This window comes from Polaromonas sp. P4_F6, from assembly GCF_056401275.1.
This window is the reverse complement of the sequence record NZ_JBFUJQ010000005.1, coordinates 274,332-329,250: the sequence shown is the minus strand read 5'-3', so window position 1 is coordinate 329,250 and position 54,919 is coordinate 274,332. Positions and strand designations below refer to the sequence as shown.

Annotated in this window: 55 protein-coding genes and 1 pseudogene (2 of these 56 only partly in view); 30 read left to right on the top strand and 26 right to left on the bottom strand. The window is 64.4% G+C overall.

All coding sequences use genetic code 11. From position 1 onward, the window contains the following. Together AC1DUN_RS15115 and AC1DUN_RS15110 are read right to left on the bottom strand one after the other, a co-directional pair. A protein-coding gene (locus AC1DUN_RS15115) for a protein kinase domain-containing protein (protein WP_477714658.1) crosses the window boundary here: on the bottom strand, positions 1-1,768 show its 5' portion. Its footprint begins 500 nt before the window's first position; only the first 1,768 of its 2,268 coding nucleotides appear in the window; its start codon is at positions 1,766-1,768; the stop codon falls past the left edge of the window. Positions 1,769-1,803: 35 nt separating this feature from the next. Further along, positions 1,804-2,682: a c-type heme family protein gene (locus AC1DUN_RS15110; protein WP_477714657.1), complete on the bottom strand. Its 879-nt coding sequence runs from the start codon at positions 2,680-2,682 to the stop codon at positions 1,804-1,806. A 209-nt stretch (positions 2,683-2,891) separates the two neighbouring features. Between AC1DUN_RS15110 and rlmB the strand changes: the two genes are divergently transcribed. Further along, entirely contained in the window at positions 2,892-3,641 is a 750-nt protein-coding gene (rlmB, locus tag AC1DUN_RS15105) for a 23S rRNA (guanosine(2251)-2'-O)-methyltransferase RlmB (RefSeq protein WP_477661679.1), read from the top strand. 12 nt (positions 3,642-3,653) lie between these two features. Here rlmB and AC1DUN_RS15100 read toward each other — a convergent pair whose 3' ends face one another. From AC1DUN_RS15100 to AC1DUN_RS15085, 4 genes are all read right to left on the bottom strand, one after another. After that, positions 3,654-4,247 (bottom strand): chromate transporter, encoded by a 594-nt coding sequence (locus tag AC1DUN_RS15100; RefSeq protein WP_477714656.1) that lies wholly within the window; start codon positions 4,245-4,247, stop codon positions 3,654-3,656. Further along, positions 4,244-4,819, bottom strand: coding sequence for a chromate transporter (locus AC1DUN_RS15095; protein WP_477714655.1), 576 nt, complete (start codon positions 4,817-4,819; stop codon positions 4,244-4,246). The genes AC1DUN_RS15100 and AC1DUN_RS15095 overlap by 4 nt, the downstream gene beginning before the upstream one ends. Before the next feature lie 145 nt (positions 4,820-4,964). Continuing rightward, positions 4,965-5,942 (bottom strand): bifunctional helix-turn-helix transcriptional regulator/GNAT family N-acetyltransferase, encoded by a 978-nt coding sequence (locus AC1DUN_RS15090; RefSeq protein ID WP_477714654.1) that lies wholly within the window; start codon positions 5,940-5,942, stop codon positions 4,965-4,967. 81 nt (positions 5,943-6,023) lie between these two features. After that, on the bottom strand, positions 6,024-6,383 hold the full coding sequence (locus AC1DUN_RS15085) for a cupin domain-containing protein (RefSeq protein WP_477714653.1): 360 nt from the start codon (positions 6,381-6,383) through the stop codon (positions 6,024-6,026). A gap of 76 nt (positions 6,384-6,459) precedes the next feature. On the opposite strand from AC1DUN_RS15085, the gene AC1DUN_RS15080 reads away from it, so the two are divergent. From AC1DUN_RS15080 to AC1DUN_RS15065, 4 genes are all read left to right on the top strand, one after another. Further along, the gene (locus AC1DUN_RS15080; protein WP_477714652.1) at positions 6,460-7,305 is read left to right on the top strand and encodes a helix-turn-helix domain-containing protein; all 846 of its coding nucleotides are present in this window, start codon (positions 6,460-6,462) and stop codon (positions 7,303-7,305) included. A 376-nt stretch (positions 7,306-7,681) separates the two neighbouring features. Then, complete coding sequence (locus tag AC1DUN_RS15075) at positions 7,682-7,957, top strand: hypothetical protein (protein WP_477661688.1); 276 nt, start codon at positions 7,682-7,684, stop codon at positions 7,955-7,957. Between the two features lie 117 nt (positions 7,958-8,074). Beyond that, complete coding sequence (locus AC1DUN_RS15070; RefSeq protein ID WP_477714651.1) at positions 8,075-8,482, top strand: GNAT family N-acetyltransferase; 408 nt, start codon at positions 8,075-8,077, stop codon at positions 8,480-8,482. Between the two features lie 265 nt (positions 8,483-8,747). Beyond that, the gene (locus tag AC1DUN_RS15065) at positions 8,748-10,625 is read left to right on the top strand and encodes a PAS domain-containing hybrid sensor histidine kinase/response regulator (protein WP_477714650.1); all 1,878 of its coding nucleotides are present in this window, start codon (positions 8,748-8,750) and stop codon (positions 10,623-10,625) included. A 13-nt stretch (positions 10,626-10,638) separates the two neighbouring features. Here AC1DUN_RS15065 and AC1DUN_RS15060 read toward each other — a convergent pair whose 3' ends face one another. Next, positions 10,639-10,878: a hypothetical protein gene (locus AC1DUN_RS15060; protein ID WP_477661691.1), complete on the bottom strand. Its 240-nt coding sequence runs from the start codon at positions 10,876-10,878 to the stop codon at positions 10,639-10,641. A gap of 356 nt (positions 10,879-11,234) precedes the next feature. Here AC1DUN_RS15060 and AC1DUN_RS15055 point away from each other — a divergent pair, with 356 nt between their 5' ends. From AC1DUN_RS15055 to AC1DUN_RS15030, 6 genes are all read left to right on the top strand, one after another. Continuing rightward, positions 11,235-11,819, top strand: coding sequence for a hypothetical protein (locus AC1DUN_RS15055; RefSeq protein ID WP_477714649.1), 585 nt, complete (start codon positions 11,235-11,237; stop codon positions 11,817-11,819). A 192-nt stretch (positions 11,820-12,011) separates the two neighbouring features. Beyond that, complete coding sequence (locus AC1DUN_RS15050) at positions 12,012-12,320, top strand: hypothetical protein (RefSeq protein WP_477714648.1); 309 nt, start codon at positions 12,012-12,014, stop codon at positions 12,318-12,320. A gap of 124 nt (positions 12,321-12,444) precedes the next feature. Continuing rightward, entirely contained in the window at positions 12,445-12,807 is a 363-nt protein-coding gene (locus AC1DUN_RS15045) for a hypothetical protein (protein ID WP_477714647.1), read from the top strand. Between the two features lie 734 nt (positions 12,808-13,541). Then, positions 13,542-14,282 (top strand): hypothetical protein, encoded by a 741-nt coding sequence (locus tag AC1DUN_RS15040; protein ID WP_477714646.1) that lies wholly within the window; start codon positions 13,542-13,544, stop codon positions 14,280-14,282. Positions 14,283-14,368: 86 nt separating this feature from the next. Then, a complete protein-coding gene (locus AC1DUN_RS15035; RefSeq protein WP_477714645.1) occupies positions 14,369-15,328 on the top strand; it encodes a hypothetical protein in 960 nt (319 codons plus the stop codon). A gap of 77 nt (positions 15,329-15,405) precedes the next feature. Next, a complete protein-coding gene (locus tag AC1DUN_RS15030; protein ID WP_477714644.1) occupies positions 15,406-15,726 on the top strand; it encodes a hypothetical protein in 321 nt (106 codons plus the stop codon). A gap of 76 nt (positions 15,727-15,802) precedes the next feature. On the opposite strand, the gene fabG is transcribed toward AC1DUN_RS15030, so the two are convergent. The 3 genes from fabG to AC1DUN_RS15015 all read right to left on the bottom strand — a co-directional run bounded on the left by fabG (position 15,803) and on the right by AC1DUN_RS15015 (position 20,062). After that, positions 15,803-16,546 carry a 3-oxoacyl-ACP reductase FabG gene (fabG, locus tag AC1DUN_RS15025; RefSeq protein ID WP_477714643.1) on the bottom strand — a complete coding sequence of 248 codons (744 nt, stop codon included), beginning with the start codon at positions 16,544-16,546 and terminating at the stop codon, positions 15,803-15,805. A gap of 41 nt (positions 16,547-16,587) precedes the next feature. Continuing rightward, complete coding sequence (locus tag AC1DUN_RS15020) at positions 16,588-18,735, bottom strand: 3-hydroxyacyl-CoA dehydrogenase NAD-binding domain-containing protein (RefSeq protein ID WP_477714642.1); 2,148 nt, start codon at positions 18,733-18,735, stop codon at positions 16,588-16,590. A 118-nt stretch (positions 18,736-18,853) separates the two neighbouring features. After that, the gene (locus AC1DUN_RS15015; protein WP_477714641.1) at positions 18,854-20,062 is read right to left on the bottom strand and encodes an acetyl-CoA C-acetyltransferase; all 1,209 of its coding nucleotides are present in this window, start codon (positions 20,060-20,062) and stop codon (positions 18,854-18,856) included. A 123-nt stretch (positions 20,063-20,185) separates the two neighbouring features. Here AC1DUN_RS15015 and AC1DUN_RS15010 point away from each other — a divergent pair, with 123 nt between their 5' ends. Beyond that, positions 20,186-21,349: an acyl-CoA dehydrogenase family protein gene (locus AC1DUN_RS15010; protein ID WP_477714640.1), complete on the top strand. Its 1,164-nt coding sequence runs from the start codon at positions 20,186-20,188 to the stop codon at positions 21,347-21,349. Between the two features lie 87 nt (positions 21,350-21,436). On the opposite strand, the gene AC1DUN_RS15005 is transcribed toward AC1DUN_RS15010, so the two are convergent. Both AC1DUN_RS15005 and AC1DUN_RS15000 read right to left on the bottom strand, forming a co-directional pair. Further along, positions 21,437-22,477, bottom strand: coding sequence for an OmpA family protein (locus AC1DUN_RS15005; RefSeq protein WP_477714639.1), 1,041 nt, complete (start codon positions 22,475-22,477; stop codon positions 21,437-21,439). Positions 22,478-22,704: 227 nt separating this feature from the next. Beyond that, entirely contained in the window at positions 22,705-23,109 is a 405-nt protein-coding gene (locus tag AC1DUN_RS15000) for a GFA family protein (protein WP_477714638.1), read from the bottom strand. 107 nt (positions 23,110-23,216) lie between these two features. Here AC1DUN_RS15000 and AC1DUN_RS14995 point away from each other — a divergent pair, with 107 nt between their 5' ends. Further along, on the top strand, positions 23,217-23,705 hold the full coding sequence (locus tag AC1DUN_RS14995; protein ID WP_477714637.1) for a MarR family winged helix-turn-helix transcriptional regulator: 489 nt from the start codon (positions 23,217-23,219) through the stop codon (positions 23,703-23,705). Positions 23,706-23,727: 22 nt separating this feature from the next. Here the strand turns inward: AC1DUN_RS14995 and AC1DUN_RS14990 are convergent, their stop codons facing one another. The 7 genes from AC1DUN_RS14990 to AC1DUN_RS14960 form a co-directional block, all read right to left on the bottom strand. After that, entirely contained in the window at positions 23,728-23,898 is a 171-nt protein-coding gene (locus tag AC1DUN_RS14990) for a hypothetical protein (protein ID WP_175456022.1), read from the bottom strand. Between the two features lie 91 nt (positions 23,899-23,989). Beyond that, entirely contained in the window at positions 23,990-25,186 is a 1,197-nt protein-coding gene (locus tag AC1DUN_RS14985) for an ROK family protein (RefSeq protein ID WP_477714636.1), read from the bottom strand. Between the two features lie 16 nt (positions 25,187-25,202). Beyond that, positions 25,203-26,000, bottom strand: coding sequence for an ATP-binding cassette domain-containing protein (locus AC1DUN_RS14980; RefSeq protein ID WP_477714635.1), 798 nt, complete (start codon positions 25,998-26,000; stop codon positions 25,203-25,205). 1 nt (position 26,001) lies between these two features. Next, positions 26,002-27,189 carry a sugar ABC transporter permease gene (locus AC1DUN_RS14975; protein ID WP_477714634.1) on the bottom strand — a complete coding sequence of 396 codons (1,188 nt, stop codon included), beginning with the start codon at positions 27,187-27,189 and terminating at the stop codon, positions 26,002-26,004. A gap of 92 nt (positions 27,190-27,281) precedes the next feature. After that, on the bottom strand, positions 27,282-28,298 hold the full coding sequence (gene xylF / locus AC1DUN_RS14970; protein ID WP_477714633.1) for a D-xylose ABC transporter substrate-binding protein: 1,017 nt from the start codon (positions 28,296-28,298) through the stop codon (positions 27,282-27,284). A 266-nt stretch (positions 28,299-28,564) separates the two neighbouring features. Continuing rightward, positions 28,565-29,614: an Ldh family oxidoreductase gene (locus AC1DUN_RS14965; protein WP_477714632.1), complete on the bottom strand. Its 1,050-nt coding sequence runs from the start codon at positions 29,612-29,614 to the stop codon at positions 28,565-28,567. A gap of 210 nt (positions 29,615-29,824) precedes the next feature. Beyond that, entirely contained in the window at positions 29,825-31,783 is a 1,959-nt protein-coding gene (locus tag AC1DUN_RS14960) for a PhoX family protein (RefSeq protein ID WP_477714631.1), read from the bottom strand. 268 nt (positions 31,784-32,051) lie between these two features. Between AC1DUN_RS14960 and AC1DUN_RS14955 the strand changes: the two genes are divergently transcribed. The 3 genes and pseudogenes from AC1DUN_RS14955 to AC1DUN_RS14945 all read left to right on the top strand — a co-directional run bounded on the left by AC1DUN_RS14955 (position 32,052) and on the right by AC1DUN_RS14945 (position 33,943). Continuing rightward, positions 32,052-32,720 carry a DsbA family oxidoreductase gene (locus AC1DUN_RS14955; protein ID WP_477714630.1) on the top strand — a complete coding sequence of 223 codons (669 nt, stop codon included), beginning with the start codon at positions 32,052-32,054 and terminating at the stop codon, positions 32,718-32,720. Positions 32,721-32,722: 2 nt separating this feature from the next. After that, positions 32,723-32,821, top strand: a pseudogene (locus AC1DUN_RS14950) (glutathione S-transferase); the annotation flags it as partial. Between the two features lie 171 nt (positions 32,822-32,992). Continuing rightward, positions 32,993-33,943 (top strand): ferritin-like domain-containing protein, encoded by a 951-nt coding sequence (locus AC1DUN_RS14945; protein ID WP_477714629.1) that lies wholly within the window; start codon positions 32,993-32,995, stop codon positions 33,941-33,943. 103 nt (positions 33,944-34,046) lie between these two features. On the opposite strand, the gene AC1DUN_RS14940 is transcribed toward AC1DUN_RS14945, so the two are convergent. The 6 genes from AC1DUN_RS14940 to ku form a co-directional block, all read right to left on the bottom strand. Beyond that, positions 34,047-34,376, bottom strand: a complete 330-nt coding sequence (locus tag AC1DUN_RS14940; protein ID WP_477714628.1) for a hypothetical protein — start codon at positions 34,374-34,376, stop codon at positions 34,047-34,049. Further along, positions 34,373-34,549 carry a hypothetical protein gene (locus AC1DUN_RS14935; protein WP_477714627.1) on the bottom strand — a complete coding sequence of 59 codons (177 nt, stop codon included), beginning with the start codon at positions 34,547-34,549 and terminating at the stop codon, positions 34,373-34,375. Before AC1DUN_RS14935 ends, AC1DUN_RS14940 begins: the two co-directional genes overlap by 4 nt. A gap of 92 nt (positions 34,550-34,641) precedes the next feature. Then, on the bottom strand, positions 34,642-34,854 hold the full coding sequence (locus AC1DUN_RS14930; RefSeq protein ID WP_477714626.1) for a hypothetical protein: 213 nt from the start codon (positions 34,852-34,854) through the stop codon (positions 34,642-34,644). A gap of 95 nt (positions 34,855-34,949) precedes the next feature. Beyond that, positions 34,950-35,228, bottom strand: coding sequence for a hypothetical protein (locus AC1DUN_RS14925; protein WP_477714625.1), 279 nt, complete (start codon positions 35,226-35,228; stop codon positions 34,950-34,952). Between the two features lie 146 nt (positions 35,229-35,374). Then, on the bottom strand, positions 35,375-37,936 hold the full coding sequence (gene ligD, locus AC1DUN_RS14920) for a DNA ligase D (protein WP_477714624.1): 2,562 nt from the start codon (positions 37,934-37,936) through the stop codon (positions 35,375-35,377). Between the two features lie 24 nt (positions 37,937-37,960). Beyond that, entirely contained in the window at positions 37,961-38,869 is a 909-nt protein-coding gene (gene ku / locus AC1DUN_RS14915; protein WP_477714623.1) for a non-homologous end joining protein Ku, read from the bottom strand. A gap of 185 nt (positions 38,870-39,054) precedes the next feature. On the opposite strand from ku, the gene AC1DUN_RS14910 reads away from it, so the two are divergent. From AC1DUN_RS14910 to AC1DUN_RS14845, 14 genes are all read left to right on the top strand, one after another. After that, complete coding sequence (locus AC1DUN_RS14910; protein ID WP_477714622.1) at positions 39,055-39,516, top strand: CHRD domain-containing protein; 462 nt, start codon at positions 39,055-39,057, stop codon at positions 39,514-39,516. Positions 39,517-39,631: 115 nt separating this feature from the next. After that, positions 39,632-41,296 carry an FAD-dependent oxidoreductase gene (locus tag AC1DUN_RS14905; RefSeq protein WP_477714621.1) on the top strand — a complete coding sequence of 555 codons (1,665 nt, stop codon included), beginning with the start codon at positions 39,632-39,634 and terminating at the stop codon, positions 41,294-41,296. A 17-nt stretch (positions 41,297-41,313) separates the two neighbouring features. Further along, entirely contained in the window at positions 41,314-41,508 is a 195-nt protein-coding gene (locus AC1DUN_RS14900; protein WP_477714620.1) for a hypothetical protein, read from the top strand. Positions 41,509-41,557: 49 nt separating this feature from the next. Next, entirely contained in the window at positions 41,558-42,532 is a 975-nt protein-coding gene (locus AC1DUN_RS14895) for a Bug family tripartite tricarboxylate transporter substrate binding protein (RefSeq protein WP_477714619.1), read from the top strand. 43 nt (positions 42,533-42,575) lie between these two features. Beyond that, a complete protein-coding gene (locus tag AC1DUN_RS14890) occupies positions 42,576-43,034 on the top strand; it encodes a MarR family winged helix-turn-helix transcriptional regulator (protein WP_477714618.1) in 459 nt (152 codons plus the stop codon). A 24-nt stretch (positions 43,035-43,058) separates the two neighbouring features. Next, positions 43,059-44,366: a homogentisate 1,2-dioxygenase gene (gene hmgA / locus AC1DUN_RS14885; RefSeq protein ID WP_477714617.1), complete on the top strand. Its 1,308-nt coding sequence runs from the start codon at positions 43,059-43,061 to the stop codon at positions 44,364-44,366. Between the two features lie 29 nt (positions 44,367-44,395). Next, positions 44,396-45,667, top strand: coding sequence for a fumarylacetoacetase (gene fahA / locus AC1DUN_RS14880; protein WP_477714616.1), 1,272 nt, complete (start codon positions 44,396-44,398; stop codon positions 45,665-45,667). Positions 45,668-45,735: 68 nt separating this feature from the next. Further along, positions 45,736-46,914: a cytochrome P450 gene (locus AC1DUN_RS14875; protein ID WP_477714615.1), complete on the top strand. Its 1,179-nt coding sequence runs from the start codon at positions 45,736-45,738 to the stop codon at positions 46,912-46,914. 42 nt (positions 46,915-46,956) lie between these two features. Next, complete coding sequence (locus tag AC1DUN_RS14870) at positions 46,957-47,301, top strand: antibiotic biosynthesis monooxygenase family protein (RefSeq protein ID WP_007865191.1); 345 nt, start codon at positions 46,957-46,959, stop codon at positions 47,299-47,301. Between the two features lie 145 nt (positions 47,302-47,446). Further along, positions 47,447-49,828 (top strand): YgiQ family radical SAM protein, encoded by a 2,382-nt coding sequence (locus AC1DUN_RS14865; protein WP_477714614.1) that lies wholly within the window; start codon positions 47,447-47,449, stop codon positions 49,826-49,828. Between the two features lie 72 nt (positions 49,829-49,900). Continuing rightward, entirely contained in the window at positions 49,901-51,514 is a 1,614-nt protein-coding gene (locus AC1DUN_RS14860) for a hypothetical protein (RefSeq protein WP_477714613.1), read from the top strand. Between the two features lie 94 nt (positions 51,515-51,608). After that, a complete protein-coding gene (locus tag AC1DUN_RS14855) occupies positions 51,609-52,697 on the top strand; it encodes a rhomboid family intramembrane serine protease (RefSeq protein WP_477714612.1) in 1,089 nt (362 codons plus the stop codon). 148 nt (positions 52,698-52,845) lie between these two features. Then, positions 52,846-53,697: a hypothetical protein gene (locus AC1DUN_RS14850; RefSeq protein ID WP_477714611.1), complete on the top strand. Its 852-nt coding sequence runs from the start codon at positions 52,846-52,848 to the stop codon at positions 53,695-53,697. 190 nt (positions 53,698-53,887) lie between these two features. Next, a complete protein-coding gene (locus AC1DUN_RS14845) occupies positions 53,888-54,793 on the top strand; it encodes a DMT family transporter (protein WP_477714610.1) in 906 nt (301 codons plus the stop codon). Here AC1DUN_RS14845 and AC1DUN_RS14840 read toward each other — a convergent pair. Next, on the bottom strand, positions 54,790-54,919 hold the end of the coding sequence (locus AC1DUN_RS14840; RefSeq protein WP_477714609.1) for a CoA transferase. 797 nt of this gene lie beyond the right edge of the window; the window shows 130 of its 927 coding nt (coding positions 798-927); its start codon lies beyond the right edge, outside the window; its stop codon occupies positions 54,790-54,792. The two genes, AC1DUN_RS14845 and AC1DUN_RS14840, sit on opposite strands and share 4 nt — an antisense overlap.

Genomic DNA, 54,919 nt, shown 5'->3' with positions numbered 1-54,919 from the left:
TGACCAGCACCCGGGCCAGCGGGCCGATCAGCTTGGCCAGCTCGGTTTCAATGTCGTGCACGACTTCGGGCGTCAGCGAGGCCAGCGCGGCGAAGGAGGCCGTGTGCTCGAACTCCAGGTTGCGCGCCGCGGGCGTCGCCGGGACGGCATTCGGGTCCAGCACCGCGTAGATCTCGTGCGAGCGCAGGTGCTTGTCCATGTGCGGGCCGAGGTAGTCGAAATGGCCGGCCGCGCTGTCGGTGATACGCGAGATCACGTCGTAATAGGCGCGCGAGACCACCACCTGGTTGGGCCTGGCGAAGTCCATGATGCGCTGCGCCACATTGATGCCGTCGCCCACCACGTTGACCCGGTTGTTGATGTCGAACACCATGCGGATGGGGCCCAGGTGCAGGCCCACGCGCAGCGACAGCTTGCGGCCGTACTTCTGCGCCAGCAGGTCGCGCAGCAGCAGTGCCGACTGCAGTGCCTCCTCGGGATCGCCCAGGAAGCAGATGGCCGCGCCGTCGCCGGTGTCTATCATGATGCGCGACGACTCCTTCACGCCGCCTATGGCCTTGGTGATCAGTTCGTTGAACAGCGACTTGACCACCACCTGCTGGTCCACCGAATAGGTGGAGTAGGACACCAGGTCCAGGAACATGATGGTGCCCAGCACGTTCTTGCGCAGGTTCTCGGCGCTGTTGAGCGGGATGGACTGCGAATTGGCGGCGTAGGCGAGCAGGGCGTTGTCGGGCGGCGCGGTGACCGTTCTGGCTTCGGCGGGTGCCGGCGCGGGCACGGGCGCGGCAGGGGGTGTGGCGGGCACCAGCACGCTGGCCGCGCGCAGGGTTTGTGTCTTCACGAAGTCCGAGCTCAGCAGCGCCTGGCGCAGCGCCGCGATATCCTGCGGCCGTTGGGTTTCGTTGGGCGTCATCGCCCAGTCGATGGCGCGCAGCAGCGGCGCGCCGAAGACCACCGCGCTGGCGGTGTCGGCGGCCTTGGGCATGCTGTCCTCGCGCACGCGCGAAGCCGACTCCATGGGCTTTTGCCCGGTCGTCATCCAGTACATCACCGCGCCCAGCGAATAGACGTCCGTCCACGGCCCCTGGTGGCCCTTGCTGTGGTATTGCTCGAAGGGCGCGAAACCCGGGCTCACGATGTTGGTCATGTCCTGGTTGCCGGTCAGGCGCCTGGCCGCGCCGAAATCCAGCAGCACCGGCGTGCCGTCGGCACGGATGTAGATGTTGTCCGGCTTGATGTCGCGGTGCAGGAAGTTCACCTTGTGCACCGCCTCCAGGCCGTCCATCAGCGGGTAGACGATCTTCAGCAGGCCTTGCTGGTCCAGCGCGGGCTGTTTGGCCAGCCAGCGCTTGAGCGGGTCGCCCGACTCGTACTCCATGACGATGTAGGCGGTGCCGTTTTCCTTGAAGTAGCGCAGCACCCGCACGATGTTGGGATGGCGAAACGAGGCCAGCGCGCGGGCTTCATCCAGGAAGCGTTCCAGGCCCCACTGGAACTGGCCCCGGTTTTCGCCGGAGCGGACATGGACCGACAGGTCGGCCGAGCGCACGGCCAGGTCACCCGGAAAATACTCCTTGATGGCCACCGGCAGCTGCAGATTGATGTCCTGCGCCAGGTAGGTGATGCCGAAACCGCCGCCGCCCAGCATTTTTTCAATGCGGTATTCAAAGACGGTCTGCCCCGGCGCCAGGGCGGCCACATCCCCGCTTCCCGGGGCGTCGGGCCGCACGGGCAGGGTTCGGGTCTTGTCTTCGGGCTCGGTCATGCGTCCGGCGTCGTGGTGGGCGGGCAATCTCTCGGTCAGTCGCCGCGGTCAATCATCTGCATGGCTTTTTCCAGGCTGCGGCGCATGCGGTTGAAGGAGCTGCCCAGCACCGCCACCTCGTCCTTGCCGCCATCGGCGAATTCGGGCACCTCGAAGTCGCCGGTGCTGACCTTGTCGGCCGCCTGCGACATGCGGCGGATCGGCCGCACGATGAGCCAGCTCAGCATCAGGTTGAGGACCACGAAGACCACCACGAACACCGCGGCCAGCGAGGCCATGAAGGTCTTGAAGGTGCGCTCGGCATTGCGGATGGGAATCTCCATGGGCACCGTCACCACTTGCGCGCCTATGATTTCGTTGTGTTTCCAGCCGAAGCCGTTGGCCTCGCCGTAGATCTTGACCATGCTGGCCGGCGCGGCGGCCGGCACGCTGTGGCACTGCAGGCAGGCCGCGTTGGTGATCTGTATGGGCTTGGCGATGTAGAGCAGCCGGCCCGTGGCCGCGGCGCGCTCCGAGATCAGCTCTTTCGAGTCGGCGTTCTGGCGGAACTGCTGGACGATGTCGGCTTCCCAGTCGGTGGCACGGTCGCGCGGGTTGGTCGGGTTCAGCGTCGCTTCCTTGTAGCCGTAGTCGCGGTACTTCTTCTGGATGTGGCCCAGGGTTTCGGTGGCGGCGTAGGCCGGCACGGTCTGCGGCAGGAAGACTTCCTCGAGCTGCTTGTCCAGGTGCGGCTTGATCTGCTCGACCGTGTAGGCGCGCACCGAGAGGGCGGTGTCCATCATGAGCCGCGCATTGCGCAGGACTTCCTCGCGGGCGTTTTCCTGCAGCAGCTGGCGCGATATGAACCCGGCGGCGCCGAAGCCCGCCAGGAACACCACGATCAACACCAGATTAAATTTAAGCCTCAATCCCATAGTGCCCCCAACTGTGCGTGTTATTGCGGAAAACGTCCTGCCCCTGCAGGATCAACAAATTGTTACTATTTTAGACTTACCCAGCCCGCATTGTGACCGCCGGTCGGCCCCTGCGCACCGGTAGTAATGCCTAAGAAGCTATTAACGCTCTAAACAGGGCTCCGTGACGACCGTCAACAGCTTGCAGGGCTGCAGTGATAATCCCCTGCATGTCATCTACCCCCAAAGTCCTTTTTGGCTTCCATGCTGTCGGCGTGCGCATCAAAACCGCGCCCAAGTCCGTTCTGGAGGTGTTTTTCGACGCTTCGCGCCGCGATGCGCGCATGCGCCAGTTCATGGACCGGGCCCGCGAGGCCGGCATACGCCTGATCGAATCCGACGGCCTGCGCCTGGCCAAGATGTGCGGCAGCCACGGCCACCAGGGGGTGGTGGCCCGGGTCGATGCCCTGGCCCAGGTCAAGTCGCTCGATGAACTGCTCGAGCAGCTCGAGGAGGCCGGTGTTGCCCAGCCGCTGCTGCTGGTGCTGGATGGCGTCACCGACCCGCACAACCTGGGCGCCTGCCTGCGCGTGGCCGATGGCGCCGGCGCCCATGCCGTGATCGCTCCCAAGGACCACGCGGCCGGCATCAACGCCACCGTCGCCAAGGTGGCCAGTGGGGCGGCCGAGACCATGCCTTATTTCATGGTCACCAACCTGGCCCGCACCCTGGGCGAGCTCAAGGAACGCAACATCTGGTGCATAGGCACCAGCGACGACGCCGAAAAAACCATTTACGACGTGGACCTCAAGGGCCCGGTCGCCCTGGTGCTGGGCGCTGAAGGCGAGGGCATGCGCCAGCTCACGCGCAAGACCTGCGACGAACTGGTCAGCATCCCCATGCGCGGCGCGGTGGAAAGCCTCAATGTGTCCGTGGCCAGCGGCGTCTGCCTCTACGAAGCCTTGCGCCAGCGGCGCTGAAGCTCGCCCGCCTCAGACCAGCCCGTACCAGCCCAGCAGCGCGCCCGCGCCCAGCAGCCACAGCAAGTGGATGCGGGTGCGCCAGACGATGAGGGCCGAGGCGGCCGTCAGCAGCCATACCGGCCAGTCCTTCAGCGAGCTGCCGTTGGCGCCGGCCAGGATCCAGCTGGTGGCGATCAGCAGGGCCACCACGATGGGGCCCATGCCCTGCTTGAAGGCGCGCACCGCCCGCAGCTCGCGGTTGCGGTGGCCCCACTGCGCGGCCGTGTAGGTCAGCGTGGTGCTCGGAATCAGGATGCCCAGCAGCGCCAGGAACACGCCCAGCAGCCCGCTGAGCATGCCGCCGGCGTTCAGGCCCACGTTCCAGCCCATCAGGGCGATGAACAGCACGTTGGGCCCGGGTGCCGACTGCGCAATCGCGATGGAGGCGTTGAACTGGGCGTCGGTCAGCCAGTGCTGCTTGTCGACCAGGAAACGGTGCATGTCGGGCGCGGTGCTGATGGCGCCGCCCACCGACAGCAGCGACAGCGAGAGGTAATGCAGGAACAGGTCAAACCATTCGCGCGCGCCAAAGGCCAGGTGCAGTGTTTGCAGCGACTCGTTCATGGCGCGAGCTTTCGGTAGGCCAGCACGCAGGCCGCCAGGCCCAGGCTCAGCAGCACATAAGCCAGCGGGATGCGCAGCAGCGCGATGGACACAAAACACAGCAGGCCCAGGCCTATGCACAGCCGCAGGCCCAGCACGTTTTTCTGGAGCGCGCCGAAAAGCTTGAGGCCGGTCGCGCCTATCAGCCCGGCCGCCACGGCGGCCATGCCGCGCAGCGCGCCCGCCACGCCGGGGTGGCCGGCAAACTGGGCATACAGCACCGCCAGCAGCAGCACCAGCACCAGCGGCACCGTCAACATGCCGGCCAGCGCCGCCAGCGCGCCCTTGAGGCCGAAATAGCGCCCGCCCACCATCAAGGACAGGTTCACCACATTGGGGCCCGGCATGATTTGCGCCACTGCCCAGTCTTCGATGAACTCTTCACGCGTCATCCAGCGTTTTTTCTCGACCAGCTCGCGCTGCACGACGGCGAGGACGCCGCCGAAACCCTGCAGGGCTAGCAAGGTGAATGAAACAAAAAGGTCGGTGAGGGATTTGGGTTGCGGATGCTCTGGCGCGGGCAGGGGGCTCATGCGCCGATTATCGCCGCGCATAACGCAATCCCAGGTGAGCGCGCAAGAAGCCGACGCGCTTCATCTGCTATTCAAACAATAGCCCGCTCTTCGTGGTTCACGAGGCCCCGGGCGTAAAACCTCCGGAACTTTTAAGGCTGTAGCCTTAAAGCTTTAGCGCCCAGGTCTCGCCCACCAGCTCGTGGCCAAAGCCCTGGTAGGGCTCGCTCTTGACCAGCTTGAAGCCGCGCTTGGCATAAATCGCGCGCGCCGCCGCGAGGCAGCTGTTGGTCCAGAGCACCATTTTTTTGTAGCCCTTGGCGCGCGCGAAGGCGATGCATTCGTCCGACAGCCGCCCGCCCAGGCCCAGGCCGCGCGCGCCCGGCGTGAGGATCAGCATGCGCAACTGCGCCACCGTGGCCGACTTGCGCACCACAAACACCGCGCCTACCCGCTCGCCGTCGAGTTCGGCGATCCAGCACTTCTCCCAGTCGGGCTGGTGATTCTTGAGGTACTTGCCCGCGATGTCGGCCACCAGCGCCTCGAACTCGCTGTTCCAGCCGTATTCGCGCGCATAGATTTCGCCATGCTGCTGCACCACCCAGCCCATGTCGCCGGGCCGCGGGTCGCGCAGCACCACGGTGCGCGTCGCCGCGGCCTCGCCCGGGCCGGCCAGCAGGCGCTGCACCGTGCCCATCGCGCTCACCACCTTGTGCTGGTCCTCAGGCGCCAGCGGGGCCAGCAGGGCGGCCGCCTCGTCGCGCGACTGCTGCTGCAGCGGCGCGAACACCTTGTGCCCGGCCTCTGTCAGCTTGAGCAGGCTTTGCCGCGCGTCGGCCGGCGAGGGCACGCGCGCCAGCCAGCCTTGGCTTTCAAAGCGCCGCAGTATGCGGCTCAAATAGCCCGCGTCCAGCGACAAATCCCGCCCCAGCTCGGTCGCGGTCGGCTGGTCGCGGTGGGCCAGCTCGTAGAGCACCCGCACCTCGGTCAGCGAGAACTCGCTGCCCAGGTAAGGATCCAGCACGCCGATGCGCTGGGTGTAGAAGCGGTTAAAGCCGCGTATCGCCTTGATGTGCGCCATGGCGGCAGCCGGTGCGGTCGCGGTGACGGCAGTGGGGAGGGTGGGGGAGCTTGATATAGCCATGGTAGCTATCGTCAAGCAATTAATTGACAAAGTCAAGTAATTGGATTCCCCCCAAATGCCCTCGATCCCGAAAACCCGGCTTCAGATCACCCTGCGCGGCGCGGCCGTGGCCGCATCGCCGCTGTTGGGCGTGCCCGTCGGCTCTATCAACAGCAGCTGTGCCTCCTGTGCCGCGCGCGGCCGGTGCCGCACGCCGCGCGGCACCACGTAAAGCTGGCCGGGCTTGAGGATCACGGTGGGGCTGCCCTCGATGTCGATGTGCAGTTCCCCCTTGAGCACCAGAAAGAAGTCATCGCTGTCGGGGTGTGAATGCCAGCTGTACTCGCCCTGCACCTTGACCACCATCACGTCGTGGCCGTTGAACTCGCTCACGGTGCGCGGCTGCCAGTGGCCCTCAAAACTCGCGAGCTTGGCCTGCAGGTCTATGGCGTCTGTTTTCACGGAAAACTCCTCTTGGGTTGTGTTGGAAGAAAGGAGTCTGCTTGTCCGGGCCTGCCGCGTCTTGTACGATTGTTTCATGCACCATGCCCAGCAACCCACTGCCCAGGACTGGGCGCGCTTTCGTCCCGGCGCGCTGGCCGGCGTGACGCAGATGAAGGCCCACTTCACTGAACACACGTTTGAGCGCCACAGCCACGAAACCTATTCCATAGGCGTCACCGCCTCCGGCGTGCAGACCTTCCACTGCGGCGGCACGCTGCACGCCAGCCTGCGCGGCGACGTCATCCTCTTCAACCCCGACGAGCCGCACGACGGCCAGCGCGGCACCCAGGAGGGCTTTGGCTACAGCATGCTGTATGTGGCGCCGCAGGTGGTCGATGAATGCCGCGACAAGGAGGCCGGCCTCGACATGGCCGCCTACTTTTGCCAGCCCGTGGTGCGCGACGCGGCCATGGGCCGCGCGTTGGCGCAAGCCATAGGCGCGGCCGGCCAGGCCCAGGAGTCGCTGCGCGCCGAGGAACTTACGCGCGACGTGCTGGTGCGGCTGCTGCAGCGTTACGGCGAGCGGCGCAGCGCGGGTGAGGGCGGCAAGGCCGCCGGCGCGGCCCGCATGGCCCGCATCCGTGACTACCTGCGCAGCCACTATGACCAGGACATTACGGTGGACGCCCTGGCGCGCGAGGCCGGCCTGTCGCGCGTGCACCTGACCCGCGCCTTCGCCCGGCAGTTCGGCGTGCCGCCGCATATCTACCTCAACGCCGTGCGCCTGGAACGCGCCCAGTCCGCCATGCTGGCCGGGCGCGGCCTGGCCGAGGTGGCCGCCGCCTGCGGCTTCGCCGACCAGAGCCATTTCAGCCGGCGCTTCAAGGGCAGTGTGGGTCTGGCGCCTGGGGCCTGGTTGCGGCAGATGCGGCATGGATAGGTTTCCATATGCCAGCGCATATAAGCGACGAAAGCAGGACCATCGTTAAAGTCAGCTACTCATGACGCCAAGGAAACGCCTTTTCATCGCATTTGTCAGCTGGATGCTGCTCGGTCTGGTTGTCCTCTCTTATAAGGGGCCGTATGCTTGGAGTAAGGCGTTCTTCAAATTGTGGTCCCTGTACTCGCTCGCCGCTGGAATCTGGGTCCTCATGCCTCTGCTGAAAATACTCAATGCAGCGATGGAAAAGGAAAAAGCGCGCGGATCAACCCATTCGGATGAAGGCTAGCCCTCAAGGCCTGGAGACGAGGCTCGTCGAGTTCATCTTGAGGGCTTGGAGCGAAAGAATGTGCAAAAAAATCGCTGATCTTGACCCATGATTGACGCCTTCGCTGTCCTCTGCTGCTTTATCGGCGGCCTGTTCCTCTTTGGCGCCTGGAAGCTGCTGATTTCCAGGCATGAGCCGGACATCCAGACCCAGCCCGTGAGCTGGACGGACATCCTTCTGGAGTTGCTCACGGACGGCGGCTGGATAGAGTTCACCGCGGTGGATCGCTTTACCGCGGTCCTTGTGCTGTTTCTGATTGGTATGTTTTTTCTCTGGAGCGGGCTGTATATCGGGCTGGCATGGGGCGATGTGGTTGTGGTGTGATGCCGAAACGCACCAGGTCCGAAGCCGCCTGTTCTGGTGTCTTTGGCCGAAAGCTGTCCATGGCGGCGATGGCCGAGGCCGGATAAAACGATGGCGACAAACTCTACCCCTTTGCCCATGACAGACATCACCGTTGAATACCGCCACAACTACCCGCTGGACCCGCTTGACGTCGTGCGCGTCTTCGACCAGTCCGGCCTCAAGCGCCCGACGGGCGACCTGCCCCGAATTGCGCGCATGTTTTCCGTGCCCTGCCTGGTGCTGTCAGCCTGGGTGGGCGATGAGCTGGTGGGCCTGAGCCGCTCGCTGACCGACTATGCTTATTGCTGCTACCTCTCGGACCTCGCCGTCGACAAAAAGTACCAGGGCGCCGGCATAGGCAAGGAGCTCGTCCGGCGCACGCAAGCCATCATTGGCGACCAGGTGTCGCTGATACTGCTGTCCGCGCCCGACGCCATGTCTTACTACCCGGCGCTGGGCTTTGAGCCGGCCGGTAGCGCGTTTCTGATCCGGCGAAAGCACTAAGCCCGGGCACCGCGGCCAGCCCGCAAGCGCTTGCGGGCTTTGGAACGCGGCGTTCTCCTACAGAATGTTACTTTTGGCTTGGCTATATTAAAGTGGCGAGCCCCTCCGGGGCCGCACTCACTCCTCTGGATTTACCAGTTCAAGGCCCGGGCCACCCGGGTTTCTTTTTGCCCGAGCCCTTTGTGATGCCGTATTTGTACGCAGCCAGTTCAAGCTTCACGCCGCGCATCTGCGAGCCATTGGCCGGAGCGGGAGATCGGGCGCCGTGAGCCTTCATACCGTCCTGCCCGTGGATTCCGTCAGCATCGAACGCTTTCGCCTGCTGGTCGATTCCGTGGTGGACTACGGGATCTTCATGCTGGATCCGGACGGGCACGTGGTGTCATGGAATGCCGGTGCAACCCGCATCAAGGGCTATACCGCCGAAGAGGTGCTGGGGCGGCATTTCTCCATGTTTTATACGGACGAGGCGCGGGCTACCGGCTGGCCCCAGCAGGAACTGGCCTTCGCCAAAAAGAGGGGCCGCTTCGAGGACGAGGGCTGGAGGGTGCGCAAGGACGGCTCGCGCTTCTGGGCCAATGTGGTCATCACCGCGCTGACCGACCCGGACGGGACCCATGCGGGATTCGCCAAGGTGACCCGCGACCTCAGCGAAAGGCGTAGGCAGGAGCAGGCCCTGCGCGAAAGCGAAGAGCGGCTGCGCTTGATGGTGGAGGGCGTGCAGGACTATGCGATCTTCATGCTGGACCCCGAGGGCATCATCCAGAGCTGGAACACCGGCGCGCAGATCCTCAAGGGCTATACCGCCGCCGAAGCCATAGGCCGGCACTTCCGCATGTTTTACCGGCCCGAGGAACTGGCGCTGGGCATGCCCGAGAACGAGCTGAGGGCGGCGCTGGAAAAAGGCCGCGCCGAAGAGGAGGGCTGGCGCGTGCGCAAGGACGGCAGCCGGTTCTGGGCCAATGTGGTCATCACGGCCATCCGCGATGCCGAAGGGCAGTTGCGCGGCTTCGCCAAGATCACCCGCGACATGTCCGAGCGCCGGCGGCTCGAGGAGCTGGAGCGCTCCAGCCGGCGCATGAATGAATTCCTGGCCATGCTCGCGCATGAGCTGCGCAACCCGCTGGCACCCATACGGAACGCCGTCACCGTGCTGCAGCTTGAGCCCGCGCCCAGCCCGGTCGTCAAAAACAGCCGCGAGATGATAGACCGCCAGCTCACCCATATGACACGGCTTGTCGACGACCTGCTGGACGTCGGGCGCCTGAGCACGGGCAAGATACATCTCAAGAAAGAAAACGTGCTCTACAACCAGGTCCTGAGCCGGGCCGCGGAGGCCATGCGTCCCATGATGGACGCCAGGCACCACACTTTCTCCCTGGAGCTGCCGCAGGACGACGTCTATGTGGACGCCGACAGCATACGGCTGACCCAGGTGATCCAGAACCTTTTGACCAACGCGGCCAAGTACACGCCGTCGGGCGGGCGTATCACACTGCGCTGCTGGACGGAAGGCGCCCAGGTATGGACCGAGGTGTCAGACACCGGGCTGGGCCTCACGAAGACCGCGATCCAGGAGATTTTTGAGTTGTTTTCCCAGGGCGATATGCAATCGGCCGCCAAGGAAAGCGGGCTGGGCATAGGCTTGACGCTGGCCAAGTCGCTGGTGGAAATGCATGGCGGCGTGCTCAGCGCCGAGAGCGAGGGCCCCGACAGGGGAAGCCGCTTCAAGTTCTCAATTCCCGGGGCCAGCGCAGGCAGGCCGGTGACGGCCGATGAGCCCGCCAAAAAATTCCTGGTTGTTGACGACAACCGGGATGCGGCCGACAGCCTCGCGGAAGTGCTCCGGTTGCTGGGGCATTCGGCCAAGGTTGCTTACAACGGGCCCGACGCGCTGGAGATCGCAAAAACCTACAGGGCGGACGCCGCGCTGGTCGATATCGGCATGCCGGGCATGAATGGCTTTGAAGTCGCCAGCGAGCTGCGCGGTTTGCCTTACGGCCCGGGCATACTCATTGCGGCCATCACGGGTTACGGCCATGAGGACGACAAGAGCCGGACCCTGGCCGGCGGCTTTGACTGCCACCTGGTCAAGCCTGTCGATTTCCCGGCCCTGGAAGACCTGATCCAGCGCCTGGACTGAGCCGGCAAGGCGCCTAGCGGGGCAGGGGCGCGTCCGCCAGCAGCCTGCCCATGGCCTGCTCGAATGCGGCGTCTTCCCTGCATTGCTCGATTTCCGCGGCCGTTGGCGCGGGGCCTGTGCCTTGCTGGTGCGCGGCCATCTTCGCCGCCAGGCTGTTGTGGCGTTGCTCACGCGCGGCACTGTCGGCGTGCCGGGTTTTCTCGAGGGCGGCATCCCCGGGAAGGGGCAAACGGGTGGGCAGAACGGCGGGCATGTGTTTCCTTGGGTGTTGACTGAATACTGACAGGTCAGGCGCCCGCGCGCCATGTCATTTTGCACAGCTTCGCTGGGTAGTTTCCCGAGGGCCGACGCCGGGCTGGTGAATGCGCAATAAGTCACGGCCCGCCCCGCGTGCAGTACCTCCATCCGCGTACCCCATTTGTGCAACATCCAGGCCGGCCATGCATCACTACCATGCACCGCACAGTTCATCCGGCCGCGCATCCACAGTGGTCCGTCAAAGGATGCCTGCCTCGAAGCTTCATGGCTCCCATGAGGTCTTTATCGCGTGCCTTCAAAGGAGGAAACCAGATGTCCGGATTCAGAACGTTCAACCATACCCACCAACCCATGTGGGTCACCATCTACACCGTGGGTCGCGGTTTCAAGGAAGATTGGGGCAATGTCGATGCGGGAACATTCCGCGACTGGAACAGCGGAACCTACCTTCACGGGTCGTATTACCAGATCCGCGGGCAGTGGCCCACGACGGGTTCCAAATTCGACACGGACACCACGACGATCTTGGGCCCATCCGATCCCTACGAACGGGTTCTGCTTGGAGGCGACTCCGGTGTTTACTGGTCCAAACCCCTGGTCCGCACCGACAACTTTCTCGATGTGCCCGTATGGATCACGATCTACGACGGCCCGGGGCAGGCAAAAACGGATTACGGTGACGTCGAGAAAGGCGCGACGCGCGATTGGTCTTCGGGTGTGCAGGGTGAGTATTCCAGCCACTCGATCCTGACCGTGCTCGCGGAATGGACGCCCATTGCCGCGCCCCTGGACAGGACGCTCCAGGCGGTATCCCCGACGAAGCAGGAGTCCCTCAAGACCAGCCGGATGTTTGGCTTGAAGGCAAACGGTGTCGCCCACCTGCGCCTGGAGATGAAGGATGGACAAGTGACCTGGACGAATGTGGATGGGGAATAAACCTTTGGTGGTAGCTCCCGTGGCCGTGTGGGATTAAGCCATCGGCGGCCCGGGTCTGTTTTTGCGCCGGAAAACAGGAACTAATTTCGGTGAAAAATTCCCTTTATTCCCGAGGCTGTTGACGCGCCCTGGCCATAAAGCATCATCCTGCCATCGCTGACTCACCACCATGCAGGACTCAGATCACAAGCCATGGGCACGTTTACTTCCCAGCCGGAACTTCCTGAAAAAGTAGCGCTCGCTTTTGTCGATGCCACGGCGGCGCGGTGGTCGATCCCGCAGGTTGAGCTCTATGAAAAAGAGGCCCTGGTGATGGTGACGGTTGAAACGCTGCCATCAGACGGAAAAGACGTTGATGTGGCCGTCAAACAAGCCGTTGCCCGGGCGCTCAACAAACTGATTCCCCCCGACTCCGACCACAAGCTGGGGCTTTGGATGGTGGTCTTTTGTTGCGAGGGCCATGTGTATGACACGATTCATCCGAGTGAATTTAATGATTGAGTGCAAATGGCACGAGGATGCAATTCGCGGGGCGCACACCTAGAATCGCTGGCATGACTGATCGAAGCTCAGGGTGTGAGCGCAAATTCATGACATGCCCAAAAGTTCAACGGTGCGAGGTCCAATGCGATCACCCCTCATTGCGGTAGCCGTGGCGATTAGCGCGTGCGCCACGGCATTGGCCACCAGCTCTGTGTCATTCGAAGCGCAAGGCTATCTCCTGGACATCGTCGTGGGCGGCGACAGCCGGCCATCCGTGGCCACCCTCAGTCTTGCGATGCCCGGCAGTACCCAAAGCGTGGTGATTCCCATGCCGCACATAAAAGTCGAGGCCTTCGATACGCAACAAAAGGTCTTGTTGCTCCGGTTCACCAACCCTGGGGACTCGACGCTTCCAAAGGACTTTTTTCTGAGTGTCAGAAATGATGCCGGCGTGCTGACAATCGGCGGCAAGTCAATTTCAGGCCGTTTCTCCTGGGGAGTGTAATTGCTCATGGCCCACACAGTTGCATCTGATATTTTTTGATGTGTGTATGCTCGGTCCTTGGCTTGTTGTTTGGCCCGTGTTTTCGCAACGTCGATACTGAGGGCACCGTCCCATTACCTGATACCTCTGAGCGGTCAATACCTTGATCGAGGGCGCGTCGCCGATGACACTCCCTCTCCGCATTAAGAGACAACAGGTGCACCGACTAGTCCACAAGGTCAAAAATATCCGACGGAGCAACTGCTCGGCGGCGTTTCTCCTCTGCGTTGAACCAAGGTTGCGGCCGTAGTTCCATAAGTGATCCCTGTTCAGAGGGAACATCCTTTTCGTGTCAAGCCATCTTTCAACAGCTACCGTGACAGCCTAGCTCTTTTTTGGGCCAAGTCCGGCGCCCTTAGCTGGCATGACGCAAACAAAGCGATTGGTACCAAAGGGTGCAGCCAGGTCGGATCGCTGTTTGCGGGATTGAAGCAAGCGAAATCAGCTATTTAGCGGCACTAGTCTATTTAGGGGAGGCGACTAGAAGTCCTCCTGCCTAGAATTGCTTGTTGAGTTCGGTTGAGCTGCTATGTCGATACACCTCCGAGCGTTCTTATCGCTTGAATCAGCAACTAACGTGCTCGTTTGAGAAGCGCGAGCCTGTCACTGCAGGAGGCATGACCCGTCGCCCAGGGACTTCTGCCTTTGTTGACCCTCTTTCACTCTAGATGTCTTCAACGCTAAAGGAGAGTCGCGTGCATAGAGCCTTATCAATACTGCTTTTGGTCAGCTTGGGGATTGGTATGGCGTATGCGCAGCCAAATGGAAAGCTGAACTTGGGATTAAATGTGCCGGATGATTTTTTATCATTGGCTGATTTACGAGGTCAGCTAAATGGAGAAATTCCGATTCTGGAAAAAGGAATTAAGGACCTCGAAGAGCGGATTCCGAAGACCCAGGCTGATGAAGAAGAACTAACTCGACTTAGGGTGGAAGCTTCAAAAAAGAAACCAGAGTCGGAAGTCAAGGATGCAAAAAGAGACCGTTCTATCTTCGCCATACTTTCTGGGCAATTAAGGGAAGAAAGCAAAATACTTTCATTAGAAAGGTCGCTAAAAGAATCGGGTGGGAGTGTGCAATTGGTCAAGATGCTTAGCGACAAGCGAAACGAGTTAGCTTCGAAGCGGGAGCTTGCGAAAGCAGTGCAGAAGAAGTTGCTTACCCTCATAGGACCTGAGCAACAATATAAACGTGATCTAAGCATCGCGTTCACGGTACTCATTGGGCTTGTTATTGCGTTATTTTTTATTGTTGTTATTAAGGATCACGAGGTAAGGCGAAAAATATTCTCCGGTCAAGTTGGAATTCAGTTTCTTACTCTGTTTTCGCTTGTGATCGCAATTATTTTGTTCGGCATGACGGGTGTGTTGGAGGGCAAAGAATTGGCGGCTTTGTTGGGCGGCATATCTGGCTACATCCTGGGTAAGGTTGCTTAAGTGTTTTGCCAAGTCAAACTTAATGTGTCGTTTGACCGGAAAACTTCCTACGGTTGCTGGTAATTTTCACTCTTAATTCCTCTGAAATGACTGCAACAAAACTACACGAATATCAGAAGGAAGCGCTGGTCCCCCTGGAGAAAATCCTGCGAAAAGCTGTAGCCGATGCTGAGCCGGAGGCGGCTATTGAGGCCGCAAGTCGTATTCAGGAGTTATTCCAGGATGATCGACGACACCACCGCCTTCTCCGCGCAAAGCTATGGGCGTACGAAGCCTGTGTAGATGCTAATCGGCTGGCATATGCAGAGGCTGGCTTAATTGGTGTTCGCCGCTTCGCGGGCCGAACGACAAGGCTCCATCTGGAAGCAAGTGGATTGCTCGCTGTGACGATGTTGCGACAGAAGAAAATTTCGGAGTCGAAGAAATTAATCCGCGAGGTTATACAAAACATTAATAACATCACCTCTGATCGGACGCGGCACCAATTTCAGAAGCGATTCATTCAACGAGTGGAAGAGGAGTGCATCCTTGCGGAGTTGATTGGAAGTGGTGACGGGCTTCTCGATGTGGTCGAGATTGAAGCAAAGGCCGTTCTTCTTCTTGATCGAAACACGGACGATGAAATACTTAAGTTGATCGGTAATAGTGTCCCAACTGCTGGCATCAGACTGCTTGGCGACGTTCGGAATTTCTCTCTGCAGCAACTCCCCGCACCTGATCGGCTGTTGCTCCCCCCTCCTGAAAAGGCGGAAGAGCCAAAACATATCGGTCGTACGGCGTTTGCAGTTCTGAAGCGAATAGCTTGGAAGACGTTTTGCAAAACAAACAGCCCCGTCTATAAATTATGGTCAAGGCGTTTGCCCAAAGTCTTCAATGACGGCTACTTTGCTGCGGCGGCTGTTACTGCATTGAGTGACTTTCGCATCGGGATACCGCTACTTGCCAGTGGATTAGTCGCACTCGCCATGAAGTACACGGCAGAAGAGTTCTGCGAGCTTGCTAAGCCAAAAGGCATGATGATTTCTCCGGATGACAAAGGCATTTAATGGAGCCATGGAGTGAGCGTCATCAGCCATCTTGCCTTACTTCAAACTTTATGCCTGCAATTGAAGGAGTCACACTGATGATCGCCACAGCTTTACCGTGGACAGAAATCTTAAAGACCGCATCCCTCGCGGTCTCGCTTGCTCGGGATCTCTTGAAGCATCAATCGGCGAAGCCGAGAGAGATCGTAGATCCGAATTCAGACGTCAAATCTCAATTGCTGGTGCTAACAAAGAAGTTGGAGGCAATCGAGGCAGCGAGTACGGAGCAAGCCAAGGTGGTTAGCATGCTGGCGGAGCAGGTACAGAGTCTGGCGAGGCGAGCAGCGATTGGGTATTGGATTGGTATTGCTGGTTTGGCGCTTGCGGCAGTTGCCGTCGCCGCTCTATTGGTGAGATGAGCTTCCTGTTCCTTGCTGGGCGACAACAGATCAATCAAACCCAACGTATATGGGTGTCCGCATCGGTAGTCCCGCCCTAGACCGACATCCCCCCAGACACCTCAATCACCGCCCCATTGACATAACTGGCTTCATCGCTCGCGAGGAAAGCGTAGACATTGGCAATCTCCTCTGGCCGGCCCAGGCGCTTGAGCGGTACATGGGCTTCCATTTCCCTGAGGACTTTTTCGGGAATGGTGTCCAGGATGTGTGTGGCGACAAAACCCGGCGCGACGGCATTGACGCGCACGCCTTTGGGGCCGAGTTCGCGGCTCCAGGTTTTGGTGAAACCGATCACGCCGAACTTGCTGGCGGCATAGTTGGTCTGGCCGAAGTTGCCGTAGATGCCGACGACGGAGCTGGCATTGAGGATCACGCCGCTGCCCTGGGCCACCATGGTGTCGGCCACGGCCTGCGCGCAGTGAAAAACGCCGCGCAGGTTCACGTCGATCACTTTGTCGAATTGTTCCAGCGTCATTTTCTGCAGGCGCGCGTCCTGGGTGATGCCGGCGTTGTTGACCAGCACGTCGATACGGCCGAACTGGTCTTTGACCTTGCCGACCACCGCGTCGACCATGGCGCGCTGGGTCACGTCCATCACAAATCCAACGGCCTGGGCGCCCAGGGCCTGGCACTGTCTGACGGCGTCATCGACGCCGGCCTGCTTGACGTCGCAGACGATGACGGTGGCGCCTTCTGCCGCGAACTTGAGGGCGGTGGCCAGGCCTATGCCCTGGGCGGCGCCGGTGATGAGGCTGATCTTGTTCTGGAGTCTTGGCATGAAATGGTCGGGTGAGGTGAATAAAAAGGGGCGGGTGCCGTTCAATACACCGGCTGGTGTTTGCGGATTGCATCCTTGACTGTATCGGCCAGCGCAAAGCCGGGCCCGAACTTGGCGGCCAGTTCGCCACAGCGCGCGATGAAAACGTCAATACCCATGCCATAGATGAACTGCATCGCGCCACCCGTCCAGGCCGGGAAGCCTATGCCGAAGATGGAGCCTATGTTGGCGTCGTGCACGGTGGTGAGCACGCCTTCGCTGAGGCAGCGGGCAGTTTCCACGGCCTGGCGGTAGAGCAGGCGGTCCTTGAGTTCCTGGATGTCCCAGGCCATGCCGGGTTTCTCGAACAGGGACTTGAGTTCGGGCCACAGCTGTTTTTTTGCGCCAGGCTCACCGGGGTAGTCGTAAAAACCCCCGCCGGCGGCGCGGCCCGGGCGCTTGAGTTCCTTCACCATGCGTTCCACCAGCAGCTCCCCTGGCGTGGCGGTATAGCGCTTGCCTTCGGCCGTGAAGTCGGTGCGGGTCTGGTCCAGTACATGCACGCTTAGCGAGAGCGCGGTTTCATCGAGCACGGCCAGCGGGCCCACGGGCATGCCGGCCTGGATGCCGGCGTTCTCGATGGCGGCGGCGGGTATGCCCTCGCCCAGCATGGCCGCGCCTTCCATCACAAAGGTGCCGAAGGTGCGGCTGGTGTAAAAGCCGCGCGAGTCGTTGACGACGATGGGGATTTTGCCCAGGGCCTGCACATAGTCGAAGGCGCGGGCCACGGTCTCGTCGTCGGTCTCTTTGCCGCGGATGATCTCGACCAGCTTCATCTTGTCGACCGGGCTGAAGAAGTGGATGCCTATGAATTTTTCGGGCCGGTCGCTGGCCGTGGCCAGGCTGGAAATCGGCAGGGTAGAGGTGTTGGAGGCAAAAAAGCCGCCGGGTGCGAGCAGGGGCTCGGCCTCCTGCGTGACCTTGGCCTTGAGGTCGCGCCGCTCGAACACGGCTTCGATGATGAGTTCGCAGCCGGCCAGGTCGGCGGCCTGGTCGGTCGCGGTGATGCGCGCGAGCAGGGCGTTTTGTTCGGCGGCCGTCATGCGGCCTTTTTCGACGCGGGCCGCGGTGATCTTGCTGCTGTAGGCCTTGCCGGCCTCAGCCTTCTCCTGGCTGACGTCCTTGAGCACGGTGCTGATGCCCCGGCTGGCCTGGGCATAGGCGATGCCCGCGCCCATCATGCCGGCGCCCAGGATGCCGACCTTGTTGGGCCTGAATTTCGGCATGCGGGGCGGGCGCGACTGCCCGCTCTTGATGGCGTTCATGTTGAAGAAAAAGGTGTTGATCATGGCCTTGGCGTTGCTGCCGGTCATGAGCCTGGCGAGGTAGCGGCTCTCGATGCGCAATGCGGTTTCCAGGTCCACCTGCGTGCCTTCGACCATGCAGGCCAGGATGGCTTCAGGCGCGGGATAGAGGCCGCGCGTCTGCTTTTTGAGCGTGGCCGGTGCGACGCTGAGGGCCGCGGCGATCTTGGGGTTGGTGGGTGTGCCGCCGGGGATCTTGTAGTCTTTCGCTTCCCAGGGGTGTTGGGCTTTCGGGCTAGTGGCCAGCCAGGCCAGGGCCTTGGCGCGCAGCTCGCCCGCATCGGCCACGAGTTCATGCACCAGGCCCAGCTCCAGCGCCTGGCGCGGGTTAAAAGTCTTGCCTTCGACCAGGTAGGGCTGGGCGCCCATCAGGCCCAGGTGGCGCGTCATCTTGGTCACGCCGCTGGCGCCGGGCAGCAGGCCCAGGGTCACCTCGGGCAGGCCGAACTGGGTTTTGGGGTCGTCCACCGCCACGCGGTAATGGCCGACCAGCGCCACTTCCCAGCCGCCGCCCAGCGCCGTGCCGTTGAGGCAGCTGGCCACGGGAATGCCCAGGGTTTCGAGCGTGCGGAAGTTTTTCTTGACGCGTTCGACTTCCGCATAGGCCTGGGGTGCGTCGGCCGGCGTGAGCCGCATGACCGCCTTGAGGTCGGCGCCGGCAAAAAAAGTGGATTTGGCCGACGCCAGGATGATGCCCTTGAGCGATGCCTTGTCTTTCAGCACCTGGGCGGTGACTTCGCCGAGGTCTTCCTGCCACTGCAGGCACATGGTGTTGACGGGGGAGTTGGGCTCGTCAAAGGTGATGGTGGCAATGCCGTCGCTGACTTCGTAGTGGATGGTGTTCATAGCAGGCGCAGGGAAAGGTGGGTCTTCGCGGGAAACACCGCGGAACCGGCTTTGCCGGGCCGCTGGTGTTGCCCCCTTGAGGGGGAGGCGGCTGCGCAGCAGACGCTTCGGGGGGGAGTCATATTTTTTCCACAATGGTGGCAATGCCCATGCCGCCGCCCACGCACAGCGTGGCCAGGCCGTAGCGCAGCTTGCGCCTGTGCAGCTCGTCGACCAGGGTGCCCAGGATCATTGCGCCGGTGGCACCCAGCGGGTGGCCCATGGCGATAGCGCCGCCGTTCACATTGACCTTGTCATGCGGCACCTTCATCTCTTTCATGAAACGCATCACCACGGCGGCAAAAGCCTCGTTGACCTCGAACAAATCGATCTGGTCCACAGAGAGGCCGGCCTTGGCCAGGGCCTTGCGCGTGGCCGGCATGGGGCCGGTCAGCATGATGGTCGGGTCGGCGCCGCTGAGCGCGGCAGCGACGATACGGGCGCGCGGCTTGAGCCCGTGGGTTTTGCCGGCAGCTTCGGAGCCGACCAGCACGGCGGCCGCGCCGTCGACGATGCCGGAGGAGTTGCCGGCATGGTGCACATGCTGTATGCGTGCGACCTGCGGGTAGCGCTGCAGCGCCACGGCGTCAAAACCCATGTCGCCCAGCTGGTCGAAGGCCGGCTTGAGCGAGGCCAGTCCTTCGATCGTGGTCTGCGGCTTGATGAATTCGTCCTCGCCCAGGATGGTCTGGCCCAGGAAGTCCTTGACCGGCACGATGGAGCCGGCGAAGTAGCCGGCGGCGCGGGCCTTGGCGGCGCGTTGCTGGCTTTCGAGCGCGAAGGCGTCCACGTCGGCGCGGCTAAAGCCTTCGAGCGTGGCGATCAGGTCGGCGCCTATGCCTTGCGGCACAAACAGCGTGGCGCTGTTGGTTTCGGGGTCTTGCGCCCAGGCACCGCCGTCGGCGCCAATCGGTACGCGGCTCATGCTTTCAACGCCGCCGGCCACCACCAGTTCTTCCCAGCCGGAGCGCACTTTCTGCGCGGCCAGGTTGACGGCCTCCAGGCCCGAGGCGCAAAAGCGGTTGATTTGCACACCCGATGCGCGGAAGTCCCAGCCGGCCTTGAGCGCGGCCACCTTGGCGATGACGGCGCCTTGTTCGCCCACGGGCGAGACCACGCCCATGACCACGTCGTCGACGGCGGCGGTGTCAAAGCCGTTGCGTCGCTGCAGGTCGGCCAGCACGCCGGCCAGCAGGTTGACGGGCTTGACCTCATGCAGGCTGCCGTCTTTTTTGCCTTTGCCGCGCGGCGTGCGGATGGCGTCGTAGATAAAGGCTTCGGTGCTCATGGGGTTTTCCTCAGAGGAGGGCAGGGATGATTCGGAGGCGGGCAGGGAGGCTCATGCAGTATATTCATTTCACAAAGCAGACGCTTTGTATAAATACTCCAGGTTTTCCCCACAGGTGACACCATGATCGAACGCAGCCTTTTCAGCTCCGACCACGAAGCCTTTCGCGACGCCTTCCGCCGCTTTATGGACAAGGAAATCGCGCCCTTCCACGAGCAGTGGGAAGAGCAGGGTTATGTGGACCGCAAGGTCTGGAACAAGGCCGGCGAAAACGGTTTTTTGTGCATGACCATGCCCGAGGAATACGGCGGCGCCGGCGCAGACAAGCTGTATTCGGTGGTCCAGATGGAGGAGCTGGGCCGCGGCGGCTTTACCGGCATAGGCTACAGCCTGCACAGCGAGATCGTCGCGCCTTACATCCTTCACTACGGCACGGAAGCCCAGAAAAAGAAATACCTGCCCAAACTGGCCAACGGTGAGATGGTGGGCGCCATCGCGATGAGCGAACCCGCGGCCGGCTCGGACCTGCAGGGCGTGAAGACCACGGCGCTCAAGCAGCCCGACGGCAGCTATCTGCTCAACGGCAGCAAGACCTTTATCACCAACGGCTGGCATGCCGACCTGGTCATCGTGGTGGCCAAGACCGATCCGGCCGCCGGCGCCAAGGGCACCAGCCTGATGCTGGTGGAGCGCGGCATGCCGGGCTTTGAAACCGGCAAGCGCCTCAAGAAGCTGGGCATGAAGGCGCAGGATACTTCCGAGCTGTTCTTCACCGACGTCAAGGTGCCGGCCGAAAACCTGCTGGGCGGCCAGGCGCATGAGAACCGCGGCTTTATCTGCCTGATGGAGCAGCTGCCCTGGGAGCGTATGCAGATCGCCATCACGGCCGTGGCCTCGGCCCAGGCCGCGATCGACTGGACGCTGGCCTATGTGAAGGAACGCAAGGTCTTCGGCCAGCCGGTGGCCAGCTACCAGAACACGCGCTACACCCTGGCCGAGCTGCAGACCGAGGTGCAGGTGGCGCGCGTGTTTGTCGACAAATGCGCGGAACTGGTGGCGCAGGACAAGTTGGACACCGCGACCGCCAGCATGGCCAAGTACTGGTGCACCGACCTGCAGTGCAAGGTTATGGACGAATGTGTGCAGCTCTTCGGCGGCTACGGTTATATGTGGGAATACCCGATCACGCGCGCCTATGCCGATGCGCGCGTGCAGCGCATTTACGGTGGTACCAATGAAATCATGAAGGAAGTGATTTCAAGGGCCATGGGCCTGGGTGCGAAATAGGCGTTCGCGCGCAAGTCCCTGGTTCGAGCAGCACGGAAAAGCAAAAGCCGGCAGGCGCCGGCTTTTGCGAAGGCTGAGGCGCGGACTTTAGTTGACGCGGCGCTCGATGACGATTTCCTCGACTTCCACACGGCGGTTGGGTGCCAGGCAGGCAATCAGGTCCTTGAGCCTGCGGTCATTACAGGTCACGACCGGGTTGCTTTCCCCTTTGCCGACGGCGGTCAGGCGGCCGGTGTTGACCCCTTTGCTGCCCAGGTAGCTCTTCACCGCGTCCGCGCGGCGCTGCGACAGTTTGAGGTTGTAGGCGTCCGAGCCGATGCGGTCGGTATAGCCGGTCACGGTGATGTTGCCGTTGAAATTGCCGCCCGTCAGGGTTTGCGCGATCTGGTCGAGCTTGGGTTGCGGGCTCGCCAGTTCGGCGCTGTCAAAGGCGAACAATTCGGTGGCCGACAGCGTCACCTTTTCAAACCGTGCTGGCGCCGGCGGAGGGGGAGGCGGCGGCGCGGTGACCGTGGGCTCGGGTGCGGGCGGTGGGGTGTACTGCGCGACCACGGGGCGCGCCGGCTTGTCGAAGTAATAACTCAGGCCGACGTTCACGGTGTTGGTGTTGGCGTGGTCAAAGCCGAAGGTATTGCCGCGAAGGTAGGTGCGGGTCCGCCTCAGGTCTGCCTGCATGAACCACTGGTCGGACAGCCCCAGCTGGAAGCCCAGGCCAAGGTTGAGGTAGGGCGATGTCTTGCTGGTATTGGGCAATTTGTCCCGCTCGGYGCCAATGCCGGCCAGCAGGAAGGGCCTGAAATTGCTGCTGCGGTTGAACATGTACAGCCCGTCCACGCCCAGCGTGTCCTGCTCAAAGCGCCGGCCGTTGTTGTTGGCGCGGGCGATGCTGCCGCCTATCTGCATGTCCCAGGAGGGAGACACGGCCTTGCCGAAACGCAGGCCGAGGCCGCTGAGGTTCTTGTTGCCGTTGAACCGCGAGTCCGGGTCTACCACGGTGACCTGCGGCATGATGTACCAGGACGGGTTGGGGATGTCGTAGGCCGAACTGGTTTGCGCCATCAGGGCGCCGGGGCTGAGGCAGGCCAGCAGGGACGCTGCGGCAAGGGGCGCGAGATGATTGAGCTTCATGGTCTCTCCGGGAATGGCGGTGTTTAAGGGCGGTTGTGACGCCCGGCGCTGTTTGCCCGGGCGTGCTGCAACACTACGCTTGGGAATTTCCGCGCATGTGAGACATGAGGACGAGATGTCATGCGAACGCGCCTACGTCGCATGGCGCATGACCGGTCCGGAAGAAACCGTGAAGAAGGTGATTTCGCGCTATGCGTCGGCTGGGAAGCCGCACCCGCGCCAGCGCCCTACAGGTGCCGTGTTTCGGCGGGTTTGTTCCACCAGGCGTTGTTGCGCCCATCGGCGTAATTGACCGGTGCGGCTATGAGTTCGGCCGGCTCGGCGTTGTCCAGGGCCGCCAGGTTGATGGACACATAGTCGCCGCCTATCTGCTCGATGTAACCCCGGCCAAAAGGGCGCACGCCGCAGTGCTTGCAAAACAGGTGGTGGCCGCTTTTGGTGCCGAACTGGTAGTCGCTCAGTTCGCTCTCGCCGGCGAGGAGCCGGAAGGCGTCTGGCTTGATGATGGCGCCCCAGTTGCGGGTTTTGGTGCAGATGGAGCAATTACAGCGGCCCGTGCCCTTGCTGAGGTCGATGTCGGCTTCAAAGCGGACGGCGCCGCAGTGGCAGCTTCCGGTATAGGTTTTCAGCATGGGGGCGTTCCTTTCAGGCGGGCAGGTGGATGTTGGTGGTGACGGGATGAATATGACAGAATGTTGTCATGTCTGGAAGTATAGTAAAACGACAGCATGCTGTCAAATTGGGGGCCGCCGACGGGGAAATCGAACGCACGCCGGCCGCCAACACCCTGAGCTGGCTGGTGGTGCAGGTCATGCAGCTCAACGGCCTGTTGACGGCGGCGGGTGACGCGCTGGCGGCGCCTGCCGGGCAGACCTCGGCGCGCTGGCAGGTGCTGGCCGCGGTGGAGGACGCGACGCTGTCGGTGGCGCAGATTGCCCGCGCCATGAACTTGACGCGGCAAAGCGTGCAGCGCGTGGCGGATTTGCTGGTGGAGGAGGGGCTTACGGCCTATCAGGACAACCCGGCCCATGCGCGCGCCAAGCTGCTGCGGCTCACGCCCAAGGGCCGCAAGGCGCTGGGCACCATACAGTCGGGCCAAAAAAAATGGGCCAATGCCCTGGCCTCGGGTATGGATGAAAGCCAGCTGCGTGCCGCGAGCGCCGTGCTGGGCCAGTTGCAACAGGCTTTGAAGGCGCAGGAAACCTTGCCGGAGTCCCCTCAGGAATAGCCGGGGACGGCCATGGCTGCGCTTAAGACGGGTCCTTGCTGCGCGTGCGGCTGACAGCGCTGAAGATGCCTATGCCCAGGAAGATCAGCGCGCCTATGCCGATATAAAGATGCGGCACGCCGGCTTCCACGGCGCCCCAGATGACGCCGGCCAGGAAGATCACAAAACCGAGCATGTAAAGCGCAAAAGACATTTTTTTCTCCACAAAATGTTGTGCACCCACTGTGCGCGCCCAGGGGGTAGCACCCTATCGGGGAGAAGCGCTGATGCGTGTCAGCGCAGGCCTACCGCTCGTGAACGGGCTCGCCGGAAGTGTGCGGCGCCTGGTAAAGCGGCTGGCCCCGCCCCGGGCGGCCATTGCCCACAATGCGGCCGGAGGGATGCATGGGGCGCAGGTACTGGTGCAGCACCAGGGCGGCGGCCCCTACCGCTGAAGCGAGCAGGCCGTAGCGCGCGACACGCACCGTGGGAGCGCTGACGCCGGCGTCGGTGGCGTAGTTTTGCAGCGTTTCCTGGGCAACCTTGACCATGTCGGGAAAGCGCAGGCATGAGGAGCCGCCCACCACCAGCACGCTGGGGTCAAAGGTGGTCCACAGGTTCTGCAGCAGCACGCCCAGGTAGCCCCCCGACCGGCGGGCATCCGCCAGCTGGCCCAGGGCGCCTGAACCGATGAAGGCCTCCGCGCAGCCGCGCCGCCCGCAGGAGCAGGCGGGCCCATCGAGCTCCAGGACGCTGTGGCCGATCTCGCCGGCCATGCCCCGCATGCCGGTGAACAGCCTGTCGTTGAGCACGATGCCCGCGCCCACGCCCACGTCGCAGCTCACAAAAATCAGTGAATCCTTGCCGTCATTTTCGGAAAACTCGTACTCGCTCAGCGCGGCGGTGTCGGCTTCGTTTTGCACATGCACCGGCACCGGCGGCAGGCCGGCCTGCGTCAGCGCCTGGGTGATCTGCGGCAGGAAGTCCACGTTGCGCCAGCCCAGGTTGGGAGCAAAACGCAGCACGCCGGTGGTTTCGTCAAACGCGCCGGGCAGGCCTATGCCCACACCCGAGAGTTGCGCGCCGCGCGAGACCAGCTGCGCCTGGGCCATGACCACGAGGCCGGCGACCTGGCAGCAGACGTCTTCGGGCCGGGTGCTGCGCAAAGGCTCTTGCGTCGACCACAGCACCTTCCCCAGCAGGGACACGCTGGCCACACGCACGGTGTCGACCGCCACTTCCACGCCGATCAGGCCGCGCGACTGGCCGTCGATCTGCAGGGGCGTGGAGGGCCGTCCCACACCATTGGCGGCGGCCATGCTGATCTCACTGAGCCAGCCTTCATCAATCAGTTCGCGCACCAGCAGGCTGACGGTCGACTTGGTCAAGCCGCTGTGGTTGGCCAGTTGCGCGCGCGAGCGGCTAGGCTGGTTGCGCAGCAGGCGCATCAACACGCTGCGATTGATACGCTTGACGAGTTGCTGGTCGCCTGTGGTTTTCATGGACGATGGCATGGTATCAGGCGCTACGGTGCGGGGCCTGTTCGCGCCCTGGCGGCGGCTTGCCGGCGATGATCATGCCGAGGATCTGGTCCTCGTCCAGGTCGGCCGTGCGGTAGGTGCCGACCAGGCGGCCGTTCTTCATCACCGAGACGCGGTCGCTGAGCGAAAACACATCGTGCATGTCGTGCGTGATCAGGAAAATGCCCACACCTTCGGCCTTGAGCTGGAGCACCAGGTTGGCCACCATGGCGGACTCTTCCGGGCCCAGGGCGGCGCAGGGCTCGTCCATGATCAGGATGCGGGCATTGAAATAGATGGCGCGCGAGATGGCCACCACCTGGCGCTGCCCGCCCGACAAGCGCCGCACCGGGGTGTGGATGTTGGTGAAGTTTTTATTCAGGCGGCCAAACACCTTGCGCGCCTGTGCCTCCATGAAGTAGTCGTCCAGCGTGTTCCAGGCCGTCATTTTTTCGCGGCCCAGGAAGAGGTTGGCCACGGCGTCCAGGTTGTCGGCCAGGGCCAGCGTCTGGTAGATGGTTTCTATGCCCTCCCGCTGCGCATCAGCCGGGGTCCGCAGGTTCACTTTCTGTCCCATCACGTGGATTTCGCCCGAATCGATGGGGAAGGCACCGGCCAGCATTTTCATCAGGGTCGATTTCCCCGCGCCGTTGTGGCCCAGCACGGCGACCACTTCGCCCGCATACAGGTTCAGGTTCACGCCGTCGACGGCGTGAACGCCGCCAAAGGCCTTGCGGATGTCCTTGAACTGGACCAGGGGTTCATTGGTGGGTTGCATGGTTGGCGTGGTTTGCATGTCAGCTTTCCTGCGCCCACTTGCGGTAGAGCACGTCGAACACCACCGCCACAATCAGCACCTGCCCGATGATGACCATGCGTTTCCCGATGGAAACATCCAGCAGCAGCATGCCGCTGTCCAGCGACTGCATGATGAGCGCGCCCAGCACCGAGCCGATGATGGTGCCGCTGCCGCCGGCCAGCGCGGTGCCGCCTATCACGGCGGCGGCAATCACGAACAGCTCCATGCCGGTGCCCAGCGAGTTGGTGCCGGCGTTCAGGCGGGCCACCGAGACGATGGCCGCGATGGTGATGAGCACGCCGAGCAGCGCGAACAGCATGAGCGTGACCCGCTTGACCGGTATGCCGACCAGCACCGCGGCGTCGGGGTTGCCGCCCATGGCGTAGACGTAGCGGCCAAAACGGGTGCGCCGGGCGATGAAGGACATCAGCACCGCCACGGCGGCCCAGATGAGCACCGGTATCGGGATACCTTGGGGTGCGTCCTTGTTGGTGACTTGGTAGCTGTTCATGGCCGCGGCAAACGCGGCCAGCAGGGCCACGGGCGCGGCCACCAGCAGAACGTCCACCCACACGGGCTGCTGGGGCATCCCGTGGCGTGCCGAGGCACGGCGGCCCAGGACCCTGCGGACCACCAGCACCAGGCTGACGCAGGCGGTGAGGACCCAGGTGGCGGTCACCCCGATGCCGCCGTCATAGCCGCCGCCCAGCTGCAAAAAAAACTCGTCGCTGACCGGCTGGGTCTTGCCGTCGGCCACCAGGAAGGCCGCGCCGCGCAAGGACATCAAACCGCCCAGCGTGACCACAAAAGACGGCACGCCCAGCATGGCCGTCAGCCACCCCTGGTACACCGACACCACGAGCGCCGCGGCCAGCCCGGCGAGCGACGCCGCCGGCCAGGACCATCCCAGGGTGTATTGAAGGTAGGCGATGAGCACGCCGACAAAACCGATCACCGAGCCGACCGACAGGTCGATGTGCCGCGCCACGATGATCAGCACCATGACGGTGGACACGATGCCCACCACCGCGGTCTGCTGGGCGATGTTGTAAAGGTTTTCAGGCGACAGGAAAATGCCGCCCGACAGGGCCTGGAACACGCCCGCCAGGGCGGCGAGCACGCAGCCCATGAAGACCAGCCGCCAGTCGACGGCGGTGTCGCGCGGGATTCGAAAGGGCAGTTGCATGGTTTTTGGGGTGCGGCGCTCCCGGGCAACCTACAGGCCGGTTGCCTTGCCCGCTTGCGCGGAACGGGGAGCGGGTGCCTGGAAGGCCTGTATTACTTGCAGCCGGCGACGTTGCCGGTGACGCCCTTGCAGAGCTCGTCTTTTTTGATCCAGCCGGCCTTGAGCACCACGTCGAGGTTGTCGCGGGTGATGGGCACGGGTTTCAGGAACTGGGCCTGCAGGGCGATCTTTTTCTCGCCGCCGTTCCAGGAGCTTGCGCCCTCGACCGGTTTGCCGGCACCGAGATTGACCGCCGCGCTGGCCGCCTGCTTGCCGAGGTCGCGGGCATCCTTCCAGACCGACACGGTCTGGGTGCCCATGGCCACGCGGTTCAGGGCGGCAAAGTCACCGTCCTGGCCCGATACCGGCACACCTTTGAGCCCCTTGGCGCTCAGCGCCGCCACCACGCCGCCGGCGGTGCCGTCATTGGAGGCGACCACCGCATCGACCTTGCCGCCGGTCTTGGTCAGGATCTGCTCCATGTTTTTCTGCGCGACTTCGGGCTTCCAGCCCTCGGTGTATTCCTCGCCCACGATCTTGATGTCGCCTTTCTTGACGGCGGCATCAATGACTTCCTGCTGGCCTTCGCGCAGGAAATTGGCGTTCGGGTCGGTGGGGGAGCCCTTGATCATCACGTAGTTGCCCTTGGGCTTGGCCTTGAACACGGCACGGGCCTGCATGCGGCCGACTTCCTTGTTGTCGAAGGTGATGTAGAACACGCCGGGCGCCTCGATCAGGCGGTCGTAGGCGATGACGGGCACTTTCTGTTTGGTGGCCTTGTTCACGGCGGGCAGGATGGCGTCCTTGTCCATGGCCAGCACGATCAGGACCTTGGCGCCCTTGGCCATCAGCCCGTCAATGTCCGCCAGCTGTTTTTCGGGGGAGCCCGCGGCATCCGCGCTGATGTACTTGGCGCCCAGCTTTTCAAGCTGCGTCTTGATGGCGGCCTCATCGGTTTTCCAGCGTTCCTCCTGGAAGTTGGACCAACTGACGCCTACCGTCACCTGCGCAAATGCGCCGGCGGCGGCCAGGCTGAGTGCGATGGCAGTCAGGGAAGCTTTGAATTTCATTGAGTGTCTCCGATAGTTTTTGCCCGGTCAGGCATGTGTTTTTGAGCTCAGATAAATCCCGGTGGCCGTTCCACTGCCTGCGCAGCACTTTGGAATTAGTTTGAACGACGTACTAATTATGTGAAGCAGAAAAATTCCCCGTCTAGGGACAAACCCCTGGCATGCGCAGGCTGCGCGGGATTTTGGAAAGCTTTTGTAGTAGGACCGGGTCCTGAACCGGCAAGCACCGGCCGGCCGGACCGGGTTTCTGCCGGAAAGCCTGCGCTTTAAGGGACGGCGACCGGCTCCGCCACGCCGAGCTTGATGGCCCAGCTGGAGAGCGCGGGCAGTATGGACGGGTAGAGCGCCACGCCGTCCTGCTTTTGCTTTGCTGCGAGCGCGATGCCTTTTTCGCCGGGCGTGCGCACGGCCGTGCCCGCATGCGCGGGGCGTGAGGCGCGGCAGGCCTCGGCGACGTGGCCGGTCTGGCGTTCGAAGGCCTGCAGGCCGGCGAAAGCGCGCGGGTCCAGGATCTGCAGGAACACCGTGGCACCCCAGCCTTCCTTGGGGTCGGCGCGGCCGTGGCCGGCCAGGCCGCCGGTCAGGGCCTCGACCAGCAGCGTGAGGCCGTAGCCTTTGTGGCCGGAGTCCATGCCGCCCAGCGGCAGTATGGTGCCCTTGGGTTCCTCGAACAGCACCGAGGGGTTGTCGCTGGCCGCGCCATGGCCGTCCATGACCCAGGCGGCGGGCAGGCGTTTGCCTTCCTTGTGCAGCCGGTTGGTCATGCCGTTGGTGGTGGCCGAGGTGGAGACGTCCATCAGCACCGGCACGCCGCCCGTGGGAATGCCCGCCGAGACCGGATTCGGCGTGAACACCGCGTCCAGCCCGCCGAAGGGCGCGACGCTGGCGGTGTTGGGGTCGGAGCAGGTGAGCAGCATCAAGAGGCCCTGATCGGTGGCGCGCTTGAGGTAGGCGGCCAGGCAGGCGATGTGGTGGCTGCGGCGTATCACCACGGTGCAGCTGCCCTGGCTGGCGGCGCGTTCGGCGGCCAGCGCCATGGCTTGGAGCACCAGCCAGGGACCGGGCAGGCGGCGGCCGTCCCAGGTCAGGGCGGCGGGGTGGTCGGCCAGCACGGTGGGCGCGCCCCGCTTTTCCATGGAGCCTGATTCGAGATCGCCCAGGTAGCCGGGCAGCAGGGCCAGGCCGTGGGTGTTGTGGCCCATGAGGTCGCCTTCGACGAGGATGTCGGCCACGGCCGTGGCCTTGGCCGGCTCCAGCCCGGCGGCGGTCAGCAGGGCTTGCGCGTAGTGGATCAGGTCGTCGTAGCGGTAGTGCATGGTGTTCCCGGTGGGCGGTCGCTGGCCGGGCAAGGTCGCCGCGGGCTTTCCGGCATTCTAGGGAAGAACGGTGTAACGATGCACAGGCCGATGCGCTGATACCGGCGCGCCAATGCAGTTCGCCCTGAGGCTGCCGAAAAGCTCGGCAAACTCAGGGCGAACGGTGGGGGCGTCATCCAGGCCATGCAATGCACGGCCAGGGCTGTGCGCTTAACCGAGCTTGATGCTGCTCGGGTCGGCGGTCAGGTAACCGACGGCGGCGCCGTAGCGGTCCTTGTAGTTCGCGCGCACCAGCGGGTCCAGCGTGGCCTGCACCTTGCCGTGCAGCGCCGGAATCCAGTCGCCGGCGTGCTGGAAGTTGCTCATGATGTAGGTCCAGCCATTGAGGTCGTCCACCACATGCAGGCCGGTGGCCTCAGCGCCCGAGGGCATGGACATCAGGCGCGAGAGCTGCTTGGTGTCGACGTTGTAGGCCCAGATGAAGTTGTTGACGTGGGTGCTGCTGTCTTCACCGATGAAGAGGGTGCGCATTTTTTCCGAGAACTTCAGGTTGTCGGGGTTGGACACCATGTTGGGATTGGCCTTGTTGCCCAGCGCGTCGCCGGCAATGTCTTCGCCGACCAGCAGGGCCTTGGTGTGCACCGGCATCCATTCGCTGTTGATGGCGTTGCCGGCCGAGTCCTTCTGGCCGCCGTCCAGCTTGTGCATCATCACGCCGCCGGCGATCAGCGCCTTGTCGAGCGCGATACCGCTGGCCGCGTTCCAGCCCTTGCCGGTCTTGACCATGGAGTCCTGCATGTTCTGCAGCGCCGAGTAGGCGATCTTGTCCTTGATGTTGACGGTGGTGCCTTCCATCTTGGAAAAGCCCATGCTGCCGCCCATGAGGTAGGCATAGCGGTGGGTTTCCAGGAAGGCGGCGGCTTTTTCCATGCCGGGCTTGACCTTGATCCAGTTGGCGTTGCCGTTGTAGAAGACCTTGGTGAAGCTGGCGTCGGACGGGTCGGTTTTGTGCACCGTCATGATGTCGGACGGCTTGAGCGTGTCGGCCATTTTTTCGATTTCCGCGCTGGTGGCGTGGCCCAGCTTGATCCAGGAAATCTTCGCGCCTTCAGCGGCCGGGTCGACCGAGAAGCCGCTGCCCAGCTTGCCGACGTAGAGCGTGCCGGACGAGAGGTCTTTCTCGCGGTCGGCCACAAAGACGAAGAGGCCGCTGTTGGTGGCGTCGTCGCCCATCAGCACGGTGCGCATGTCGGGCATGACCTGGACCAGCTCGTGCGAGATGCGGCCCAGGTTGTAGTGCTTCTTCACCGTGCCGGTGCCGTCGGGGTGCACGGTGACTTCGGGCAGGTGGCCGTAGTGGTAGGGGTTGGCCTTGGTTTCGTCGCCGTAGACGTTCTTGCTGAACTTCTTGAACTGCGAGCTTTCGGCGGCGAAAGGCGCGTCGGGCTCGTACTCTTCGCTGGAGAGATGGGTGTTCCAGGGCGAGAGGCTGGCGCCGCAGGTGATCCACAGGCCGTGCGCTTTGGACATGTCGACGTTGTGGTACTTCACGAGGCTGAGCTTGCCGGTGGCTTGGTCCTGGTCCAGCGTGAGCACGGCGATGGGCGAGGGAAGGTTGCCGTAGGCGTCGGCACCGGCCAGGTCGCGCGTGGTGTATTCAAACTGCACGACGGCGAACACCGCCTTGCCCTTGACGCCAGGCACGTTGGCGTTCGGCAGGCCCAGCAGCGAGGTCCCGTCGGGCGAGTCGGAGAACATCTGGCGTTCCTTGCCGGGCACCGAGCGGTCGATGATGGGCTGGTTGTTGATGTCCACATAGCCGCCAGCCAAAATCGTGCCGCCCTTGCCGTCCGGCACCCTGTCGCCGGTCACGAAGAAGGGCTGGTAGGCCAGCCGGTAGCTTTGGGTGCTGTTGTCCTTGAGCCGGACCTGCAGGCTGGAGCCCACGGTGGTGGTGGCCATGGCGGCCGTGTCGGCCAGCGAAGGCGCGGCCATGGAGCTGAAGCTGGAAGACAGGTAATTGCCCGCTCCAGCCGGGCCGCTGCCGGTGGCGCAGCCCGACAGCAGGGTGCTGGAGGCCAGTGCCCCCAGCGGCAGCATGGGCGCGGTCGCCAGGAACTTCAGGGCGGTGCGGCGTGAGGGAAGGGAAGGGGTGGCCAGGTCGGACATTGTTGTGTGTTCCAGTTTCAGGTGGGGAATGATGCGAAGCGGCGGTGTGCCCGCGCCGAAGCGCAGGGCAGGGCCGCTGCGCTGCCGGAATCTTAGGAAGCTTGTGTGACAGTTTCTTGAAACGGGCTGCCACAGAAGATGGCGGGCAGCGGGGACGGCGGGGGATTAACCACGCACCGGGTACTTGAATATCCCGGGGTGAGCCGCAAGCTGGCTGGCGACGGGCCAAAATCGGCCTGCCCAGAACAGCAACTCCCAAGGCCTTCCCATGACCACCCAACTCAAGATCGATTTTGTGTCCGACGTTTCCTGCCCCTGGTGCGTCATAGGCCTGAAGTCCCTGGACCAGGCGCTGGAGCGCGTGCGCGGCGACATCCAGGCCGAGCTGCATTTCCAGCCCTTTGAGCTCAATCCCAAAATGGCGCCTGAGGGCCAGGAGATCACCGAGCACATCACCGAGAAATACGGCATCACACCCGCCCAGGCCCAGGCCAACCGCGAGAACATACGCGCACGCGGTGCCCAGGTCGGCTTCAAGTTCAGCATGGCCGACGAGCCCGGCGGCGGGCGCAGCCGCATCTACAACACCTTCGACGCGCACCGCCTGCTGCACTGGGCCGAGCTTGAAGGCGCGGACAAGCAGAAGGCGCTCAAGGAACTGCTGTTCAAGCGCTATTTCACCGACGGCCAGAGCCCGGCCTCACACGAGGTACTGGCCAAGGCCGCTGCCGAAGCGGGTCTGGATGAAACCCGCGCGCGCGAGGTGCTGGCTTCCGATGAATACGCGCGCGAGGTGCGCGAACGCGAACAGTTCTACCTGACGCAAGGCATCCATTCGGTGCCGGCCGTCATCATCAACGACCGCCACCTGATTTCCGGCGGCCAGCCTGTGGAAGTGTTCGAGCAGGCCTTGAGGCAGATCGCCGCGGCCGGCTAGGGGCGCGGCACAGCCGCGTGGCCGCCTACCTGGCTAGCGAGCGCCGCATTCCCTTTAACGAGGACGGGATCTTCCGCCGCTACCCGGAACTCGATGCCTGAGTCCCTGCCGTTTTGTGCGCGGCGCTCTCCTACATGCCTGTCTGTGCTTGCCTGACCGCCGGGTCTTGCAGCGCACGCGACCATGGTTGCCAGTGTCCGGCCACACAGCAAGCACAAGCACAGTGGCCCGGATCTCTTTCAAACCTGCGTTCGACACAAAGGAGACACACCATGGCCAAAGAGCATGATCCCAACCTTGATCCCATCAGCAAAGAGCCCGGCGCGCACCCGGTGGGCACCGGCATAGGCGCGGCCATGGGCGGCATCGCCGGGGGCGCGGCCGCTGGCGCGGTGGCCGGCCCTGCGGGAGCCATTGTCGGCGGCGTGGCCGGTGCGATCGCCGGCGGCATGGGCGGCAAGGAAGCCGCCGAGGCCCTGGACCCGACGGCCGAAGAGGCTTTCTGGCGCGACAGGCACACGCTGGAGCCCTATTACGAAAGCGGCCGTCCTTTCGACGACTACGCGCCCGCCTACCGGCTGGGCGTGGAAGGCCGGCGCGATTACCCGGGCTCGTTCGAGGAAACCGAAATGCGCCTGGCGGACCGCTGGGATACCTACCGGGGACGCTCGACCCTGGATTGGGCTAAAGCGCGGCACGCCAGCCGCGCGGCCTGGAACCGCGCGCACGAGCGGCTCGGTGCCTTTGAAACTGCAGCCACCGCCGGCGTGGCGGACGACGAAGAAATCATCGACACGCTCAACGACCTGCTGGAATCCTGCCGCGACGGCGAATACGGTTTCCGCGAATGCGCCGAGCATTCGCGCGCAGAAGACATCAAGGTCTTGCTGCACCGCCATTCCGGTGAATGCCGCGCCGCGGCCCTGGAGCTGCAGACCCTGATACGCCAGCTGGGCGGCAAGCCTGACGAGGGCGGCTCCGTCAGCGGCGCGCTGCACCGCGGCTGGGTTTCCGTGCGCGCGACGCTGAGCGCCTACAGCGACCAGGCCATGCTCAATGAGTGCGAGCGCGGTGAGGACGCCGCCGTGGCGCGCTACCGCAAGGCCCTGAAACAAAACCTGCCGCTGGCCATCAAGAGCGTGGTGGAGCGCCAGGCCCAGGGCGCGCAGCGCAACCATGACCAGGTCAAGGCCTTGCGCGATGCGCTGAAGGCCTCGAAGTAAGGCCACGGTTCCAGAAAAGATATTTAGCGTTTCTTGCCGACACTCGAGGTTCGGCAAACCGGGGGCGGCGCAGGCTGCCCCTTTTTTTTCGCCTGGATTGCGGCTAGTTCTTGAGGCGGCTGGCGCAGTCCACTTGCGCATCGAGCTGCATGCCGCCGCGCGAGTAGTCGACATCGGTGACCTTGCAGCCCGAGTGCTGCTCTATGGCCTGCAGCAGGGCGGCGCGCCCGGCGGGTGTTGTGGAGATGGGGCCGGCAGTGGGCGAGCTGGCTATCCAGGTGCCGGCGGTCAGCGCGCTCACCAGGTATGTCCGCCCTTCGACGGTGACGCGCTGCGCGGCGGGGTCTGCCCGCATGCCGGCGCAGGCCACCAGGCCTGCACCGCACAGCAGGGCCCAGCTTGCGATGGGTGCAGCATGCCGGAAAGCCTTCATACGGACGCGCGCGTGCCGCGCAGCACTACCGGCGGTGCCGCCGGCAAGGCCTGTGCTGATGTATTCGCGGCTTTGGGTTCAGGCACTTTGGGAGGGGCTTTGGGCGACTTGGCGTCGGGGCAAGCCGACAAAAGCAGCAAGCCGGCCAGTGTGAAGGGCAAGAGGGGCTTCATGGTGTCTCCAGGCGCATGCTGTTGCGCTGCCTGAAATGATAGGCCGCGGGCCCGCGCAAGGCCAGTGCCGCAAGGCAAGTCGCGGCGGCCACCTACAGGCGGCGGCGCGGATGCGCGCCTGCCACGCCCATGCGTTGCAGTGCTTCGCTGAGGCTGCGCGCGGGCTGCGCTGCCGTGCACTGCTGCTGGGTGGGTGACGGCCTGGCTTTGGGTGTGGCGGCATGCTGCCTGGCCCGTTCCGCCGCCAGCCGGCGGCCTTCGGTCTGAAGGTAAAGCGTCAGGTCCATTTCATCGGGCTGGTTCATGGCTGCCTCGCAAGTCCCGTCCTGGGGACGCAAAAAAGCGGAGGCGCATGGCCTCCGCTGGCTGTCTTCCTGGCTGCATGGCGCGCACGGCGCCATCAGTTGTTGCTGCGGCCCGATTGCCGGCTGCCCGAATCTTCGGGCTGCATGTTTTCATCGCGCTCCGACTGCTTTTGCGGATTGTCCCGGGCGCTGCCGTGCTGGTCCGGCTGCCCAGGCTGGCGCTGGTTGCCCTGGCCCTGGTTCAGCTGCGCATCACTGGCCTGGTTGACGTTCTGCCGGTCCTGCTGGCCGGGCTGCTTGCGCTGGCCTTGCTGCTGCTGTTTGTCCTGGGCTTGGGGGCTGTTTCTTTTCTGATCATTCTGCTTGGAAGGCATACAGGTTCTCCTTGAAAGATGGCTGTGTTGAATGCGAAATGACGGCATGAAACCGCCACGAAGCCAATGTAAAACCGCATCCGCATTCGCCATGTCGGGCCGCGGGCCCTGCGTGTGTAGGAGGCGGATGACAGCCGGCTGGACCTTCATTTGGCCCGCGCTGCCGGCTTGAAACCGAGCTGCTTCATCGCGGCCGACAGTCCGTTGCGCGAGGCCTCGTAGGCGTCCCAGGGCTGGTTGCCGACGGCCAGGCGGGCGCCCAGCGTCTGCGCCGTCCAGTGCGCGCCACCGGTCAGCGATTCCAGTTCGTCCCAGGCCACCGGCACCGACACGCCCAGGCCGGGCCGCGCGCGCAGCGACCAGGCCGACACGGTGGTCGCGCCGAAGCCATTGCGCAGGTAGTCCGGGAAAACCTTGCCGACCCGGTTTTTGGGGCCGCTCTTGGCGGCAAAGCGCTGGGGGATCACGGCGGCCAGGTGCAACACCAGCGCATGCGAGAAGTCCTTGACCGTGTCGAAGTCGTATTGCCGCTTGAGCGGCACCACCACGTGCAGGCCCTTGCCGCCGCTGGTCTTGAGGAAGCTGGAGAGCTTGAGTTCGTCGAGGATGGCGCGCACCAGCTGCGCGGCCTCCTGCACCTGCGGCCAGGCCACGCCTTCGCCCGGGTCCAGGTCCAAGGTCATGCGGTCCGGCTTGTGGATGGCGCGCGTGGTGGCGTTCCAGGTATGGAATTCGAGCACATTGAGCTGCGTGGCGGCCAGCAGGGCTGCGGCGGAGGGGACCTCCAGCAGCGGCCCGTGGCCGGGATCGAGCGCCGGATCCAGCAGCTTGATGCCGGGGATGGCGGTGGCCTCGGCATGCTTCTGGAAGAACAGCTCGCCGCCTATGCCCGAAGGCGCGCGCACCAGTGCGGTCGGCCGTGCCTTGAGGTGGGGCAGCATCAGCGCCGCGACCTGCGCGTAGTGCTCGACCACGTTTTGTTTGGTAAAGCCGGTGCTGCTGTCGACCACGCGGTCGGCGTGGGTGATGCGCAGGGACTTCAGCGCGGCCGGAGTGTTTTTTCTCGCAGGATTCACGGCGGCGCCTTTCTGGCCGCTTTTCAGGGCGGCGGGTTTTTCACGCACGATGCGGCTGGCGGGCTTGTCGCTGCGCAGGCCCTGGAACACCGGGTGGCGGATGTGGCCGCCGTGCGTCCATTCGCCAAAAGCGATTTCGGCCAGCAGCTGCGGCTTGACGAAGTGGCCCTTGACGCCGGCCGGCAGCTTCGCGAAGGGGCTGCGCTCCGTGTGGATTTTCTCCAGCCGCGCCTTGAGGTCCTTGAGCACCTTGTCGTTAAAGCCGGTGCCGACGTTGCCGGCGTACTTCAGTGCGCCGTCTTCGTCATGCACGCCCAGCATCAGCGCGCCCAGGCCGGTGCGCGAGCCCTTGGGGGCGGTGTAGCCGCCTATCACGAACTCCTGGCGCAGCTGGGTCTTGAGCTTGATCCAGTCCGGCGAGCGGCGCGAGACGTAGGCCGAATCCACGCGCTTGCCGATCACGCCTTCCAGGCCGACGCGCCGCGCCGATTCAAGCAGGTCTTGCGGCGTTTCCTCGAACGTGTCGCTAAAGCGTATGGTCTCTTGCGGATGGCGGGTGGCCAGCGCGCACAGCAGTTCGCGGCGCTGCGACAGCGGCAGCCGGCGCAGGTCCAGCCCATCGAAGTAGGGCAGGTCGAACACGTAATACACAATGCGCGCCGTGCTCGCATGGTAAAAGGCGTTTTGCAGCGCGCCGAAGTCGGGCAGGCCGCGCTCGTTCATCACCACAATCTCGCCGTCCACCCAGCCCGAGGGAATCTGCATCGCGGCCACGGCCTCGGCCAGCCTGGGCAGTTTGTGTGTCCAGTCATTGCCGTTGCGTGTCATGAGGCGAACCGAGTCCCCGTCTATGCGGGCCAGCAGGCGGTAGCCGTCGTACTTGATTTCATAGGCCCAGCCTTGCGGGTCGGTGGGCGGGGCCGCCACCAGCGTGGCCAGTTGCGGGGTCAGAATTTCGGGCAGCTTCGCCTTGACAGCGCCTTCCGGAATATCGCCGGCGGTGCGCGCGGCGGCTTTCTTCGCCGCGGCCTTGGCCGGCGCCTTGCCGGGTTTTTCCGCGGCATCGCGCGGCAGGGGGCGGCCCGAGAGCACGCTGTTGGGCAGCGCCTGGAGCACGTCGTACTCTTTTTCCGGGCGGGCGTGCTCATCCTGTTCCTTGATCAGCAGCCAGGGCTCGTGGCTTTCGTCGCCGCGGCCGTGCATGCGCACCAGGGTCCAGCCGCCCTTGAGCTTTTCACCATGAAGTTCGAACTTGAGCTTGCCGGCCTTGAGGCTTTTTGTGGGGTCGCCGTGCGGCGTCCAGAGGCCCCGGTCCCAGACGATCACGTCGCCTGCGCCGTATTGCCTGGCCGGAATGCTGCCCTCAAACCCCGCGTAGGAAATCGGGTGGTCCTCGACACGCACACCCATGCGCTTGACGGCCGGGTCCAGGCTGGGGCCCTTGGGCACGGCCCAGCTTTTGAGCGCGCCCTGCAACTCCAGGCGAAAGTCGTAATGCAGGTTGCGTGCGTCGTGTTTCTGGATCACAAAGCGCAGGGACTTGTCCGAGCGCGTGCCGCCCTGGGCGGGCTCCGGCGTGCGCGAGAAGTCGCGCTTGGCGCGGTAGCTTTTGAGGGAATCGCGGTCGTCCATGGCCTGGGCTGCGCGTGGGGCCGCCTAGGCAGCGCGCCGCCTTGCGGGGGCGTGTGCCCGGGTTTTGGCCGCGGGTTTTTTGCGTGCGGGCGCTCTGGCGGCGGCCTTGGCCTTGGGCGCATCGCCGCCGCCCTTGCGCAGGCTGCGCTGCAGCAACTCGGTCAGGTCAATGATCTTGGCGCCGGAACGGGCTTCGGGCTCCCCGGATTCTTCCGGCTGCACCACGCTCTCCAGCTTGCCTTCCTGGGCCTTGCGCTTGACCAGCGCCATGATGTCGTCCTTGAAGGAATCGGTGAACTGCTTCGGGTCCCATTTGCCGGTCATGTCGTCCACCAGCTGCTTGGCCATGGCCAGCTCCTTGTCGGACAGGCCCGCGGCCTTGGCGCCCACGGGCGGCAGGTTCAGCTCTTCCAGCGAGCGGATGTCGGCGCCCCAGCGCAGCAGGTTCAGCACCAGCGCCGGGCCCGACGGCACCAGCACGGCCAAGTGCTGCTTGGTCTGGATGATGACGCGGGCAATGCCCACGCGCTGTGTTTTCAGCAGGGTGTCGCGCAGCAGGGCATAGACTTTTTGTCCCTTGTTGATGGGCGCGACGTAGTAGGGCCGCTCCAGGTAGACAAAGGGAATCTCGGTGTTGGGCACAAAACTTTCGATCTCTATGGTCTGGGTGGTCTTGGGGTAGGCCGCGGCGATTTCTTCCTCGGACAGCACCACGTACTGGCCGTCCTCGTACTCCACGCCCTTGACGATGTTCTCCTTGCTGATCTCCTTGCCGGTGCGCTTGTTGATGCGCTTGTAGCCCACCGGGTCCATGCTGCGCTTGTCCAGCCAGTCGAAGTCGATGCCGCTTTCGGAGGTGGCCGAATGCAGCGCAACGGGAATGTGGACCAGGCCGAAGGCGATGGCGCCTTTCCAGAGAATGCGAGATGCCATGGTGTGTTTGTCTTTCTTGCGAGTGCGCTATCACGGCAGTTTCTGGTTCACACGCAGGCAGGCGTGTCGGCGTGCGCTGGGTGGTGGGCGTCGTCCGGAACCGACTGTTCGCATGGGGTTTGTCCTACGGGTGCGGGCGCGGTGCGACACGCACAATCGGCTGCAACTTTTCAAGGAGCCGACCCATGCTTTCACGCCGTACCGCCACCCGACTGTCCCTGGCCGCCCTGGCGGTGGTCGCAGCCACCATCACCGGCTGCGGTGTGATGAACAAGCAATCCAGCCTGGTCGCTTTCACCACGCAGCTTCGCGGCGCCAATGAAGTGCCCGCCAATGCCAGCCCCGGCAGCGGCTCGGTCGATGCGGTGTTCGACCCCAGCACCAACCTGCTTCGCTGGAAGGTCAACTACACCCGTCTCACCGGGCCCGCAACGGCAGGTCACTTTCACGGCCCCGCCGCCATTGGCACCAACGCCGGCGTGGCTCTGGGATGGGCCAGCCCCCTGAAGAGTCCCATGGATGGCAGCGCAACGCTGACAGCCGCCCAGGCCGCCGACCTGATGGCAGGCCGGTGGTACGCCAATATCCATACGGCGGCCTATCCCGCCGGCGAAGTGCGCGGCCAGATGACGATGGTGCGCAACTAAGACTCTGTTCGGGCTCCCGGGCCCGTTGTAAAGGCCTCCGGCAAATGGTTGCGGGCGCAACCGGATTGATTTATAGTTGCGGACGCAACAATAAACAAACCGGGACAAGCACATCGTGACCAAGCCTCTTTCTTCGGATTCCCCTGGGTGGCCGCGCCGTGTGCCGGTGCTGATTGCCGGCGGCGGCCCGGTGGGCATGACGCTGGCGGCGCTGCTGGCGCGCCACGGCGTCGCCAGCCTGGTGGTGGAGGCCGACGACAGCTATTGCGCCGGCAGCCGCGCCATCTGCATGTCGCGCCGCTCGCAGGAAATCTTCGGCTGGATAGGCGCCGACAAGCCCTTGGTGGACAAGGGCCTGTCCTGGGTGGGCGGGCGCAGCTACTTTCGCGACCAGGAAGTGCTGCACTTCCAGATGCCCAGCGAACCCACGCAGCGCTACGCGCCCATGGTCAACATCCAGCAGTTCTACGCCGAGGAGTTCGCCCACAAGGCGGCGCTGGCGCAGGGCGGCCTGGTGGACGTGCGCTGGTCCAGCAAGGTGAAAGCCGTGCGACCCGAGGCCTCCGGCGCGCAGGTGGACATCGAAGCGCCGGACGGCGCGCGCACGGTGCAGGCCGACTGGGTGGTGGCTTGCGACGGCGGCCGCAGCACGGTGCGCGAGCAACTGGGGCTGCAGCTCGAAGGCACGCAATACGAAGGCAAATATGTGATCGTCGACGTGGTGCAGAAAACCCGCCGCGCGGTCGAGCGCCTGGCCTGGTTCGACCCGCCGTCCAACCCCGGCTCCACCATCCTGATGCACCGCCAGCCCGACGACGTCTGGCGCATCGACTACCAGATCCGCGACGACGAGGACCCGCTGGAGGCGGTGAAGCCTGAAAACGTGCTGCCGCGCGTGCAAAGCCACCTGTCCATGATCGGTGAGGACCAACCCTGGGAGCCGCTGTGGATTTCGATTTACAACGCCAAGTGCCTGACCTTGCCCAGCTACCGCCGCGGCCGTGTGCTGTTTGCCGGTGACGCGGGCCACCTGGTGCCCATCTTCGGCGTGCGCGGGCTCAACTCCGGCCTGGACGATGCCGGCAACCTGGCCTGGAAACTTGCGTTGGTGCAGCAAGGCCATGCGGCCGATTCGCTGCTGGACAGCTATTCGAGCGAGCGCGTGCAGGCCACGCGGGAGAACATCGTCTACGGCGCCAAGAGCACCGAGTTCATGGCGCCGCCCAACCACGGCTTCCAGCTGCTGCGCGAAGCGGCGCTGCGCCTGGCCACCGAGGACGCGGCCGTGGCCTCGCTGCTGAACCCGCGCCAGTCGATGCCGGTGGAGTATGTGGGCTCGCCGCTGAATCTGGCCGCGCAGGAAAGCGCTTTTTCCAGCGGGGCGTGTGCCGGTATGCCCGCACCGGAAGCCAAGCTGCGGGGCGCCGGGGGTGCGGTACATCTCACGTCCTGCTTTGGCTCTGGCTTCGTGCTGCTGTATTTCAGCGCGAAGGGCGAGTTGCCGGGCGATATCGCCGCCCTCGCGACCGACGGCCAGGACGGCCCGGCTTCCGTCAAGCTGATATGCATCACCGGCCAGGGCGAACCTGGTGCCAACACCTTGCTTGACGACCTCAACCAGGCCCGTGAACGCTACGGCGCAGGCAGCGGCTCGGCCTTCCTGGTGCGGCCCGACGGCTACCTCATGGGCCGCTGGAAATCCGCTTTGGCGGCCGACATTGCTGCTGCTCTGAAGCCCTTCCAGCAACAGCTTGCCGCCGGCGCGGCCCACGCGTCATGACGATTCCGGAGACAGCCATGAACCCCTCACAGACCCAAATCGCCGAGCTGGACCAGGCCTACACCGCGCTCGCGGAAGCGACCGCCCGCGTGGGCGAGGCGAGGGCGCCGCTGTTCCTGGCAACGCTGGCGCTTGCCTTGTTGAGCCGCCAGGCCGACGTCGCCGACGCCCTGTTGCTGATCGCCCAGGCCGAGCGCCTGGCCGCCACCTGATTTTCGACCCCCGCCTTTTTCCATAACGTATTAATTCCCTGGAGACACAATGCCCCGCCTTCCCGCATCCCTTCACCGTTGGCTCGCCGTCCTGGCATTCGCCGCCACGGCCGCTTCCGCGCAGACGTATCCCACGCGCCCCGTCGAATGGGTCGTGCCTTACCCCGCGGGCGGCGGCTCCGACGTGGTGGCGCGCGCGCTGACCGAGGCCATGGGCCAGGCCCTGGGCCAGCCGCTCATCATCAACAACAAGCCGGGCGCCGCCACCAACATAGGCGCCGAGTACGTGGCCCATGCCAAGCCTGACGGCTACACCGTGCTGACCGGCGACACTGCCACGCTGGCGGCCAACCCGGCGCTGTACACCAAGCTTAGCTACAGCGCTGAAAAAGACCTGGCGCCCATAGGCCTGCTGGCGCGCTTCCCGATGATCCTCGTCGTCAACCCGGCCGTGCCGGCCAAAAACCTGGCCGAGTTCACGGCCTGGGCAAAAACCCAGAAGGGCGGCGTGAGCTACGCCACGCCAGGTGCCGGCAGCCCGCACCATCTGGCCACTGAGCTGTTCCGCGGCAAGACCGGCATCAACATGGTCCATGTGCCTTACCGCGGCGCCGCGCCTGCCGTGCAGGACGTGGCGGGCGGCCAGGTGCCCTTCATGTTTGTCGATACCGCCAGCGGCATGGCTTTTATCAACGCCGGACGGCTGCGCGCCATCGGCATCGCCAGCCCGCAACGCGTGAAGAATTTCGAATCCATTCCCACGCTGGACGAGCAGGGCCTCAAGGGCTTTGAGGCCTATGCCTGGCAAGGCCTGGCCGCGCCGGCCGGCACGCCCGATGCCGTGGTCGCCAAACTCAACAAGGCCCTGGTGGACGCGCTGAATTCCACGCCCGTCAAGGCACGCTTCCAGGTATTGGGCCTGGAGCCCACGCCCAGCACGCCGGCGCAGATGGCCAGCTATTCCAAGGCCGAGCGCGAAAAATGGGCGCAGGTGATACACGCCAGCGGCATCAAACTGGACTGAGTGCGCTGAGAATGGAGTTTTAAGCCAAGAAGGTGGAACGCCGATGATCAAGCTCGACAGAACCCTGACCTACCGCCTGCATTTGCTGCACAAGCTGACCGACCTGGAAAGCCAGCGTGCCTATGTGGCCGGGGCCGGGCTGTCGATGAGCGACGGGCGCTGCCTCACGGCGGTCGGCACCTTCGCGCCGCTGTCGGTCAACGACCTCGCACAAAAGGCCAACCTCAACAAAGGCCAGGCCAGCCGGGCCGCGCAGTCGCTGGTGGAGCAGGGCCTGGTCGTCAAGACCGCCAGCCCGACCGACGGCCGCGGTGTGGTGCTGACCATGACACCCAAAGGCAAGGCCGCCTGGCAGCGCGCCATGAACGTGGTGGGCCGGCGCAACCAGGATATTTTTGGCGTGCTGAGCGCGGCTGAGCGCGAGCAGCTCAGCGATTTTTTCGACCGCCTGATCGCCAAGGCCAGGGCCGACGGCGGCGCGGTTGAAGATGCCGATGAATGAGATGGGAATTTTGGAGAAACTGCGATGAACACGAACACCTCTTTGCGCTACCAGTCCGGCTTTGGCAATGAATTCGCCAGCGAAGCCGTCGCCGGCGCCTTGCCTGAAGGTCGCAACAGCCCGCAGCGCGCACCGCACGACCTGTACACCGAGTTGATTTCGGGCACGGCCTTCACCGCGCCGCGTGCCGAGAACCGCCGCACCTGGCTGTACCGCCGCCAGCCCTCGGTGGTGGTGGGGGGTTACCAGCCCTATGCGCAGCCGCAGTGGACCACGGGCACGGCGGGCGGCGTGGCCGTGCCGCCCGATCCCCTGCGCTGGAACCCGTTTCCGATTCCCGCCGAGCCGCTGGATTTTGTCGACGGCCTGCGCACCGTGGCGGCCAACGGTGATGCCGAGGCCCAGACCGGCATGGCGGCACACATGTACGTCGCCAACCGATCCATGGCGCGGCGCGCGCTGGTCAATGCCGACGGCGAAATGCTGCTGGTGCCGCAGCAGGGCCGCTTGCTGCTGACCACCGAGCTGGGCATCCTGGACGTGAAACCCGGTGAAATCGCCGTGCTGCCGCGCGGCATGGCCTTCAGCGTGGCCTTGCCCGACGGCGCTTCGCGCGGCTATATCTGCGAGAACTACGGCGCGCACTTTCGCCTGCCCGAGCTGGGCCCCATAGGCTCCAACGGCCTGGCCAATGCGCGTGATTTTCTTGCGCCCGTGGCGGCCTTCGATGCCGACGATGAGGCAGAGAAAAGCTACGAAATCATCAAGAAATTCGGCGGCCGTTTGTGGTCGGCCACGCAGCCGCGCAGCCCTTTTAACGTGGTGGCCTGGCACGGCAACCTGGTGCCCTGCAAGTACGACACGGCGCACTTCATGACCATAGGCTCCATCAGCTACGACCATCCGGACCCGTCCATCTTCACCGTGCTGACCTCGCCCTCGGACACGCCGGGTACGGCCAACTGCGACTTTGTGATCTTCCCGCCGCGCTGGCTGGTGGCCGAGGACACCTTCCGCCCGCCCTGGTACCACCGCAACCTCATGAGCGAGTTCATGGGCCTGCTCTACGGCCAGTACGACGCCAAGCCCGAAGGCTTCAAGCCCGGCGGCGCCTCGCTGCACAACTGCATGGTGCCGCACGGCCCCGACACCGAGGCCTTTGAAAAAGCCAGTGCGGCCGATTTGAAGCCGCACAAGCTGGACAACACCCTGGCCTTTATGTTCGAAAGCCGCTACCGCTTTATCCCCACGGCCTATGCCATGCAGGGCGGCGCGCTCGACACCGCTTATGCCGGCTGCTGGGCCGGGCTTAAAGACCAGTTCAAGGGCTGATGCCGCACCTCTATTTTCAAAAGCCCATCATGACCTCACTCCTGAACGCCACCCATGACCCCCAACTGCGCAGCTGGGTAGCCTCCGCCAACGAGGCGAGCGACTTTCCCATCCAGAACCTGCCCTTTGGCACTTACAGCCTCACGCCGCAGGGCGAGCGCCGCATAGGCGTGGCCATCGGCGACCAGGTGCTGGACCTGCGCGCAACCGGGCTGACGGACACCAGTGACATGAATGCGCTGATGGCGCAAAGCCCGCAGGCTTTGACTGCGCTGCGTGCCGCGATCTCGCAAGGCCTGGCCGAGGGCAGTGCGAAGCAGGGCGAGTGGGCGGGCTTCTTGCGCCGCCAGGACGCGGTCACGCTGCACCTGCCTTGCCGCATCGGCGACTACACCGACTTCTACACCGGCATCCACCATGCGACCACCGTCGGCAAGCTGTTCCGCCCTGATGCGCCGCTGCTGCCCAATTACAAATGGGTGCCCATCGGTTACCACGGCCGCGCATCGTCGATAGGCGTGAGCGGCCAGCAATTCCCGCGGCCGCTGGGCCAGACCAAGGGACCCAACGAGGAGGTGCCGCTCTTGCGGCCCAGCCACCGGCTCGACTATGAGCTGGAGCTTGGCGTGTTCGTGGGGCAGGGCAATGCCCAGGGCGAGCCGGTGGCCATGGAGCAGGCCGAGGCCCATGTTTTTGGCCTGGTGCTGCTCAATGACTGGTCTGCGCGCGACGTGCAGGCCTGGGAATACCAGCCGCTGGGCCCTTTCCTGTCCAAAAATTTCGCGAGCACCATCTCGCCCTGGATCGTCACCCTGGAGGCACTCGCGCCGTTTCGTGCGGCCTTCACGCGCCCCGAGGGCGACCCGCAGCCTTTGCCTTACCTGGATTCGCCGGGCAACCGCCAGCAGGGCGGCCTCGATGTGCAGCTCGAAGTCTGGCTGCAGACCCAGGCCATGCGCGACGCCGGCCTGGGTCCCGAGCGCCTGTCGCAATCCAACTACCGCGACGCGTACTGGACGGTCGCGCAAATGCTCACGCACCACACCGTCAACGGCTGCAACCTGCAGCCCGGCGATATGCTGGGCACGGGTACGCTCTCGGGTCCACAGCCCGAGCAGGCCGGCTCGCTGCTGGAGCTCAGCGCCGGCGGCAAGAAGGCCTTGACGCTGGCCAATGGCCAGACGCGCACCTTCCTGGAGGACGGCGATGCCATCATCCTGCGTGCCTGGTGTGAGCGTGAAGGCTACCAACGCATAGGTTTTGGCGAATGCCGCGGGCAGGTGCTGCCGGCGCGCGCTTAAGTTCAAGGCGCTGATGCTTCGTTCGTGAGCGAAGCATGGGGCGGGTGTTTGAGGCAAAAATGCTTGCCATGAACCCCGAACCGACTCCTGACAACATCCTCGCGGCATCCGCCCACCGCAATCCCTATCCCTATTACGCGGCGCTGGCCGCCGGCCCTGCGCTGGTGTTGGATACGCCGCGCAAACTCTGGATCGCGAGCAGCGTGGCCGGTGTCAAGGCGGTCCTGGGCAACCCGGCCTGCCGCGTGCGTCCTGTTTCTGAGCCCGTACCCGCGGCCATTGTCGGCTCGGCGGCCGGCGAGGTCTTTGGCCACCTGGTGCGCATGAATGAGGGCCCGCGGCACGACGCGCCCAAGCTCGCGCTGCAGCGCTTCCTGGCGGCGGTGGATCTCGATCATGTACAGGCAAGAACGCAAGCGCTGGCCTTGCACACCGCCGGGGAGGGCGTATTGCGTGGCGCAGCCTTGTCGCGCTGGGCTTTTGAGGTGCCCGTGATGGCGGTGGCAGACCTGCTGGGCTTTGGTGAGGCCGAACTGCCACAGGTGGCACGCTGGATGGCCGATTTTGTGGCTTGCCTGTCGCCGCTCAGCACGCCGGCCCAGCTCGCGGCGGCCGGCGATGCCGCCTCGGCCTTGCTCGCGCGCTTTTCAGAACTCGTACAAGGATCGACCGCACACCCCGGCAGTGCCTTGGCGCGCCTGCAACAGGAGGCGGCGCAGGCCGGTTGGCATGACGCACAGGCGCTGCTGTGCAATGCGGTGGGCCTGCTGTCGCAAACCTATGAGGCCACGGCCGGCCTGATCGGCAACAGCATCACGGCCCTGGCCACGCAGCCTGGTTTGCTGGATGCCATGGCCGGCGAACCCGCAAAGCTGCTGCAGATGGTCCACGAAGTCAGCCGTTATGACCCCTCCATCCACAACACGCGCCGTTTTGTGGACCAGCCCACCGAGGTCGCGGGCGTTTCGCTGCAGGCCGGCGATGTGGTGCTGGTGCTGCTGGCCGCCGCGGGCCGCGACCCCGCATGCAACACCAGACCGGACGAGTTTTTGCTGGAGCGCCCGGACCGCGAGGTGCCCGGTTTTGGCCATGGTGCCCACCAGTGCCCGGGCCAGGTGCTGGCTTGCACTGTCGCCGCGGCGGCTGTCCGGGCTTTGCTGGTCTCGGGGCGGCTCAAGGACGTCGCTTCGTTCCGCTGGGACTACCGCCCCTCCATGAATGCCCGCATTCCGGTTTTTACCGCTTGATGCGAGCATCGCAGCAACTCATACAGCAACAAGAGGGCCCCCATGATCGCGATTATTTTTGAAGTCCAGCCCGCCCAGGGCCAGAAGCAGACCTACCTTGACATCGCCGCGGCGCTCAGACCCCAGCTCGAAAAAATCGACGGCTTTATCTCCATCGAGCGTTTTGAAAGCCTGAGCACACCGGGCAAGCTGCTGTCGCTGTCCTTTTTTCGCGATGAGGCGGCCGTGCTGGAATGGCGCAAGCTGGAAAGCCACAGGCAGGCGCAAAGCCGCGGGCGCGGCGGCGTGTTTGAGAACTACCGGCTGCGCGTGGCCCATGTGCTGCGCGATTACGGCCTGAACGAGCGCGACGAGGCGCCGGCCGACAGCCGGCAGGTGCACGGCTGATCCAGTGCCGTGGGACCGCAGGTGGGCCAATCGCCCCGATAAACCACACTGAACAGACGTAACAAGGCCTTTGTAGGGCTTAAATGCCGATTAGAGGGGCAAAACTCAGGGTAAACCTTAGAATAGAGGGTTACCCAAAGCCCCCATGAACGCCCCCGTCGACGTCTCCTTCTTCACGCGCGCCGCCAAGCCGCTGACCAGCTACCGCAAGTACTGGGCGGCCCGCTTCGGCACGGCCAAGTTTCTGCCCACCAGCCGGGCCGAGATGGACGCGCTCGGCTGGGACAGCTGCGACATCATCATCGTCACGGGCGATGCCTATGTGGACCACCCGAGTTTCGGCATGGCCGTCATAGGCCGCATGCTCGAAGCGCAGGGCTTTCGCGTCGGCATCATCGCCCAGCCCGAGTGGCACAGCGCCGACCCTTTCCGCGCGCTGGGCAAGCCCAACCTGTTTTTCGGCGTGACCGCCGGCAACATGGACTCGATGATCAACCGCTACACGGCGGACCACAAGATACGCAGCGACGACGCCTACACACCCGGCGACGTGGGCGGCAAGCGCCCCGACCGCGCGGCCCTGGTGTATTCGCAGCGCTGCCGCGAGGCCTTCAAGGACGTGCCCATCATCCTGGGCGGCATAGAAGGCTCGCTGCGCCGCATCGCGCATTACGACTACTGGTCCGACAAGGTGCGCCGCAGCGTGGTGGTCGACGCCAAATGCGACTTGCTGCTTTACGGCAATGCCGAGCGCGCCATCGTCGAAATCGCCCACCGCCTGGCCGCCCGCGAGCCGGTCGCCAGCATCACCGACGTGCGCGGCACGGCCTTCATACGCCGCAGCGGCGACGAAAGCGCCCAGGGCTGGTTCGAGATCGACTCCACCAGCGTGGACACGCCGGGCCGGGTCGAGGCCCACGTCAACCCCTATTTGATGATTTCCGACCAGGCGCGCGAGCAGGGCGCCAGCTGCGCGCGCGAAGACGAAGCGGCCGAAGTGGCAGCCAAGGCCGAAACAGCCAGCTCCGCGGCCAACCCGGCCATCAAGCCGCTGACCTTTGTGGCCAACCCCAACCTCCCGTCCACCGTGCACACCGCGCAGGGCAAGATCAAGGTCCCGCCGCGCGACCGCTCGGTGATACGCCTGCCGTCCTACGAACAGGTCAAGAGCGACCCGGTGCTGTATGCCCACGCCAACCGTGTGCTGCACCTGGAAACCAACCCCGGCAACGCCCGCGCGCTGGTGCAGGCCCACGGCGAAGGCGCCACCGCGCGCGACGTCTGGATCACGCCGCCGCCCATCCCGCTGACCACGGCCGAGATGGACTATGTGTTCGACCTGCCTTACGCCCGCTCGCCGCACCCGCGCTACGCCGACGAGAGCGGCGGCCACGACGGCGCGACCAAGATCCCCGCGTGGGAGATGATCCGCTTTTCAGTCAACATCATGCGCGGCTGCTTCGGCGGCTGTACCTTCTGCTCGATCACCGAGCACGAAGGCCGCATCATCCAGAGCCGCTCCGAGGACTCGGTGATCCGCGAGATCGAGGCGATACGCGACACCGTCAAGGGTTTTACCGGCGCGATCTCCGACCTGGGCGGGCCCACCGCCAATATGTACCGCATAGGCTGCAAGTCGCCCGAGATCGAGGCCGCCTGCCGCAAGCCGTCCTGCGTGTACCCGGGCATCTGCCCCAACCTCAACACCAACCACAACCCGCTGATCAAGATGTACCGCCGCGCGCGGGCCTTGAAGGGCGTGAAAAAAATCCTCATCAGCTCCGGCCTGCGCTACGACCTGGCCGTGCAAAGCCCTGAGTACGTCAAGGAGCTGGTCACGCACCACGTGGGCGGCTACCTCAAGATCGCGCCCGAGCACACCGAGCAGGGGCCGCTGACCAAGATGATGAAACCCGGCATCGGCAGCTATGACAAGTTCAAGCAGATGTTCGAGAAGTACAGCCTCGAAGCCGGCAAGAAGCAGTTCCTGATTCCCTACTTCATCGCGGCCCATCCGGGCACCAGCGACGAAGACATGATGAACCTGGCGATCTGGCTCAAGAAGAACGGCTTTCGGGCCGACCAGGTGCAGACCTTCTACCCCAGCCCCATGGCCACGGCCACGGCCATGTACCACACCAACAAAAACCCGCTGCGCAAGATCACGCGCGACAGCGAGACGGTGGACATCGTGCGCGGTGAACGCCGCCGCCGGCTGCACAAGGCCTTTTTGCGCTACCACGATCCCAACAACTGGCCGGTGCTGCGCGAGGCGCTCAAGGCCATGGGCCGGGCCGACCTGATCGGCAACGGCAAGCACCACCTGATCCCGACCTTCCAGCCCCTGACCGACGGCAGCTATACCAGCGCGCGGCGCAAGAATTCGACGCCGCTGGCGGGCAAGAGCGCCGGCCCCGGAGTCGCCTTGAAGAGCACCACCCCGGTCAAGGGCCGCATGCTGACCCAGCACACCGGGCTTCCGCCCCGGGTGACCGGTTCAGCCAAACCCCGCAAGACCGGGCGTTAGAAAACAAACGCGGCACATCCCATCCTCCTAGAATGCCTGATGAGAATAAAAGGGCTATCCGGGAGGGGATCCATGCAGGCAGGCTCCACAAAGCGGTTCATCGCGGCAGGATTGCTGTGCGTGGCCGGCATGGGCGTGCTCGCCCAGACCCAGCAAACATACCAGGCGCAGGTGCAGGCGGGGYGCGTGCTGTCCGCTGATGAGCAGCAGGTTCTGCTGCTGGTCAATGAATCCGCAGCCTTGCTCGACCAGGGCCGCACCGAACCCGCGGCCGCCACCGCCCGGCGGGCGCTGGAACTGGCCAAAACAACCCGCATGCGCGACGTCGAGGCGCTGGCCTTGCACAACCTCGCGCGGCTGGAGTTCAAGGGTGGCCAGCACGAACTCGGGCTGCGCCTTTTGCGCCGTACGCTGTTGCTGTACGAGATTGAAGGTAATCTGGGCGGGCAGGGAACAATCCGCCTGGAGATGGCCGAGATGCTCAACCAGTCGGGCCAGGTCGAGGCTTCAAGGGCTCAGGCCGATATTGCCGGCAAATTGTCGGCCGCCGCCGGCGACCGCCTGGGTGTGCTCAACGCCACCAGCTTTGCCGTACGGACCCATGGCGGCGATTCCGCGACCAAGGAGGCCCAGGTCGAAAGCCTGCTGTCGCAATCGCAGGCCCAGGGGGCGCCCCTGGCCGAGGCCACCGCATTGCGCCAGCAGGGCCGCCGGGCGATGGAGGAGGGCCGGCTGCAGGAGGCGCGGCAGTTTTTCGATCGCGCCCTTGCCCGCTCCCTGACCGCCTTGAACCCGGAAGCGGAATCCTATTCGCTGCTGGCGCTCGGTGAAATTTCCGCCGCGCAGTACAAGCTGCCTGAAGCACAGGCCTTTTACCAGCGCGCCCTGACCGCGGCGCGTAAAAGCAAGGACTCCGGCGCCGTGGGCAATGCCTTGCTCAAATCCGCGCTGCTGCAGGGGCTGATGGACAACGCGGCGCTGATGCGCGAGCAGGCGACGCAGGCGCAGGCCGCTTTCAAGGCCGATGGGCAGCTCGTGGGCCAGGGCCTGGCCAGCGAAGCGCTGGGCGATGCCGAGTGGATGGATGGCCGCAGGCCGCAGGCCGAAGCCTTCTACCGCGAAGCCATCAGGGCCGGCGAAACGACCAAACAGCCGGTGAACGAGGCCAGCGCGCGCCTGCGCCTGGCTTCGCTGCTGCGTCCCAATGCTTTCCAGGCGGCGAAGGCCGAGGCCGAGCGTGCCATCGAACTCTACCGGGCGGCCGGCACGAAGTCGGGCATCGCCCAGGGCGTGTTCGAGCTGGGGCGCATTTACGGCGCGGCCAACGATGTCGGTAAAGGCCTGGAGATGGTCCAGCACAGCCGTGATTTGTTTGCGCAGATCAATCGCCAGGACAAGACGGCCATGGCCGACCTGATGATGGCGGGCGGCCAGCGTTACGCCGGCAAGCTGCCCGAAGCGCTGGCCGCCGTGCGGCGCGCCATTGACGGCTTCGGCAAGGCCGGCATGCTTGCGGATCAGGCCAAGGCGGAGCAGGAGCACGCGGACATACTGGCAAGAATGGGCGATACGCAAGGCGCGGAAGCGGCATTGCAGCGCGCGTTGCTGCTGGCCCGGCAGGGCGACAGGCCCAAGCTTGCCGAGGCCGTCCAGCGGGCGCTGGACGCAATGAAGAAAGGGGGCTGACATGGCGACACCCTTTGACGACACCCGGCCGGATACGCAGCCCGCAGCCCTCGATGCGGCGGCCGCCCCCAGGCATGCATGGGCCTGGGCCACCTTGCTGGTTCTGCTGGCGATGCTGGGCTTGACCGCCACGGCGCTCTACAGCTCCGGCACCTGGTTTGCTCTCGGCAATGACGCCCTGCTGAAATGGGGCGGCAACTCCGCCACGACCACCCTGGACAGCGGTAACGCATGGCGGCTTGTCGCGTCCAAACTGCAACTGGGGTCCATGATCGGCGTGGCGGCCTTTATTCCCTTTTTCTGGGTGGTCTCGAGGGCCTTCGAGCGCACCTATGGCGCCCTGAGCCTGTTGCTGTCGTTCGTGCTGGTGTCGGCGCTGTGCAGCGTGGCGACGCTTTATGTCCGCGACTTCGCGACGGTGAGTGTGGGCGCCGGCGGGCCGGCCCTGGGCCTGGGCTTGTGCCTGCTCATTGCCATGGGGCGGGGCCTGGAGGGTGCGCCGCGCAGGCGCGACTTTTCCGTCTTCAAGGCCCTGGCTTTGTTACCGCTGCTGGGCCTCCTGGGCTTTGCCGTCGCCAAGGGCTCCGCGGATTTCGGTTCACTGCTGTGTGGGCTGTGCTGCGGCGCCGTCATGGGCGTGCTGCTCCGGCCGACGGCCGCCAAGGCGAGTGCGGGGCGCGGCAGCCGGCTTGCGGCTGTTGCGGCATCCGTGGTTGCGGCCGCCGCCATTGCCGCCGGGACGCTTTATGCGCCCAGGCCGCCGTACTACTGGTCGGAGATGGTGGCTTTGCAGCAGGCCGCGCGTGAATACGAGTCGCAGATCAACCCGCTCAACGCGCGCTTCGAAACATTCATGAACAAGGCCCTTGACGGGGATATCCCGCCCAAGGAGTTGGTGCCCGAGATGGCGGCGGAGCTGATTCCCGCCTGGCGGGCGATTGAGCAGCGCTGGAGCGCGTTCACGATCAACCCGGCGATGCCGGACGCCGCGATACTGGCCTCGATGAAGCAGTATCCGCAGAGTCGCCGCGCCTTCCTGGAGGCCACGTTCAGGGGCTGGACCACCGGCGATGAAACCGCTTTTATTGAAGCGGCAAAACACAAGGCGATGCTTGAGCAGGCCCGTTTGGCGCTGATAGGCGCGCCGGGCGCCAGGGCGGAGCCAAAGCCGGCAAAGCCTTGATAGCCGGCTTGCGCCGTGCCCCGGGACCGTACCTGGTTGCGGCGGGAGAGGCCCTCAGCCCGGCGCTTTCCCGGGAAACAATTCTTCCGGCAGCTCTTTCTGGCAAGATGGCCTGGCATCCCCTTCGATCCAGAACCCGGAGAGACCCATGCTCATTGCACGCAGAGCCCTTGTGGCTTTCACCATGGCGGCCGTCACGGCCTGCGCCTGGCTGGCGCCGCTGGACGCGCCGGCCATGCGGCAGGTTGATGCCGGCCTCAAGCGCGCGCTGGTCAGCTTTGCCACGGCGCGGTTGCTCAATGCGGTGATATCGGTCGCGCAGGGCACCGAGGCCTCGGTGCAGCCTTTTGGCGTCGGCGTGACCTTCACGCCCGGGCAGATCCTGGACCCGGTGAACGACCTGGTGGAGCAGTTCTCGCACCTGATGCTGGCGGCCAGTGTGGCCTTCGGCATCCAGAAGGCGTTGATCAGCATAGGCAGTTACTGGCCGGTGTCACTGGCCTTGAGCGCCGCGGCACTCGCCTGGTGGTGGCTGCATTTGCGCAGGGCGCGGGTGCCGCCCTGGCTGTCCAGGCTGTTGGTGATTTTGCTGATGCTGCGTTTTGCCGTGCCGGTGGTGACGCTGGGCAGCGACCTGTTGTGGCAAAAATTCCTGGCGGCCGATTACGCGGCCAGCCAGCAATTGATAGACAGCGCGACAGGGCAGGCCGGGCAGCTCAACCCCACTGTTGCCGCACCCGACAATCGCGGCCTGGTCGAGAGCATGAAAGACTGGCTGGCGAAAAACGGCGACGTGGGCAAACATGTCGAGAACCTCAAACGCGCGGCCGAGCAGGCCACCGAGCACATCATCAAACTCATCGTGATCTTTGTGCTGCAGACGCTGGTGATTCCTTTGCTGCTGCTTTGGGCCTTGTATGCCATCGTCCGGCAGGTGTTTGAGCGGCCTGCGCGGGCCGGCCTGGTTTACGGCGGCGCCTCCGCTTCGTCTTCGCTATGATGCAAGCCATGCATCTCCAGCTTTCTCCCCCCTCCGTCACCCTGTGATGCAGCCGGCTTGATGCCGGGCTGCGCCCTTGGGCCGAGCTTACTCCGCTTGGAGCGGCGCGCGGCTTTGAGTTGACGCGCCTGCCTGCTTTTTTGTTGCGGCGATCCCGCTTGCAGCAGGCGCACGGACGGAGAAATTTTTCATGAAAACCCAAACATCGGCCACCCTGGCCTGGGGCGGTGTCCTGCTTGCGGGCGTCTTGTGGGGCGTGGGCGCCCTGGTCGCCCAGTCTGTGATGGCCGGGGGCATGGCGCCCTATAGCCTGTCTCTGGCGCGATTCGCGCTGGGCTTGCCGCTCTTGTGGTGGTGGCACTGGCGGCAGCTGCCGGCCGCGCCGCGCACTGCGCAGTGGCGGCACCTTCCCCGGCGCGGCAAAGCCCTGGTCATGGGCACCGGCCTGGCCATGGCGCTCAACGTCACGAGCTGGTTTATCGCCATGGGCCACATAGGCGCGGCCCTGCCCACGGTGATCTCTATTTGTTGCGCACCCGTCATCGTCGCGCTGCTGTCGGTGCTGCGCGGTTATGAACGCGCGAGCGGCCGGTTGCTGCTGGCGCTGGGCCTGGCCTTGGCCGGCGTGGGCCTGATCGCCATGCCCGGCGAAGGCTTGAGCCTGCCGCAGCATTACATGGCCGGCCTGGCCTGGTCGCTGGCCTCGGCCGGGCTGTATTCGCTGGTGGTGCTGGGCAATGCGCGCATGCCCGCGCAGTTGGCGGCCGTCACCGCCTCGGCCTGGAGCATGAGCGCGGCCGCGCTGCTGATGCTGGGCCTGGCCGTTGCGCAGGGCATCACCTGGCCGCAGCACACGACGGCCTGGCTGCAGGTGGGCTACACCGGCATCTTCACCACCTCGATCGCCTACCTGGCTTTTGCCTGGGGGGCACGGCGTCTGTCGCCGACCGCGACGGTTGTCGGCACGCTGGTCGAGCCGCTGGTGGCCGCCGTCGCCGCAGCCTGGCTGTTTGCCGAGCCGCTGAGTGCGCAGCAGGGTGTTGGCGCCTTGCTGCTGGGGGCAGCGATGGTGGTGCTGGCGCGCCGCGGTGCTTAAGCTGCCAGCGTGTGCAGGGGGATGTCTTTCTCCACGGCCAACGCGTCCAGCTCCTTGCGCGTCCTGGTCTTGAGCCAGGCCTCGATCACCGCATGCGTGGCCGGCGCGAACATGGCTTTCATGCCG

What these genes read in the sequence shown, in the direction of transcription:
- AC1DUN_RS15045 (WP_477714647.1), top strand. Translation starts at nt 12,445, where the DNA reads ATGCGATCACCCCTCATTGCGGTAGCCGTGGCGATTAGCGCGTGCGCC.
- AC1DUN_RS14985 (WP_477714636.1), bottom strand. Translation starts at nt 25,186, where the DNA reads ATGAAAACCACAGGCGACCAGCAACTCGTCAAGCGTATCAATCGCAGC.
- AC1DUN_RS14975 (WP_477714634.1), bottom strand. Translation starts at nt 27,189, where the DNA reads ATGCAACTGCCCTTTCGAATCCCGCGCGACACCGCCGTCGACTGGCGG.
- AC1DUN_RS15095 (WP_477714655.1), bottom strand. Translation starts at nt 4,819, where the DNA reads ATGAGCCCCCTGCCCGCGCCAGAGCATCCGCAACCCAAATCCCTCACC.
- AC1DUN_RS14955 (WP_477714630.1), top strand. Translation starts at nt 32,052, where the DNA reads ATGACCACCCAACTCAAGATCGATTTTGTGTCCGACGTTTCCTGCCCC.
- AC1DUN_RS14900 (WP_477714620.1), top strand. Translation starts at nt 41,314, where the DNA reads ATGAACCCCTCACAGACCCAAATCGCCGAGCTGGACCAGGCCTACACC.
- hmgA (WP_477714617.1), top strand. Translation starts at nt 43,059, where the DNA reads ATGAACACGAACACCTCTTTGCGCTACCAGTCCGGCTTTGGCAATGAA.
- ku (WP_477714623.1), bottom strand. Translation starts at nt 38,869, where the DNA reads ATGGCATCTCGCATTCTCTGGAAAGGCGCCATCGCCTTCGGCCTGGTC.
- rlmB (WP_477661679.1), top strand. Translation starts at nt 2,892, where the DNA reads ATGTCATCTACCCCCAAAGTCCTTTTTGGCTTCCATGCTGTCGGCGTG.
- fahA (WP_477714616.1), top strand. Translation starts at nt 44,396, where the DNA reads ATGACCTCACTCCTGAACGCCACCCATGACCCCCAACTGCGCAGCTGG.
- AC1DUN_RS15000 (WP_477714638.1), bottom strand. Translation starts at nt 23,109, where the DNA reads ATGCTGAAAACCTATACCGGAAGCTGCCACTGCGGCGCCGTCCGCTTT.
- xylF (WP_477714633.1), bottom strand. Translation starts at nt 28,298, where the DNA reads ATGAAATTCAAAGCTTCCCTGACTGCCATCGCACTCAGCCTGGCCGCC.
- AC1DUN_RS15020 (WP_477714642.1), bottom strand. Translation starts at nt 18,735, where the DNA reads ATGAACACCATCCACTACGAAGTCAGCGACGGCATTGCCACCATCACC.
- AC1DUN_RS15090 (WP_477714654.1), bottom strand. Translation starts at nt 5,942, where the DNA reads ATGGCTATATCAAGCTCCCCCACCCTCCCCACTGCCGTCACCGCGACC.
- AC1DUN_RS15080 (WP_477714652.1), top strand. Translation starts at nt 6,460, where the DNA reads ATGCACCATGCCCAGCAACCCACTGCCCAGGACTGGGCGCGCTTTCGT.
- AC1DUN_RS14980 (WP_477714635.1), bottom strand. Translation starts at nt 26,000, where the DNA reads ATGCAAACCACGCCAACCATGCAACCCACCAATGAACCCCTGGTCCAG.
- AC1DUN_RS14890 (WP_477714618.1), top strand. Translation starts at nt 42,576, where the DNA reads ATGATCAAGCTCGACAGAACCCTGACCTACCGCCTGCATTTGCTGCAC.
- AC1DUN_RS14930 (WP_477714626.1), bottom strand. Translation starts at nt 34,854, where the DNA reads ATGAACCAGCCCGATGAAATGGACCTGACGCTTTACCTTCAGACCGAA.
- AC1DUN_RS15075 (WP_477661688.1), top strand. Translation starts at nt 7,682, where the DNA reads ATGATTGACGCCTTCGCTGTCCTCTGCTGCTTTATCGGCGGCCTGTTC.
- AC1DUN_RS15070 (WP_477714651.1), top strand. Translation starts at nt 8,075, where the DNA reads ATGACAGACATCACCGTTGAATACCGCCACAACTACCCGCTGGACCCG.
- AC1DUN_RS15015 (WP_477714641.1), bottom strand. Translation starts at nt 20,062, where the DNA reads ATGAGCACCGAAGCCTTTATCTACGACGCCATCCGCACGCCGCGCGGC.
- AC1DUN_RS14910 (WP_477714622.1), top strand. Translation starts at nt 39,055, where the DNA reads ATGCTTTCACGCCGTACCGCCACCCGACTGTCCCTGGCCGCCCTGGCG.
- AC1DUN_RS14945 (WP_477714629.1), top strand. Translation starts at nt 32,993, where the DNA reads ATGGCCAAAGAGCATGATCCCAACCTTGATCCCATCAGCAAAGAGCCC.
- AC1DUN_RS14935 (WP_477714627.1), bottom strand. Translation starts at nt 34,549, where the DNA reads ATGAAGCCCCTCTTGCCCTTCACACTGGCCGGCTTGCTGCTTTTGTCG.
- ligD (WP_477714624.1), bottom strand. Translation starts at nt 37,936, where the DNA reads ATGGACGACCGCGATTCCCTCAAAAGCTACCGCGCCAAGCGCGACTTC.
- AC1DUN_RS14870 (WP_007865191.1), top strand. Translation starts at nt 46,957, where the DNA reads ATGATCGCGATTATTTTTGAAGTCCAGCCCGCCCAGGGCCAGAAGCAG.
- AC1DUN_RS14960 (WP_477714631.1), bottom strand. Translation starts at nt 31,783, where the DNA reads ATGTCCGACCTGGCCACCCCTTCCCTTCCCTCACGCCGCACCGCCCTG.
- AC1DUN_RS15055 (WP_477714649.1), top strand. Translation starts at nt 11,235, where the DNA reads ATGTGGGTCACCATCTACACCGTGGGTCGCGGTTTCAAGGAAGATTGG.
- AC1DUN_RS15035 (WP_477714645.1), top strand. Translation starts at nt 14,369, where the DNA reads ATGACTGCAACAAAACTACACGAATATCAGAAGGAAGCGCTGGTCCCC.
- AC1DUN_RS14895 (WP_477714619.1), top strand. Translation starts at nt 41,558, where the DNA reads ATGCCCCGCCTTCCCGCATCCCTTCACCGTTGGCTCGCCGTCCTGGCA.
- AC1DUN_RS15110 (WP_477714657.1), bottom strand. Translation starts at nt 2,682, where the DNA reads ATGGGATTGAGGCTTAAATTTAATCTGGTGTTGATCGTGGTGTTCCTG.
- AC1DUN_RS15060 (WP_477661691.1), bottom strand. Translation starts at nt 10,878, where the DNA reads ATGCCCGCCGTTCTGCCCACCCGTTTGCCCCTTCCCGGGGATGCCGCC.
- AC1DUN_RS15050 (WP_477714648.1), top strand. Translation starts at nt 12,012, where the DNA reads ATGGGCACGTTTACTTCCCAGCCGGAACTTCCTGAAAAAGTAGCGCTC.
- AC1DUN_RS15030 (WP_477714644.1), top strand. Translation starts at nt 15,406, where the DNA reads ATGATCGCCACAGCTTTACCGTGGACAGAAATCTTAAAGACCGCATCC.
- AC1DUN_RS14965 (WP_477714632.1), bottom strand. Translation starts at nt 29,614, where the DNA reads ATGCACTACCGCTACGACGACCTGATCCACTACGCGCAAGCCCTGCTG.
- AC1DUN_RS14990 (WP_175456022.1), bottom strand. Translation starts at nt 23,898, where the DNA reads ATGTCTTTTGCGCTTTACATGCTCGGTTTTGTGATCTTCCTGGCCGGC.
- AC1DUN_RS14850 (WP_477714611.1), top strand. Translation starts at nt 52,846, where the DNA reads ATGCTCATTGCACGCAGAGCCCTTGTGGCTTTCACCATGGCGGCCGTC.
- AC1DUN_RS14925 (WP_477714625.1), bottom strand. Translation starts at nt 35,228, where the DNA reads ATGCCTTCCAAGCAGAATGATCAGAAAAGAAACAGCCCCCAAGCCCAG.
- AC1DUN_RS14940 (WP_477714628.1), bottom strand. Translation starts at nt 34,376, where the DNA reads ATGAAGGCTTTCCGGCATGCTGCACCCATCGCAAGCTGGGCCCTGCTG.
- AC1DUN_RS14845 (WP_477714610.1), top strand. Translation starts at nt 53,888, where the DNA reads ATGAAAACCCAAACATCGGCCACCCTGGCCTGGGGCGGTGTCCTGCTT.
- fabG (WP_477714643.1), bottom strand. Translation starts at nt 16,546, where the DNA reads ATGCCAAGACTCCAGAACAAGATCAGCCTCATCACCGGCGCCGCCCAG.
- AC1DUN_RS15100 (WP_477714656.1), bottom strand. Translation starts at nt 4,247, where the DNA reads ATGAACGAGTCGCTGCAAACACTGCACCTGGCCTTTGGCGCGCGCGAA.
- AC1DUN_RS14875 (WP_477714615.1), top strand. Translation starts at nt 45,736, where the DNA reads ATGAACCCCGAACCGACTCCTGACAACATCCTCGCGGCATCCGCCCAC.
- AC1DUN_RS15010 (WP_477714640.1), top strand. Translation starts at nt 20,186, where the DNA reads ATGATCGAACGCAGCCTTTTCAGCTCCGACCACGAAGCCTTTCGCGAC.
- AC1DUN_RS14865 (WP_477714614.1), top strand. Translation starts at nt 47,447, where the DNA reads ATGAACGCCCCCGTCGACGTCTCCTTCTTCACGCGCGCCGCCAAGCCG.